At 62.7% G+C, this 56,329-nt stretch carries 54 protein-coding genes, 1 tRNA gene and 2 pseudogenes (1 of these 57 running past the window's edge); 33 read left to right on the top strand and 24 right to left on the bottom strand.

What is annotated here, in order from left to right:
* The 3 genes in view from hisH to hisB are tightly spaced (at most 2 nt apart) and all read right to left on the bottom strand, a layout consistent with a single transcriptional unit that may run on beyond the window.
* Positions 1–551: the 5' portion of an imidazole glycerol phosphate synthase subunit HisH gene (hisH, locus tag NKH49_RS14530; protein ID WP_023677533.1), read on the bottom strand. It extends 100 nt beyond the left edge of the window; 551 of the gene's 651 nt are visible here — the first part of the coding sequence; the start codon lies at positions 549–551; its stop codon lies beyond the left edge, outside the window.
* Between the two features lies 1 nt (position 552).
* Positions 553–1,026, bottom strand: a complete 474-nt coding sequence (locus NKH49_RS14525) for a DUF2628 domain-containing protein (protein ID WP_352451667.1) — start codon at positions 1,024–1,026, stop codon at positions 553–555.
* A 2-nt stretch (positions 1,027–1,028) separates the two neighbouring features.
* Complete coding sequence (hisB, locus tag NKH49_RS14520; RefSeq protein ID WP_352472583.1) at positions 1,029–1,628, bottom strand: imidazoleglycerol-phosphate dehydratase HisB; 600 nt, start codon at positions 1,626–1,628, stop codon at positions 1,029–1,031.
* A 225-nt stretch (positions 1,629–1,853) separates the two neighbouring features.
* On the opposite strand from hisB, the gene hslV reads away from it, so the two are divergent.
* The 5 genes from hslV to NKH49_RS14495 all read left to right on the top strand — a co-directional run bounded on the left by hslV (position 1,854) and on the right by NKH49_RS14495 (position 5,998).
* Positions 1,854–2,405: an ATP-dependent protease subunit HslV gene (hslV, locus tag NKH49_RS14515; RefSeq protein ID WP_352616829.1), complete on the top strand. Its 552-nt coding sequence runs from the start codon at positions 1,854–1,856 to the stop codon at positions 2,403–2,405.
* Positions 2,395–2,937 carry a GNAT family N-acetyltransferase gene (locus tag NKH49_RS14510; protein WP_352472585.1) on the top strand — a complete coding sequence of 181 codons (543 nt, stop codon included), beginning with the start codon at positions 2,395–2,397 and terminating at the stop codon, positions 2,935–2,937. Before hslV ends, NKH49_RS14510 begins: the two co-directional genes overlap by 11 nt.
* A 4-nt stretch (positions 2,938–2,941) precedes the next feature.
* Positions 2,942–3,538, top strand: coding sequence for a DUF2585 domain-containing protein (locus NKH49_RS14505; RefSeq protein ID WP_254815925.1), 597 nt, complete (start codon positions 2,942–2,944; stop codon positions 3,536–3,538).
* A 4-nt stretch (positions 3,539–3,542) separates the two neighbouring features.
* Positions 3,543–4,856 carry an ATP-dependent protease ATPase subunit HslU gene (gene hslU, locus NKH49_RS14500; protein ID WP_254815924.1) on the top strand — a complete coding sequence of 438 codons (1,314 nt, stop codon included), beginning with the start codon at positions 3,543–3,545 and terminating at the stop codon, positions 4,854–4,856.
* 182 nt (positions 4,857–5,038) lie between these two features.
* On the top strand, positions 5,039–5,998 hold the full coding sequence (locus NKH49_RS14495) for a DUF1402 family protein (protein ID WP_352926370.1): 960 nt from the start codon (positions 5,039–5,041) through the stop codon (positions 5,996–5,998).
* 208 nt (positions 5,999–6,206) lie between these two features.
* Here the strand turns inward: NKH49_RS14495 and NKH49_RS14490 are convergent, their stop codons facing one another.
* From NKH49_RS14490 to NKH49_RS14470, 5 genes and pseudogenes are all read right to left on the bottom strand, one after another.
* Positions 6,207–7,136 (bottom strand): IS110 family RNA-guided transposase, encoded by a 930-nt coding sequence (locus NKH49_RS14490; protein ID WP_352926367.1) that lies wholly within the window; start codon positions 7,134–7,136, stop codon positions 6,207–6,209.
* Between the two features lie 231 nt (positions 7,137–7,367).
* Positions 7,368–8,363, bottom strand: a complete 996-nt coding sequence (locus tag NKH49_RS14485; protein ID WP_352926364.1) for an NAD(P)/FAD-dependent oxidoreductase — start codon at positions 8,361–8,363, stop codon at positions 7,368–7,370.
* 152 nt (positions 8,364–8,515) lie between these two features.
* Positions 8,516–8,707 (bottom strand): annotated as a pseudogene (locus NKH49_RS14480) (FAD-dependent oxidoreductase); the annotation flags it as partial.
* 14 nt (positions 8,708–8,721) lie between these two features.
* Entirely contained in the window at positions 8,722–9,036 is a 315-nt protein-coding gene (locus NKH49_RS14475) for a MocE family 2Fe-2S type ferredoxin (RefSeq protein ID WP_352472320.1), read from the bottom strand.
* 40 nt (positions 9,037–9,076) lie between these two features.
* Positions 9,077–10,225 (bottom strand): fatty acid desaturase family protein, encoded by a 1,149-nt coding sequence (locus NKH49_RS14470; RefSeq protein WP_502907883.1) that lies wholly within the window; start codon positions 10,223–10,225, stop codon positions 9,077–9,079.
* Between the two features lie 116 nt (positions 10,226–10,341).
* Between NKH49_RS14470 and NKH49_RS14465 the strand changes: the two genes are divergently transcribed.
* The 7 genes from NKH49_RS14465 (at position 10,342) to NKH49_RS14435 (ending at position 17,900) form a co-directional block, all read left to right on the top strand.
* Positions 10,342–11,373 (top strand): LacI family DNA-binding transcriptional regulator, encoded by a 1,032-nt coding sequence (locus tag NKH49_RS14465; protein ID WP_023677522.1) that lies wholly within the window; start codon positions 10,342–10,344, stop codon positions 11,371–11,373.
* Positions 11,374–11,682: 309 nt separating this feature from the next.
* Complete coding sequence (locus NKH49_RS14460; protein WP_352614967.1) at positions 11,683–12,624, top strand: sugar ABC transporter substrate-binding protein; 942 nt, start codon at positions 11,683–11,685, stop codon at positions 12,622–12,624.
* Positions 12,625–12,737: 113 nt separating this feature from the next.
* Positions 12,738–13,814: an ABC transporter permease gene (locus NKH49_RS14455; protein ID WP_292655972.1), complete on the top strand. Its 1,077-nt coding sequence runs from the start codon at positions 12,738–12,740 to the stop codon at positions 13,812–13,814.
* Between the two features lie 2 nt (positions 13,815–13,816).
* The gene (locus tag NKH49_RS14450; RefSeq protein WP_254815918.1) at positions 13,817–14,584 is read left to right on the top strand and encodes an ATP-binding cassette domain-containing protein; all 768 of its coding nucleotides are present in this window, start codon (positions 13,817–13,819) and stop codon (positions 14,582–14,584) included.
* Positions 14,585–14,648: 64 nt separating this feature from the next.
* Positions 14,649–15,650 carry an inositol 2-dehydrogenase gene (gene iolG, locus NKH49_RS14445; RefSeq protein WP_352614969.1) on the top strand — a complete coding sequence of 334 codons (1,002 nt, stop codon included), beginning with the start codon at positions 14,649–14,651 and terminating at the stop codon, positions 15,648–15,650.
* Between the two features lie 23 nt (positions 15,651–15,673).
* A complete protein-coding gene (locus tag NKH49_RS14440) occupies positions 15,674–16,468 on the top strand; it encodes an SDR family oxidoreductase (RefSeq protein WP_352614971.1) in 795 nt (264 codons plus the stop codon).
* Between the two features lie 340 nt (positions 16,469–16,808).
* Positions 16,809–17,900, top strand: coding sequence for a 3-deoxy-7-phosphoheptulonate synthase (locus tag NKH49_RS14435; protein WP_352614975.1), 1,092 nt, complete (start codon positions 16,809–16,811; stop codon positions 17,898–17,900).
* A 228-nt stretch (positions 17,901–18,128) separates the two neighbouring features.
* Here the strand turns inward: NKH49_RS14435 and NKH49_RS14430 are convergent, their stop codons facing one another.
* Positions 18,129–19,238: a Gfo/Idh/MocA family protein gene (locus tag NKH49_RS14430; protein WP_352614977.1), complete on the bottom strand. Its 1,110-nt coding sequence runs from the start codon at positions 19,236–19,238 to the stop codon at positions 18,129–18,131.
* A 153-nt stretch (positions 19,239–19,391) separates the two neighbouring features.
* Between NKH49_RS14430 and NKH49_RS14425 the strand changes: the two genes are divergently transcribed.
* Positions 19,392–20,237 carry a MurR/RpiR family transcriptional regulator gene (locus NKH49_RS14425; RefSeq protein WP_352540037.1) on the top strand — a complete coding sequence of 282 codons (846 nt, stop codon included), beginning with the start codon at positions 19,392–19,394 and terminating at the stop codon, positions 20,235–20,237.
* Here NKH49_RS14425 and NKH49_RS14420 read toward each other — a convergent pair.
* Positions 20,234–21,124, bottom strand: coding sequence for an AraC family transcriptional regulator (locus NKH49_RS14420; protein WP_352539974.1), 891 nt, complete (start codon positions 21,122–21,124; stop codon positions 20,234–20,236). The two genes, NKH49_RS14425 and NKH49_RS14420, sit on opposite strands and share 4 nt — an antisense overlap.
* A gap of 137 nt (positions 21,125–21,261) precedes the next feature.
* Between NKH49_RS14420 and NKH49_RS14415 the strand changes: the two genes are divergently transcribed.
* From NKH49_RS14415 to phnN, 9 genes are all read left to right on the top strand, one after another.
* A complete protein-coding gene (locus tag NKH49_RS14415; RefSeq protein ID WP_352472328.1) occupies positions 21,262–21,990 on the top strand; it encodes an SDR family oxidoreductase in 729 nt (242 codons plus the stop codon).
* A gap of 200 nt (positions 21,991–22,190) precedes the next feature.
* Entirely contained in the window at positions 22,191–24,125 is a 1,935-nt protein-coding gene (locus NKH49_RS14410) for a bifunctional 5-dehydro-2-deoxygluconokinase/5-dehydro-2-deoxyphosphogluconate aldolase (protein WP_352614979.1), read from the top strand.
* A gap of 34 nt (positions 24,126–24,159) precedes the next feature.
* Complete coding sequence (gene iolD / locus NKH49_RS14405) at positions 24,160–26,004, top strand: 3D-(3,5/4)-trihydroxycyclohexane-1,2-dione acylhydrolase (decyclizing) (protein WP_352614981.1); 1,845 nt, start codon at positions 24,160–24,162, stop codon at positions 26,002–26,004.
* Positions 26,005–26,050: 46 nt separating this feature from the next.
* Positions 26,051–26,968: a myo-inosose-2 dehydratase gene (gene iolE, locus NKH49_RS14400; protein WP_352614983.1), complete on the top strand. Its 918-nt coding sequence runs from the start codon at positions 26,051–26,053 to the stop codon at positions 26,966–26,968.
* 41 nt (positions 26,969–27,009) lie between these two features.
* Positions 27,010–27,228: a DUF3329 domain-containing protein gene (locus tag NKH49_RS14395; protein WP_352453009.1), complete on the top strand. Its 219-nt coding sequence runs from the start codon at positions 27,010–27,012 to the stop codon at positions 27,226–27,228.
* Between the two features lie 2 nt (positions 27,229–27,230).
* Positions 27,231–28,043, top strand: coding sequence for a 5-deoxy-glucuronate isomerase (gene iolB, locus NKH49_RS14390; RefSeq protein WP_352614985.1), 813 nt, complete (start codon positions 27,231–27,233; stop codon positions 28,041–28,043).
* A 148-nt stretch (positions 28,044–28,191) separates the two neighbouring features.
* Entirely contained in the window at positions 28,192–28,899 is a 708-nt protein-coding gene (locus tag NKH49_RS14385; protein ID WP_352926357.1) for a DUF1045 domain-containing protein, read from the top strand.
* A gap of 79 nt (positions 28,900–28,978) precedes the next feature.
* The gene (locus NKH49_RS14380) at positions 28,979–30,118 is read left to right on the top strand and encodes an alpha-D-ribose 1-methylphosphonate 5-triphosphate diphosphatase (RefSeq protein ID WP_352472334.1); all 1,140 of its coding nucleotides are present in this window, start codon (positions 28,979–28,981) and stop codon (positions 30,116–30,118) included.
* A complete protein-coding gene (gene phnN / locus NKH49_RS14375) occupies positions 30,115–30,744 on the top strand; it encodes a phosphonate metabolism protein/1,5-bisphosphokinase (PRPP-forming) PhnN (protein WP_352614989.1) in 630 nt (209 codons plus the stop codon). Before NKH49_RS14380 ends, phnN begins: the two co-directional genes overlap by 4 nt.
* Before the next feature lie 91 nt (positions 30,745–30,835).
* On the opposite strand, the gene NKH49_RS14370 is transcribed toward phnN, so the two are convergent.
* The 4 genes from NKH49_RS14370 to NKH49_RS14355 all read right to left on the bottom strand — a co-directional run bounded on the left by NKH49_RS14370 (position 30,836) and on the right by NKH49_RS14355 (position 35,158).
* Positions 30,836–31,366, bottom strand: a complete 531-nt coding sequence (locus tag NKH49_RS14370; protein WP_352472336.1) for a DUF2231 domain-containing protein — start codon at positions 31,364–31,366, stop codon at positions 30,836–30,838.
* 153 nt (positions 31,367–31,519) lie between these two features.
* On the bottom strand, positions 31,520–32,515 hold the full coding sequence (locus NKH49_RS14365) for an ABC transporter permease (RefSeq protein WP_023677502.1): 996 nt from the start codon (positions 32,513–32,515) through the stop codon (positions 31,520–31,522).
* Positions 32,516–32,538: 23 nt separating this feature from the next.
* Positions 32,539–34,083, bottom strand: coding sequence for a sugar ABC transporter ATP-binding protein (locus NKH49_RS14360; protein ID WP_352614992.1), 1,545 nt, complete (start codon positions 34,081–34,083; stop codon positions 32,539–32,541).
* Positions 34,084–34,195: 112 nt separating this feature from the next.
* Positions 34,196–35,158 carry a sugar-binding protein gene (locus tag NKH49_RS14355; RefSeq protein WP_352614994.1) on the bottom strand — a complete coding sequence of 321 codons (963 nt, stop codon included), beginning with the start codon at positions 35,156–35,158 and terminating at the stop codon, positions 34,196–34,198.
* 541 nt (positions 35,159–35,699) lie between these two features.
* Between NKH49_RS14355 and NKH49_RS14350 the strand changes: the two genes are divergently transcribed.
* Positions 35,700–36,722 carry a LacI family DNA-binding transcriptional regulator gene (locus NKH49_RS14350; RefSeq protein ID WP_502907885.1) on the top strand — a complete coding sequence of 341 codons (1,023 nt, stop codon included), beginning with the start codon at positions 35,700–35,702 and terminating at the stop codon, positions 36,720–36,722.
* A 69-nt stretch (positions 36,723–36,791) separates the two neighbouring features.
* Positions 36,792–37,934 carry an alpha-hydroxy acid oxidase gene (locus NKH49_RS14345; protein WP_352614998.1) on the top strand — a complete coding sequence of 381 codons (1,143 nt, stop codon included), beginning with the start codon at positions 36,792–36,794 and terminating at the stop codon, positions 37,932–37,934.
* Between the two features lie 46 nt (positions 37,935–37,980).
* On the opposite strand, the gene NKH49_RS14340 is transcribed toward NKH49_RS14345, so the two are convergent.
* The 3 genes from NKH49_RS14340 to NKH49_RS14330 all read right to left on the bottom strand — a co-directional run bounded on the left by NKH49_RS14340 (position 37,981) and on the right by NKH49_RS14330 (position 40,806).
* A complete protein-coding gene (locus NKH49_RS14340; RefSeq protein WP_352615000.1) occupies positions 37,981–38,286 on the bottom strand; it encodes an antibiotic biosynthesis monooxygenase family protein in 306 nt (101 codons plus the stop codon).
* Positions 38,287–38,931: 645 nt separating this feature from the next.
* A tRNA-Arg gene (locus NKH49_RS14335) sits at positions 38,932–39,008 on the bottom strand.
* A gap of 310 nt (positions 39,009–39,318) precedes the next feature.
* Positions 39,319–40,806, bottom strand: a complete 1,488-nt coding sequence (locus NKH49_RS14330; RefSeq protein WP_352615002.1) for an ATP-binding protein — start codon at positions 40,804–40,806, stop codon at positions 39,319–39,321.
* A 335-nt stretch (positions 40,807–41,141) separates the two neighbouring features.
* On the opposite strand from NKH49_RS14330, the gene rpmH reads away from it, so the two are divergent.
* The 5 genes and pseudogenes from rpmH (at position 41,142) to yihA (ending at position 44,930) form a co-directional block, all read left to right on the top strand.
* Positions 41,142–41,276, top strand: coding sequence for a 50S ribosomal protein L34 (gene rpmH, locus NKH49_RS14325; RefSeq protein WP_008833937.1), 135 nt, complete (start codon positions 41,142–41,144; stop codon positions 41,274–41,276).
* A 23-nt stretch (positions 41,277–41,299) separates the two neighbouring features.
* Positions 41,300–41,653, top strand: coding sequence for a ribonuclease P protein component (rnpA, locus tag NKH49_RS14320; protein ID WP_352615004.1), 354 nt, complete (start codon positions 41,300–41,302; stop codon positions 41,651–41,653).
* 13 nt (positions 41,654–41,666) lie between these two features.
* Entirely contained in the window at positions 41,667–43,490 is a 1,824-nt protein-coding gene (gene yidC, locus NKH49_RS14315; RefSeq protein WP_352539959.1) for a membrane protein insertase YidC, read from the top strand.
* 144 nt (positions 43,491–43,634) lie between these two features.
* Positions 43,635–44,274: pseudogene (locus NKH49_RS14310) on the top strand (CatB-related O-acetyltransferase).
* Entirely contained in the window at positions 44,271–44,930 is a 660-nt protein-coding gene (yihA, locus tag NKH49_RS14305; protein WP_031193748.1) for a ribosome biogenesis GTP-binding protein YihA/YsxC, read from the top strand. The pseudogene NKH49_RS14310 and the gene yihA overlap by 4 nt, the downstream one beginning before the upstream one ends.
* Positions 44,931–44,951: 21 nt before the next feature.
* On the opposite strand, the gene NKH49_RS14300 is transcribed toward yihA, so the two are convergent.
* Positions 44,952–45,701, bottom strand: a complete 750-nt coding sequence (locus NKH49_RS14300) for a TetR/AcrR family transcriptional regulator (RefSeq protein WP_352539958.1) — start codon at positions 45,699–45,701, stop codon at positions 44,952–44,954.
* A gap of 143 nt (positions 45,702–45,844) precedes the next feature.
* Here NKH49_RS14300 and NKH49_RS14295 point away from each other — a divergent pair, with 143 nt between their 5' ends.
* A complete protein-coding gene (locus tag NKH49_RS14295; RefSeq protein ID WP_352539957.1) occupies positions 45,845–47,023 on the top strand; it encodes an HlyD family secretion protein in 1,179 nt (392 codons plus the stop codon).
* Positions 47,024–47,090: 67 nt separating this feature from the next.
* Positions 47,091–48,644 (top strand): DHA2 family efflux MFS transporter permease subunit, encoded by a 1,554-nt coding sequence (locus tag NKH49_RS14290; protein WP_245274730.1) that lies wholly within the window; start codon positions 47,091–47,093, stop codon positions 48,642–48,644.
* Between the two features lie 126 nt (positions 48,645–48,770).
* Here NKH49_RS14290 and msrB read toward each other — a convergent pair whose 3' ends face one another.
* The 4 genes from msrB to NKH49_RS14270 all read right to left on the bottom strand — a co-directional run bounded on the left by msrB (position 48,771) and on the right by NKH49_RS14270 (position 51,448).
* Entirely contained in the window at positions 48,771–49,271 is a 501-nt protein-coding gene (gene msrB, locus NKH49_RS14285) for a peptide-methionine (R)-S-oxide reductase MsrB (protein ID WP_352615007.1), read from the bottom strand.
* A 174-nt stretch (positions 49,272–49,445) separates the two neighbouring features.
* Positions 49,446–50,003, bottom strand: a complete 558-nt coding sequence (locus tag NKH49_RS14280) for a fasciclin domain-containing protein (protein ID WP_352539955.1) — start codon at positions 50,001–50,003, stop codon at positions 49,446–49,448.
* Positions 50,004–50,207: 204 nt separating this feature from the next.
* Positions 50,208–50,912 carry an anti-sigma factor gene (locus NKH49_RS14275; RefSeq protein WP_352472348.1) on the bottom strand — a complete coding sequence of 235 codons (705 nt, stop codon included), beginning with the start codon at positions 50,910–50,912 and terminating at the stop codon, positions 50,208–50,210.
* Positions 50,909–51,448, bottom strand: coding sequence for a sigma-70 family RNA polymerase sigma factor (locus tag NKH49_RS14270; protein WP_352540035.1), 540 nt, complete (start codon positions 51,446–51,448; stop codon positions 50,909–50,911). Before NKH49_RS14270 ends, NKH49_RS14275 begins: the two co-directional genes overlap by 4 nt.
* 125 nt (positions 51,449–51,573) lie before the next feature.
* On the opposite strand from NKH49_RS14270, the gene NKH49_RS14265 reads away from it, so the two are divergent.
* Together NKH49_RS14265 and argB are read left to right on the top strand one after the other, a co-directional pair.
* Positions 51,574–53,070, top strand: a complete 1,497-nt coding sequence (locus NKH49_RS14265; RefSeq protein ID WP_352926349.1) for an amidase — start codon at positions 51,574–51,576, stop codon at positions 53,068–53,070.
* A gap of 96 nt (positions 53,071–53,166) precedes the next feature.
* Positions 53,167–54,060 (top strand): acetylglutamate kinase, encoded by an 894-nt coding sequence (argB, locus tag NKH49_RS14260; RefSeq protein WP_352472350.1) that lies wholly within the window; start codon positions 53,167–53,169, stop codon positions 54,058–54,060.
* Between the two features lie 19 nt (positions 54,061–54,079).
* On the opposite strand, the gene bchE is transcribed toward argB, so the two are convergent.
* A complete protein-coding gene (gene bchE, locus NKH49_RS14255) occupies positions 54,080–55,618 on the bottom strand; it encodes a magnesium-protoporphyrin IX monomethyl ester anaerobic oxidative cyclase (RefSeq protein ID WP_352615010.1) in 1,539 nt (512 codons plus the stop codon).
* A gap of 102 nt (positions 55,619–55,720) precedes the next feature.
* Entirely contained in the window at positions 55,721–56,197 is a 477-nt protein-coding gene (locus tag NKH49_RS14250; RefSeq protein ID WP_352615012.1) for an Lrp/AsnC family transcriptional regulator, read from the bottom strand.
* Positions 56,198–56,329 lie beyond the last annotated feature (132 nt).

Here is a 56,329-nt window from a genome sequence, read left to right as displayed (position 1 = left end):
GCGGCCGTTACCGGGCCGCCATAGTCGGCAACCGCCAGCACCTCATCCTCCTTCCGTGCATCGAGATGGTAGGAGTGGACGAAATAGGCGTGCAGTCCCTTGCCACCCGTCGCAATGCCGGAAAACAGCGGATGCTTGCGCTTCAGGTCAATCGTGTTCCAGCCGATCTGCGGGATCTTCAGTGTCGGATCGGCCGGCGTGATCTCCTTGACGTCGCCGGCGACCCAGCCAAAGCCCTTTGTGACGGTCTTTTCCAGGCCTCGCTCCGACATCAGCTGCATGCCGACGCAGATGCCGAGGAACGGCCGAGCCTTGGCGATCGCCACCTCCTCGACCGCTTCCCACATGCCGGCGACCGCACGCAGTCCAGCGGCGCAATCAGCATAGGCACCGACGCCGGGCAGGACGATGCGGTCGGCGGTCCTGACCCGCTCGGCATCGGCGGTGAGTTCGATCGCGGCGGCAATACCGGCTTCATGCGCGGCACGCTCGAAGGCCTTGGTGGCCGAGCGCAGATTGCCCGACCCGTAATCGATGATCGCTACCCTCATCTCAGGGCTTTCCCGGAATATGGTTCAGCCCCAGCGCCAGGCCCATCTGCGCCGACCGGGCATGTGCTGCGTCTGGGACGATGCGTTGCACCGTCGGTTGTTCATCCGACTGAGCATCGGCTTCCAATGCATAGCGGAGGTCTGCGTCGTCGAGCCTGTCGGCCTCGACCACGCCCCATTCATGCCAGCCGCGACGGCGCAGGGCTGCGATCCGCAAGCCCTGCCCTTCCAGTCCGACAAAGAGCATGACAAGCAGGGATAAAAGCGAGCCGGTTGTTTCCAGGTCCAGCCTTTCGCCTAGCATCGAGAGCAGGCCCATGGCGACAAACGCCAATGCCGCCTCGACCCACAGCCGGTGCCAGGCCAGCCACAGCGGCGGCACCAGGAAGCCGAGCCAGGCAAAGCCGTCACGGATAAAGGTAGTGTCCACGCTTTCGCTGCGGCCTGGCGGCTTCATCACGACATAGATGGCCATGACTATCCTTTCAGGGATCCCTTGGTGGAGGGAACCGCGTCCGGCTGGCGCGGGTCGCGCTCAAGCGCCGAACGCAACACACGCGCCACGGCCTTGAAGCAGGTCTCGGCGATGTGGTGGTTGTTGGCGCCGTAATGATTGGTGACATGAAGCGTGATGCCGGCATTCTGCGCCAGCGCGTGGAAGAATTCGCGCACCAGCTCGGTATCGAACGTACCGATCTTCGGCGACGAGAACGAAACATTCCAGACCAGAAAAGGCCGGCCGGAGACATCGATTGCCGCCCGCGTCAGTGTCTCGTCCATGGCGAGATCGATCGAAGCGTAGCGCATGATGCCGCGCCGCTCGCCCAACGCCTTGGCCAGCGCCTGGCCGAGCGCGATGCCCGTATCCTCGACCGAGTGGTGGTCGTCTATGTGCAGGTCGCCCTTGGCCTTCACGGTCATGTCGATCAGCGAATGGCGCGACAACTGGTCCAGCATATGGTCGAAGAAGCCGACGCCCGTCGAAATGTCGGATTTGCCCGAGCCGTCGACCTGAACCGACACGGCGATGTCGGTTTCCCTGGTCTTGCGGCTTATCTCGGCGGAACGGGGCGCCATGACCTCATCCTTGTCTCAGATTTGCACGGTTCAGGCGTTCACATGCCTGAAAACGAAAGCCTTCTAGCAGCATGATCCGGCGATTGCCAGTTACCGCTGCGGAGCACAGTCCGGCCCGGCGGATGGCCGGTTTGCAATCATCCGGCCTATGCATACATATGGCCGATCAAGTCACTCGTAACGCGCCGATCGCCTCGATGGGATCGGTGCTGATCGGAGCAGAAAATGTCGAATGAACTGACCATGCATGCCACGACCATCCTGACCGTGCGCAAGGGCGGCAAGGTGGTGATCGCCGGCGACGGCCAGGTCAGCCTCGGCCAGACCATCATGAAGGGCAACGCCAAGAAGGTGCGCCGCATCGGCAAAAGCGGCAACGTCATTGCCGGCTTCGCCGGGGCCACCGCCGATGCCTTCACGCTGCTGGAGCGGCTCGAAGCCAAGCTCGAACAATATCCCGACCAGCTAACACGTGCCTGCGTCGAGCTCGCCAAGGACTGGCGCACCGACCGTTATTTGCGCCGGCTGGAAGCAATGATGCTGGTGGCCGACAAGTCGGTGTCGCTGGCGCTGACCGGCACCGGCGACGTGCTGGAGCCCGAATTTGGCGTCATGGCCATCGGCTCCGGCGGCAATTACGCGCTGGCAGCGGCACGCGCTTTGATGGACAGCGACAAGGGCGCAGAGGACATCGCCCGCAAGGCGATGCAGATCGCGTCAGACATTTGCGTCTACACAAACAACAACTTCGTCGTCGAAACCCTCGATGCCGCCTGAGCGGAGCCTCCGCTATGGTTTTCGGCCGGTGATCCAGAGGGACCTGCCGATGATCGCCGGCTGGCTTGCCGAGCCGCATGTCGCCGAATGGTGGAACGACCCAGAGACCGAGATTGCGGAGATCCGCGAGCATATCGACAGCATTTCGGTCGAGCCGCTGATTATCGAGCTCGACGGAAAGCCCATCGGCTATTTGCAGAGCTACGATCCGCATCTGGAGGACGGCCATCCCTATAGCGACCAGCCGTTCGGCACGCTCGGCATCGATCTGTCGATCGGCGTGCCGGGGCTTGTCGGGGTCGGCCACGGCTCGGCGATCGTCCGGCAGTTCGTCGAGCAGCTTTTCGAGGAAGGTACGCCGCGCGTCATCATCGACCCGGACCCCGCCAATGCACGGGCTATCCGTGCCTATGAAAAGGCCGGTTTCAGGGCTATCGATCGCAGGAAGTCGGAATATGGCGATGCCGTGCTGATGGCGATTGATGCCCCAGAGGGCGACGCCGGACAGGGTGAGGCAAAAGAGGGGCAATAGCAGCATGAGCGTATCCAGCGACAAAACCGTCTCGGCCTACGAAGACAGCTGGCGAATGGGGCTTCTGCTGGTTCTCGGCCTGGTCATCTTCCAGGCCGGGGTCCTCTACGGCATGGGGCGGACGCCGATCTGTACCTGCGGCTATGTCAAGCTGTGGCACGGCATTGTGCAGAGCTCCGAGAATTCCCAGCATATTTCCGACTGGTACAGCTTCTCGCACATCATTCACGGTTTCCTGTTCTATGCGCTGGCGTGGTTCCTTTTCCCGCGCTCGCCGATCGGGCTCAGGCTGGCCTTTGCGGTGGTGATAGAGGGCGGCTGGGAGTTGCTCGAGAACAGCCCTTTCATCATCGACCGCTATCGCGCCGGCACGATCTCGCTCGACTATTATGGCGACAGCATCATCAATTCGGTGTCCGACACGCTGGCTATGGTGCTGGGGTTTGTCATGGCGCGAAGGCTTCCTATATGGGTGATCGTGACCCTCGCCCTCATCTTCGAATTCGGTGTCGGCTATCTCATCCGGGACAATCTGACACTCAACGTGATCATGCTGCTGCATCCGTTCGAGTCCATTCGGCAGTGGCAAAGTGGAATTTAGTGACATGAGCACCTTCTCTCCCCGCGAAATCGTTTCGGAACTCGACCGCTTCATCATCGGCCAGAAAGACGCCAAGCGTGCCGTGGCGATTGCCTTGCGCAACCGTTGGCGCCGCCAGCAGCTCGAGGGCCAGATGCGCGAAGAGGTGATGCCGAAGAACATCCTGATGATCGGCCCGACCGGTGTCGGCAAGACCGAGATTTCACGCCGCCTGGCACGCCTTGCCGGTGCGCCTTTCGTCAAGGTCGAAGCCACCAAGTTCACCGAGGTCGGTTATGTCGGCCGCGATGTCGAGCAGATCATCCGCGATCTGGTCGAGATCGCCATCGGGCTGGTGCGGGAGAAGATGCGCGAGGACGTTAAGGCGCGTGCCCACATCAACGCCGAGGAACGGGTGCTCGAAGCGCTCGTCGGCAAGACGGCGAGCCCGGCCACCCGTGACAGTTTCCGCAAGAAGCTGCGCGACGGCGAGCTCGACGACAAGGAGATCGAGATCGAAGTGGCCGATACCGGCAATGGCGGCATGCCCGGTTTCGAGATCCCCGGCATGCCGGGCGCCAATATCGGCGTGCTCAACATCAACGACATGCTGTCGAAGGCGATGGGCGGCAAGAAGACCAAGTTGCGCAAGACGACGGTCAAGGAGTCCTACGGGCTGTTGATCAGCGACGAGTCCGACAAGCTGCTCGATCAGGACGAAGTGGTGCGCAGGGCACTCGAATCGACCGAGAATGACGGCATCGTCTTCCTTGACGAGATCGACAAGATCGCCTCGCGCGAAGGCGGCATCGGTGCCGGTGTTTCGCGTGAAGGTGTGCAGCGCGACCTGCTGCCGCTGGTCGAAGGCACCACGGTTGCGACCAAATATGGACCGGTGAAGACCGACCACATCCTGTTCATCGCCTCGGGTGCGTTCCACGTCGCCAAGCCCTCCGACCTGCTGCCGGAATTGCAGGGCCGCCTGCCGATCCGCGTCGAGCTGCGGGCGCTGGAGAAGGACGATTTCGTCCGCATCCTCACCGAGACCGAAGCCAGCCTGATCAAGCAGTATATCGCGCTGATGAAGACCGAAGGCGTCGACCTGGTCTTCACCGATGACGCGATCGATTCGCTGGCCGGCATCGCCGTGGATCTCAACGCCAGCGTCGAGAACATTGGCGCCAGGCGGCTGCAGACGGTGATGGAGCGGGTGCTTGACGACATCTCCTATGACGCGCCGGACCGTAACGGCACCTCGGTGACCATCGATGCCGCCTATGTCGAGAAGCATGTCGGCGACCTCTCCAGAAACACGGACTTGTCGCGTTTCATCCTGTAGGAGACGCTCCATTCTCGAAGAGGGTCGGGGAATTGCTCCCGGCCTCCCCAATTTGGCCCAGCATTCCCGATGTGTGGCCAAATGGAAGCATCCGGCAAGCTTTCGTCCCGTCGGGTGCAGGCGTCTCTCGACTCCCGGTGGAGCATTACCTAGTTTGCCGGCGACTATTTGGGCGGCGGCGCATGAAAAAACTGATCCTCGTCATTTTGGGGCTGACGCTGGCGGCAGCCATGTTCGCCGCGCAAGCGGCAACGATGGTGCCGCCGGGCAACCGCAACACCGAGCAGCCCGACATACCGGGCGCTTCGAGCCGGCGCACCCAGGCGACCAACACCACCTTCCAGGCGAAATACCGCAAAGTCTTTGCGCTGCTCCAGAACGATGCCGAGCTGCGCGGCAAGATCAAGCAGGCAGCCGCGGCCTATGGCATCGACCCAATGCATATCGTCGGCGCCATCGTCGGCGAGCACACCTACAATGTCGATGCCTACGACCGGCTGCAGACCTACTACGTCAAGGCGATTTCGTATCTGTCGAGCAAGCTCTCCTTTGCCTATGATGGCGAGGACATCTCCGATTTCGTGCAGCGGCCGCAATTTGCGAAATGCGCAGGGAAGTCCGACAGCTACGATCTTTGGGAGTGCCGCGAACAGGTGTGGAACCGGTCGTTCCGCGGCAAGACCGTCGACGGCGAGAGCTTTCCCAACGACCGCTTAGGCGCCACTTTCTTCCAGCCTTATTATGCCGGGCAGACTTTTGGCCTTGGCCAGCTCAATCCGCTGACGGCGCTGCAAATGAGCGACCTCGTGCACGAGGTTTCCGGCCTGCCGGAACTCGACGTCGGCGACCCCAATGCAGTCTACAAGACCATCATGGACCCTGACCTGACACTGCCTTATGTCGCGGCAACAATCCGGAAATCGATCGACGCCTATAGAAGCATTGCCGGCTTCGACATCTCAGGCAATCCCGGCATCACGTCGACGCTCTACAATGTCGGCAATCCCGAACAGCGCGCCTATGCGCTGAAGGCCGAGAACGACAAGCGCCGCGCTGCGGGCGAGCCGGAAAAGCTGCCCGAGGAAAATTACTATGGCTGGCTGGTCAACGACAAGCTGCCGGAGCTGAAAGCGCTGTTTTAAGGCGAGCGTCGAGATTCAGGTTTCACCCACTTTTGGGCGTTGGCGCCGCCCCTCATTGCCCTGCCGGGCATTTCTCCCCGTTTAGTGACGGGGAGAAAGAAGCCTGCGCCGATGGTTTCGCCAATCTCGAATGCCGCAGAAAGGGCGCCAACGCTCGTGACAGCCCCTTCTCCCCGTCACTATACGGGGAGAGCGACTGTCTTGGCTGTCAAGCTGTTTGCCACGGTTTTTGATCCCGGACGATAGCGTTGAGAATGGTGAGAAGCTTGCGCATTGTGGCGACGACGGCGACGATCTTCGGCTTGCCGGCCTCGACCAGGCGGTCGCGGAAAGCCTTGAGCACGGGGTTGTGCCTGATGGCGACGAGGGCGGCCATGAAGAGGGCGGCGCGCACGTGGCTCCTGCCACCGCCAATGAAGCTCTTGCCACGCCATTTTCCGGACTGCCTCGTCCATGGCGCAAGGCCGGCGAGCGCGGCGATCTGGCGGCGGTCGAGGCTGCCCAGTTCCGGCATTTCGGCGATCAGGCTGCGGGCAACGACAGGACCGACACCCGGCACGGAGGAAAGCAGCTTTTCGTTGACCCGCCAGACTGGGGACTTGCGGATATGATCGTCCATGCCCGCATCGAGGCTTGCCAGCTCACGCCGAAGCGCGACGAGCAGCCGCTGGATGCTCTTTTGCGCCTGTTTCGCGATGACCGTGCGAGCACGGTTCTCCTCCGCCACGATCATCTGCACGATCTGACGCCGGCGGGCGACGAGCTCGGCCAGGGCCTCGGTTTCGGCGTCGCGCAATGGCCGCAATTGCGGCTTGGTCGCAGCGATGAAAGCGGCAATGACGGCGGCATCGATCGGGTCGGTCTTGGCCCGCTTGCCGAGTGCATTGGCATAGGCGCGCACCTGCGCCGGATTGACCACGACAATCGCCAGGCCGGCGCCTGCCAAGGCGGCGACCGCCAGTCTCTCGAAGCTGCCTGTCGACTCCAATCCGACAACGGTCGGCGAAAGGGCTGCCAGCCGCCGAACCAGATCCTCCACCCCGGCGTGGTCATTCTCCACCGAGAACGCCTCGCCCGACGGCAAAACATGCACGTCGAGCCGATCCTTGGAAACGTCGATGCCAACAATGATTTCCATCCTGTCCCATCCTTGCCTAATCGGGCTTCGCTTGCGGCCCAGGCGACTGTTCGGGTTCGATGGAACGGCGGACGAAGACCCTTGCTCTCCCACGGGCTCGATCACCCAAAGATGCTCCGGTCTCCCGTCCGCCACCGCACCTGCCTTCATAGCAGAGTCGGCAAGAAACAAGTTACAAGATGCCGGCAGGCAAATGAGGGGCGGCGCCAACCTCGACATTTGGCGCGGCGTTCATGCCGCCAGCAGCGACTTCAGCTTGATCGCCTGCGAGCCCAGCGCTTCCGGCGCCGGCCTTGCCTGCTTCGCAATCAGCATCTCGGCCAGCCTTATGTCGCGGGCGACCGCGTTGCCGGCGCCGATGCCGCTTGCCGCAACCAGCCTGCCGTCTTCGGCGAGGTGGAACAGGATGAAGGCGCCGTCGCCGAGGTCGCGGCGCACGATGCTGCGGCCTTCGTCCGACAGGCCGGCGATCTGCAAGGTCAGGCCGTACTGATCCGACCAGAACCACGGCACCGCCGCATGGGCCTCGCCGGCGCCAAGCATATTCCTTGCGGCGAGCGCGCCCTGCTCCTGTGCGTTGCGCCAGGCTTCGAGCCGCACGCGCCGGCCGCCATAGATGGCGAGCGGAAACGAACAGCAATCGCCGGCGGCAAAGATATCCGGGTCGCTGGTGCGAAGCTCGGCGTCGACGGCGACACCATTGTCGACGGTCAGCCCCGCCTCCGCGGCAAGTCCGGTCACCGGCACGGCGCCGATGCCGATCACGGCAAGATCGGCGACAATGTCGTGTCCACCGGCGAGCGCGATGCGCACTTCGGCGCCATCATCGGCAATGGCGGCGATGCCCTCGCCGCACAGGATTTTCACGCCTTCCGCTTCATGCGCCTGATGGATGACCTCAGCGATCTCGGCTGGCACGCCGCGCATCAAGATGCGCGGCTGCGCCTCGATGATGGTGACCGCGGCACCCAGTCTGCGTGCCGCCGCGGCAAGCTCAAGCCCGATGAAGCCGCCGCCGACTATGGCGATGCGATTTCCGGCGCTGAGATGGGCGCGAATGGCCAGCGCGTCGTTGAAGGTCCGGAGGTAGACGCAGCGCCCGCCAAGGCCCGGCAGAGGCAGCTTGCGCGGCACCGAACCGGTCGCCAGCAGGAGCTTGTCGTAGGCCAGGGCGGAACCGTGGGGGGGGGCGGCCGCCGCCGGCGCCGCGCCCCGGCCCCCCCCCACCGCCCCGCCTGCGGCCGGTGGGCCGCCACCCACCCGGCCCCCCGCTGCTGCTTGGCGTCGCCCCGGGCGCACCCGCCCCCGCGCCCCACCACTGCCCCCCCGGGCACGATCGCCACCGCCTGGACCGAATGGATATGCCTGATCGATCTTTCGGCCAGAACCGCCTCACTGGCGATCGCCTTGATGAGGGGCGCGTCGGCAACCATCGCGTCTTTCGACAGCGGCGGGCGCTCATAGGGCAGATGCGGCTCGTCGCCGACCAGCGTCACCGGGCCATCATAGCCGAGCTCGCGCAGCGCAAGGGCGGCGCGCCCGCCGCATTCGCCGGCGCCGATGATGACCATTCCCTTCGTCATCATCAACCGATCCGGACAAGGACTTTGCCGGCGTCGACTTTGACCGGATAAGTTCTTAGATCGACGCAGACCGGCGCGCCCCTGGCAGCCCCTGTCTTGTAGTTGAAGCGGCCATTATGCTTCGGGCACTCGATGACGTCGTCCATGACCAGCCCGTCCGCCAGATGCACCTTCTCATGCGTGCAAAGCCCGTCGGTGGCGAAATACCCGTCGTCGGGGCTGCGATAGATGGCAAAGGTGCGGCCGCCATGGTCGAAGCGCATCACGTCTTCTTCGTCGATGTCCTCGGCGTCACAGGCCTCGACCCAGTCGCTCATTTACGGGTCCCTCGATGTTTGGTGCGTTGGCATGGGCTTGTCATTCAGCAGCCACCGCAACAGCAGCGTTATCGCTGTGGAAATCCTCGCGATAGGGCCGCGCCGTCGGCGGCAGTTCGCGCTTGATGAAATAATCCTCATTGCGCAGCTGGCGCAGGAAAGCCGGTATCATCTCGCGGTAGCCGGCCAGGATGGATGGTGTCGGCGCCGGCAGATCGTGCTTGATCAGTTCGTGCAGCCTGGGCAGCGCGTGATAGGGCACCATGGGAAACATGTGATGCTCGACGTGGTAGTTCATGTTCCAGTAGATGAAGCGGCTTATCGGGTTCATGTAGACGGTGCGGCTGTTGAGCCGGTGATCGGTGACGTTTTCAGCCAGGCCGCCATGCTGCAGCAGGCCGACCATGACATGGTGCCAGGCACCGTAAAGCCTGGGCAGACCGACCAGCATCAGCGGCAGGAACGAGCCGGTATAGAGCGCCAGCGCAATGGTCGCGGCATAGATTGTCGTCCAGATGCGGGCAATGCGAATTGCCTTCGGCTGCTCCTGGTCGGGAATGAAGGTTCTTTCGGCCGGACTGACGATACCGGCTGCATTGCGCAGCATGTCGCTCATCGCATGCCAGGCGTCGAGAATGCCGACGAAGTTGAGCACCACGCGCAGCAGATCGGGCGGACGCATCACCGAGATCTCCGGATCGCGGCCGACTATGATGGTATCGGTATGATGTCGCGTGTGGCTCCAGCGCCAGGTCACCGGGTTGCGCATGATCATGAAGCAGGCGACCTGATAGACCACGTCGTTCATCCACTGCGTCCTGAAAGCGGTGCCGTGGCCGCATTCGTGCCAGCGTGAGTCGGTGGAGGAACCGTAGAGGACGCCGTAGACGAAGAAGAACGGCACGCACCACCAGCTGCCCCAGAACCAGGCGGCGCCGGCGCCGCTGAGGATCATGGTGCCGAGCCAGATGATGGTGTCGCGGATCGCCGGGCCGTCGGAGCGCTGCATCAGCTCCTTCATCTGCTTGCGCGGCACGTCGGTGTGATACCACTCGGCCGCCGCCAGCCCGCTCTCGACGGCAAGCTTCGCGTCGCGGCCGATCAGGCTGTAGTCGCGTCGGGACGCTGCTGCGGAGCTCGTATTCCCGGTTCGGAGTCCAATATCCACCATGGCGGAGGCCTCGATCATATTCGGTCAGCGTTCAAAATAACGCCGAGCCCTGATAGGCTCAATATCACAAAGATAGTTTCTATCATTTTCCATCAGAATGGTGTAAAAGGGCCAAACAGTGGAATGAGGCAGCGATGGCGAAACGGCCGACGATCACCGACCTGGCGCGCATTTCGGGGGTCAGCGTTGCCACCGTCGACCGGGTGCTGAACAACCGCTTGCCGGTGCGCGAGGAAACCGCGCGCCGCGTCTATGAGGCCGCGACCAGCATCGGCTATCACGCAGCCGGATTGATCAAGCAGCGGATGCGCCATGAATTGCCCGAATACCGGCTCGGGTTCCTGCTGTTGAGGCGGGAGGACGTCTTCTACAGCGAATTTGCCCGCGAGCTTGAACTGGCGGTATCGCAGTCGCCGCGCTTTCGCGGCGTGGCCACCATCGACTTCGCCGCTTCGCTGGCGCCGGACGAGATCGTCGAGCGGATGCGCAAGCTGGCCGCCAAATCCAGGGCCGTCGCCCTGGTCGGGCCTGATCACCCGACGCTGACGGTCGCCGTCGAGGCTCTCAAAGCCAATGGCGTACCGGTGTTCTCCCTGCTTTCCGACTTTGCGTCCGGTATTCGCGAGGGCTATGTTGGCCTGGACAATCGCAAGGTCGGCCGCACCGCTGCCTGGATGATCTCGAAGGCCGCGAAGAGACCTGGCAAGGTTGCCCTCTTCGTCGGCAGCCATCGCTTCCATGGCCATGAGCTTCGCGAGATCGGTTTTCGCTCCTTCTTTCGAGAGCAGGCGCCGGAATTCACTCTCCTCGAGACGTTGGTCAATCTGGAAGCGAACCAGATCACGCATGATGCAATGATCGAGCTTCTGGCCCGCCACCCTGATCTCGCCGGTTGCTATGTCGCCGGTGGCGGCATGGAAGGCGCGATCTCGGCGCTGAGGGAGGCAAAGCCGGCTGAGATGCCGGCGGTCGTCTGCAACGAGATCACGCCCGACTCCCGCGCGGCGCTGGCGGATAATTTCCTGACCATGGTGATCTCGACGCCACTGGCGGCGCTTTGCCGCGAGCTTGTCGGGCTGATGGCGCATGCCATTGAGACCGGCGCTGCGAATGCGCCGGGCCAGACCTTTCTGCCCTTCGACATTTATCTGCCAGAAAACATCTGACGTCGCGGTCATCGGCGGCAGACATGATGTAATCTATCAGAATGCTTCCAGGCCTCGCTTGCCTGAGCGTCCGTCCAAAAGCGCTCGAAATGCCGAAAATCCATTCCTCATGGCGAAATCTCGCTTGACGCCCACGCGAAATGGAATAAATATTTCACCATCTGAGCATTTTGGTTCTTTCGTTCCGGAAGATCTGTTTCAGGCAAATGCCTCTGGAACCAAAAATGGCAATCGGGAGAGAATTCCCTGCGAGATCGGGGATTCCGGGTAGATCGGTGCAGCCGGACACCAATGTGGAGGAGAAATAAAATGAAGAAACTGCTTTTGGGCGTCGCTTTCGCGGCGCTGATGAGTTCGTCCGCCTTTGCCGCCAAGATCGGCGTCTCGATGGCGTTGTTCGACGACAATTTTCTCACCGTGCTGCGCAATGGCATGATTGAACAGGCTAAAGGCATGGACGGCGTCGAGCTGCAGGTGGAGGATGCGCAGAACGACGTCGCCAAGCAACTCGACCAGATCAAGAACTTCGCCGCCTCAGGCGTCGACGCCATCATCGTCAACCCGGTCGACACCTCGGCGACCCAGGCAATGTCGGACGCAGCCGCCGCTGCCAAGATTCCACTGGTCTATGTCAATCGCGAGCCGGTCAACGTCGACAAGCTGCCCGAAAACCAGGCCTTCGTCGCCTCGAACGAAGCCGATTCCGGCACGCTCGAGACCAAGGAGGTCTGCCGCCTCTTCAAGGAGGCCGGCAAGACTGAAGCCAACGTCTATGTGATCATGGGCGAGCTGTCGAACCAGGCAGCGGTGCAGCGCACCAAGGACATTGACGACGTGATCGCCACGCCGGAGTGCAGCTTCATCAAGATCATCGACAAGCAGACGTCGAACTGGAAGCGCGAAGAAGCGCAGAACCTGATGACCAACTGGCTGTCGACCGGCAAGCCGTTCGACGGCGTCATCGCCAATAATGACGAAAGCGCCATCGGCGCCATCCAGGCGATGAAGGCCGCCAACATCGACATGAAGTCGGTTGTCGTCGGCGGGGTCGACGCTACCCAGGATGCGCTTGCCGCGATGCAGGCGGGCGACCTCGATGCGACGGTGTTCCAGGACGCGGCCGGCCAGGGTGCCGGCGCGCTTGACGCGGCGCTCAAGCTGGCGAAGGGCGAGAAGGTCGAGCACAAGGTCTACATCCCGTTCCAGCTGGTCACGCCGGCAAATATCGACAAGTTCCTGAAGAAGAACTGAGGCGGACCTGTCCGATACGGAGCGGCGCGCCAAAGTAAGACAGCGCCGCTCTGCTTTTCCCTCTCGGCCTGAACAGCGCCGAGTGGAGACCGTGGCTGACGGAGGAAGCACGATTGGCACAGACATCTCACGGCGTCGGCGGGCTCAGCTATGATGCGAAACGGCGCGCATGGCCGGCCGAATTCAACGTCTTCCTGGCGCTCGTCATCCTGGTCGGCGCTTTCGAGCTGATCGGCCGGGTTTTCCTGGGCGACAGCTTCCTTTTCAATACCCGCGACAATATCGATGCGATCTTCAACGAAGCGCGCCTGCAGATCATCATCCTGCAGGTGTCGATCGTCGGCATTATTGCCATCGGCGTGACGCAGGTGATCATTACCGGCGGCATCGACCTGTCCTCAGGTTCGATCGTCGGCGCCACGGCGATGATAGCCATGAGCTTCGCCCAGGTAGCGACGGTCAACGGCAACCCGAACCCCAAGGCGATGTTCATCGCCCAGGGCTGGACCGACCTGCCGGTGATCGTGCCCGTGCTGGTCGCGATCGGCTGCGGCCTGCTGGCCGGCCTGGTCAACGGCGCTTTGATCGCCTACACGCGCATCCCACCGTTCATCGCCACGCTCGGCATGATGGTCACCGCGCGCGGCATCGCCAAATGGTGGTCAAAGGGGCAGCCGATCTCGTTTCCGACCGAGAGTTTCGCCGCCATCGGCAAGGGGCTGATGCCGGTCATCATTTTCATATCGCTCGCAGTGCTGTTCCAGCTGATCCTGAGTTACACCAAATATGGCAAGCACTGCTATGCGATCGGCTCCAATGAGGACGCCGCGCGCATGTCCGGCATCAACATCGCCAACCACAAGATCCTCGTCTACGTCATTGCCGGCGTCCTCGCCGCGCTCGCCGCCGTGGTGCTGAGCTCGAAGAATCTCACCGCCCAAGCCGGCATGGGTGTAATGTACGAGCTCGATGCGATCGCCATGGCGGTTATCGGCGGTGTCTCGCTGTCGGGCGGCCGCGGCTCGATCATCGGAACGGTGATCGGCTCGCTGATCTTCGGCGTGATCATCTCCGGCTTCACCTTTCTGCGCCTCGACGCCTATTATCAGGAGATGGTCAAAGGCGTGATCATCGTCGGCGCAGTCGTTCTCGACCAGTGGCGCCAACGCCTGCGGGCAATGAGGGCTTGATCATGTCGGACATCGTCCTGAAGACCGAAAACCTGACCAAGTATTATGGCGGCGTCCATGCGCTGGAGGGTGCCAACTTCGAGCTGCGCAAGGGCGAGCATGTCGCCATCATGGGCGACAACGGCGCCGGCAAATCGACCTTCGTACGCCAGATCACCGGCGTCGAGCAGCGCACCAGTGGCAGGATGTGGTTCGACGGCAAGGAAGTGAATTTTGCCGGCCCCATCGAAGCCCGCGAGGCAGGCATCGAGACGGTGTTCCAGAACCTCGCGCTCGCCGACGACCTCGACGTGCCGTCGAACCTGTTCCTCGGCCGCGAGCGGGTGCTGTTCAATCTCGGGCCCTTCTCGATCCTCGATCGCAAGTTCATGCGCAAGGCGACCGAGGCAGCCTTGGTCCGCACGGCGGTCAAGATCCCCAATCTTTCCAACACCATCCGCCATATGTCGGGCGGCCAGCGCCAGTGCGTGGCAATTGCCAGAACCGCAACCTTCGCCTCCAAGCTCATCATCATGGATGAGCCGACGGCGGCACTCGGCGTGCAGGAGACGATGCAGGTCGAAAACATCATCCGCACGCTGAAGGAGAATGGCGAACCGCTGATCCTGATCTCTCACAACATGCGCCAGGTGTTCGACCTGGTCGACCGCATCGTCGTTTTCCGGCGCGGCCGCATCGTCGCCAATTTGCGCAAGCAGGACACCGACGGCAACGATATCGTCTCCTACATCACCGGTGCCAAGACCGGGCAGGCGGAACTTGCGGCGTAACGGCCAACGCCGAGCCACAGGTGCTGACGCCCCCCTCCGAACCATCTTTAAAGGAAAATTCTTCATGCCTCTTCGCTTTGCTCTTCTCGGTGCCGGCCGTATCGGCAAGGTCCATGCTCGCGCCGTTGGTTCCAATCCGCAGGCCAGGCTGGTTGCGGTTGCCGACGCCTTCGAGAAGGCGGCGACCGATCTGGCCTCTGCCTATGACGCCGAAGTGCGCAGCATCGATGCCATCGAGAAGGCCGGCGATATCGACGCGGTCGTCATCTGCACGCCGACCGACACTCATGCCGACCTGATCGAACGCTTCGCCAAGGCGGGCAAGGCGATTTTCTGCGAAAAGCCGATCGATCTCGACGCCGGCAGAGTGGAACAATGCCTGGCCGTCGTCGACAAGGCCGGCGCCACCCTGATGGTCGGCTTCAACCGCCGCTTCGATCCGCATTTTGCCGCCGTGCGCAAGGCGATCGACGACGGCGCCATCGGCACTGTCGAAATGGTGACAATCACCTCGCGCGATCCCGGCCCGCCGCCGCTCGACTATATCGGCCGCTCGGGCGGCATCTTCCGCGACATGACCATTCATGATTTCGACATGGCGCGCTTCCTGCTCGGCGAGGAGCCGGTGGCGGTCAGCGCTCACGCTTCGGTGCTGATCGACAAGAAGATCGGCGAGGCCGGCGACTTCGACAGCGTCAGCGTCATCCTCGAAACTGCCTCCGGCAAGCAATGCGTCATTTCCAACTCGCGCCGCGCCACCTACGGCTACGACCAGCGCATCGAGGTGCATGGCTCGAAAGGCATGATTGCGGCCGAGAACCAGCGGCCGGTGTCGATCGAACTGGCCAATGAGAAGGGCTATACGCGGCCGCCGCTGCACGATTTCTTCATGACCCGTTATCTCGACGCCTATGCCAACGAGATCGCTGCCTTCATCGCGGCAGCGACGTCAGGCAAGAAGGCGACGCCGAGCGGCAAGGACGGGCTGGTGGCGCTCAGGCTGGCGGATGCGGCGCTGAAATCGGCCAAGGAAGGCAAGACCATCCGCCTCGACAAAACAATCTGACTATCAAGCAACGGAGCAAGGCGATGAACGGTTCAGCCGGTCGCAATTCCGAAACACGCGCCATCGTCACCGGCGGCGCACAAGGCATCGGCTTTGCCGTCGCCGAAGCGCTGGCCGATGAGGGCTGCCGGGCGCTGGCACTGATCGGCCGCTCGCAGGAGAAGGGCGACAAGGCTGTCGCCATCCTCAAGGGGGCAGGCGTCGATGCCATCTTCATCAGCGCCGACGTCTCAAAAGTGGCCGACTGCAAGCGTGCGGTCGAAACGGCGATTGGCCATTTTGGTTCCGTCAACGCGCTGGTCAACGCCGCTGCCACCTCGGCTCGCGGCTCGCTGGTCGAGACCTCCGAGGATCTGTTCGACCAGATATTCCAGACCAATGTGCGGGGCCCGTTTTTCCTGATGCAGGGCGTGGTGGCGCATTTGCTGGCGCGCCAGGCACCGGGCTCGATCGTCAACGTGCTGTCGATGTCGGCGCATTGCGGCCAGTCGTTCCTGGCGCCTTATTCGTCAAGCAAGGGAGCGCTGGCGACACTCACCAAGAATGTCGCCAATGCCTATCGCGGCAATCGCATCCGCTGCAATGCGGTGCTGCCCGGCTGGATGGACACCGAGGGCGAGGCGATCGTGCAGAAGAAATGGCACGACGCCCCGGACGACTGGCTGGAAAGGGCCGAGGCCGCGCAGCCGATGGGTCAATTGGTGAAGCCAGCACAGCTTGCCCGGCTGATCAGCTATATGATCAGCCCGCAGTCCGGCGTCATGACCGGGTCGCTGGTCGATTACGACCAGAGCGTCGCCGGGTCGTCGCCGGAATAACGCCGGCAAGTCTAGCGGAACGCTTCGTCATCCACGGGCGGAGCAAGGAGCGCAGCGACGCGGCGCAGACCCGAGGATGACGAAGTTCGGGGGGCTTCAGCCAATCGCGAATGGGCTGGAGTAAACCTCCTCCTCACCAGGCACGTGACAAGCGCATCCGCATCGACTATATCAGCCCTCATGATCAACCTGACCGCCACATATTGGTACTTTATGAGCTCGCTGGCGGCGGGAGGATTGCGCTCGATCTGAAGATTGCAGCAACAATATCCGAACAGCCGCCAGACCTGGCGGCTTTTTTGTTTCAGCCGGCAGGTCTCCCCAATCAGGAGCGTAAGCCGTGTTGACGACCACAGACGATCTTCGGGTCAAGGAAATCAGAGAACTGAGCACACCCGACGAGGTGATGCGGGAAATACCGCGCACGCTGACGGCGACGCGCACCGTTGCCGCATCACGCAATGCCATCCACGCCGTGCTGACCCGCGCCGACGACCGGCTGGTGGTTGTCGTCGGCCCCTGTTCGATCCACGACCCGGCCGCTGCCGTAGACTATGCCAGCCGTTTGGCATCGCTGCGTGAAAGCCTGTCGGACCGGCTGGAGATCGTGATGCGGGTTTATTTCGAGAAGCCGCGCACGACGGTCGGCTGGAAGGGCCTGATCAACGATCCCGACCTCGACGGCAGCTTCAACATTGACAAGGGCCTGAGGATGGCACGCAACGTGCTCTCCGCCGTCAACAATCTCGGCCTGCCGGCGGCGACGGAATTCCTCGACATGGCCACCCCGCAATATATTGCCGACCTCGTCGCCTGGGGAGCGATCGGCGCGCGCACGACCGAGAGCCAGATCCACCGCGAACTCGCATCAGGCCTGTCCTGCCCGGTCGGCTTCAAGAACGGCACCGACGGCAATTTGCGGATCGCGGCCGAGGCCGTGAAATCCGCCGCCCAGCCGCACCATTTCATGGCGGTGACGAAAGGTGGGCGCAGCGCCATCGCGACGACCACCGGCAACGAGGACTGCCACGTCATCCTGCGCGGCGGCATTGTGCCCAACTACGACGCGGCAAGCATAGCTGCTGCCTCCGCTGAGCTCGGCCGGATCGGCGTGGCACCTCGGCTGATGATCGACGTCAGTCATGCCAACAGCAACAAGAAGCCGGAAAACCAGCCGCTGGTGGCGGCTGACGTGGCGGGCCAGATCGCGGCAGGCGACGAGCGCATCATCGGCATCATGATCGAGAGCAACCTCGTCGCCGGCCGGCAGGACGTCGTGCCCGGCAAGCCGCTCGTCTATGGCCAGAGCATCACCGACGGCTGTATCGACTGGGAAACCACCGAAACGGTGCTGCACGGCCTTGCCGACGCCGTCGAGCAGCGCCGGTCGGCGCGACGCGCCATGATCGCTGGCCGTCCGGGAGCCGCCTGAGGCAGCCAATGCCGGCCCTGACCCTTCTCCCCTTGTGGGAGAAGGTGGATCGGCGCGCAGCGCCGAGCCGGATGAGGGGTGCTGGAAGAAACTCGGCGCAAAATATTGAGGGATTTTAAGCGTTTATTTCTTCGCTGTAGCGATCCGTCCAACACCCCTCATCCGACCGAGCTTCGCTCGGTCTCCCCTTCTCCCACAAGGGGGGAAGGGGAGACCAGCGCGGGCTTACTACCGCACCTCCATCCAGCGCTGTTCCGCGAACGAGCGCGCCATCGCGTGCACCGTGCGCTCGATCTCCAGGCCTTCGTCGAAATCGATGATCCGCGCCGGCTTGCCGGCAAGTCGCGTCAACAGTTCCCGGCATTCGATAATCTTGAGGTCATTAAAGCCAAGGCCGTGGCCGGGCGCCGGCAGGAAGGCGTCATAAGGCTTATGATGCGGCGCCACCAGGATGGTGCGATAGCCTTGCTCGGTCGGCCGGTCGGCCGTCAGATAGAGTTGGAACTCATTCATCCGCTCCTGGTCGTACAGGATCGAGCCCTTCGAGCCAAAAATCTGGATGGCGATCCGGCCTTTGCGGCCCCAGGCCGAACGGTTGACCAGCAGCGTGCCGGCGATGCCGTTTTCGAGATGCATCAGGATGCTCGCAATGTCGTAGGTCTCGACCGCGCGGCGCCCGCCCGAGGCGACGCGGCGGTCGGCATAGGGTCTGGCCATGTCGCACATGACGCGGGCAACGCGGCCGAACAGTACGGCGATGAGCGACAGCGGATGCACGGCGAAATCGTCGAGCGCGCCGTAACCGGACGCCGCCTCGTGCTTCCAGAAGAACAGCGCCTCCGGATCGGCCATGAAGTCCTCGTCCATCTCGATACGCAGATGGTTGACCTCGCCGATGATCTTCTCGTCGAGCAGCGCGCCGATATGGCGGATCGCTGGATTCTGAATATAGTTATAGCCGAGCGCGGCCACCTTGCCGGACTTTTGGGCCGCCGCAGCCATTGCTTGCGCCTCCGCAAAACTTGGCGCCATCGGTTTTTCACACCACAGATGCTTGCCGGCTTCGAGGATGGCGATGGCCATTTCCGGGTGGAACTGGTTCGGCGTGGTCAGCGAGATGACATCGACATCCGGGTCGTCGACGACGGCGCGCCAGTCACTGGACGCCTTGGCGAAGCCGAATTCGCTGGCACGGCGTTTGGCAAGATCCTCGTTGACCTCGCCCAGATGGACCAGCCTTGGCTTGGCCACATCGGGAAAGACGGTGCCGACCGCGTTCCAGGCAATGGCGTGGCACTTGCCCATGAAACCCGTGCCGATAAGACCTACCCCGACCATCCGCTTGCCTCCCTGTGCGCAAAATTTGTGTGGATGAATTAGTCCATTTTGTCTGCAGATGGAACGCTTGTCTCATTTTTTATGGTGTTCTTGCACAGGCCCGCTATGATGGGCCACAGAGGGAACCAGACGATGAGCCTGGGCGGAGCGACGATGGACGAACGGGTGCCGCGCGATTTCGAGACGCTGCGGGCGACGATACTGGAGCGGCGTCAGAGCCTGCCGAAACGTATCGCCCAGATCGCCGCCTATGCGCTCGACAACCCAGACGATATCGCCTTCGGCACCGCTGCCAGCATCGCCGCTTCCGCCGGTGTCCAGCCTTCGACCCTGATCCGCTTTGCCCAGCAGCTTGGTTTTGATGGTTTCACCAGCCTGCAGTTGGTGTTTCGCGAGCGCCTGCGCGAGCGCAACTCATCCTATGATGAAAGGCTGGCGGCATTGCGCGCCAAGGCCGAGGAAGGCGCCGGCCACCGCGCGATTTTCGACGGTTTTGTTGCCGCAGCCAGTACCTCGCTCAACGACATTTCGCGCACGCTGAATGAAGACCATTTCGAAGATGCGATCACCGTGCTGGCCAAGGCCGAAACCATTTACGTGCTGGCCAAGCGGCGCTCCTACCCGGTCGCCTCCTATATCGCCTATGCATTGGGCAAGCTCAAGATCCGCAACCAGCTGATCGAATCGGCCGCCGGCCTCAATGCAGAGATGATCGGCTTTGCCTCTCCAAGGGACGCCGTGATCGCCATCAGCTTTTCGCCCTATGCCCCGGCCACCATCGAGGAGGCGCGCGTCATTTCGGAGCAAGGCGTGCCGATCGTGGCGATTACCGACAGCTCCTTTTCGCCACTCGCTCAATTCGCCAGGGTCTGGTTCGAGGTCGCCGAGGCCGATTTCGCCGGCTTCCGCTCGCTGTCGGCGACGATGGCTTTGGCTATGGCGCTGACCGTCGCGGTCGGCGAGAAGCGGCGCGATAGCGGCCGCAAGCGCAAGCCTTAGATCACCTCTATTGCCGTTTCGCCTTCTGCCGAAAGCCGCGCTGCGTCGCGTGCAGGCGGCGACCCGAACTGGCGGGCATACTCCCGGCTGAACTGGGAAGCACTCACATAGCCGACGGCGAAGGCGACACGTGCGACGTTGCCCGGCTGGGCAATCAGCAGATGGCGGGCTTCCAGCAAGCGGATTTGCTTTTGATACTGGATTGGGCTCATGGCCGTTGCCGCCTTGAAGTGACGATAAAACGCAGCACTGCTCATACGGGCAATCTCGGCCAGATCGCCGACCCGGACCGGCTGATGGGGATGCGAACGGATCCAGGCGATCGCCCGGCCAATCCGGGACAGATGGCCATCGGCGCGCGCAAGTTCACGAAGCTTTCCGCCTTGGGAGCCTTGCAGGAGCCGAAACAACATCTCTCGCTCGATCATGGTCGCGAGCACGGGAATCTCCGCTGGCCGGTCAAGCAGCCGCATCATTCGACGCAACGCGTCGAGCAGGTCGTCATCAGCGGGAGAGGTGGAGAAACTGTCGCCACTGAGGGCCGGCGCGTGCTCGACGAGGAGCGCGGCGACGGCCTGCAGGTCAAGGGTCAAGCCAATGGCCAGGTAAGGACGCGCCGCGCTCGCTTCGATTATCTGGCTGATGGTGGGCGTCTCGACAGTATAGATGAAATAGCTGGCCGGATTGTAACGAAGAGCCCGGTCGCCGATCAGAACCGTCTTCGCGCCCTGCAGTACGAATAAGATCCCCGACCCCCACACCCCTGGTATTGGCGCCGTGGCGACTTCGCTGCGGCCGATCGAAACGCGGGGAATCGCCGTTCTTGTTCTTCGCCCGCGCGCATGGCGGCCGGCGATCTCGATCAACTCCTGCAGCGCTTCGCTCATTGCGCCAGCATCGCGCATTCGCACCAGCTGCGCAACAGCGTGAGAGGATTAGGCAAGAACCGGAGAATTTCCGGCGCGCGGCGCACGCTGTCTCGCGCCATTTGTGGGTCTTCCACAGCAAACATGGAGACACCGATATGACGACATCGAAAAGCGCGCTGGTGACCGGCGCCAACAAGGGTATAGGCCGTGAAATCGCCCGGCAACTGGCGACCAAGGGCTTCAAGGTCTGGCTCGGCGCCAGGAGCGCCGAACGCGGCATGGCGGCGGCGCAGGCATTGCGCGCCGAAGGCCTCGACGTGGAGTGGCTTGAGCTGGACGTCACGCGGGATGACAGTGTGAAGGCGGCAGCCGAGGCATTCAGGCAGGCCAGCCCCTGCCTCGACGTGCTGGTGAACAACGCCGGCGTCGCCATCAATTACGACCTGCCGCCGAGCCAGCAGCGGATCGCCGACATCCAGGCCACCTACGACGTCAATGTCTTCGGCCCGATCCGCGTGACCCAGGCATTCCTGTCGCTGCTGCTAGCAGCACCTGCTGCCCGGATCGTGATGGTGAGCAGCTCCACCGGGTCCATCGGCCGGGCGCTCGATCCCGCCACTGCGAACCACGCCGTTAACATGATGGGCTACGGCAGCTCCAAGACAGCCTTGAACGCCATCACGGTGGCATTCGCCAGGGAGCTCGCGCCGCAAGGCATCAAGGTCAACGCCGCGGCGCCCGGCTACACTGCCACCGATCTCAACGGGTATAAAGGTCACCGCACGGTGCAGCAGGCGGCCGAGATCGTCATTCACCTGGCGACCTTGGACGCCGATGGCCCGACCGCCGGGTACTTCAACGATGATGGCCCGCTTCCTTGGTAAATCAGCTGGTTTCAGTGGTAGACACTTGACGTTCGTCTGACTTCAAAGTTTCTGAACGCGCGAGCCTTGCACAGCACTTTTCAGCCTTGGGAATGCTCGTTCCATATTGACTATGGATTGGAATTATTATTTCATATTGCCGGCGCCACGCTGCCGCTCGCGCGTGTTACCCAAAACAACAAAGCCGATGGGAGGTTCGAATGGGCGAAGCCGTGGAAGCGAGACATGCGCCGCTCGACATTATCACCATCGGCCGCGCTTCCGTCGATCTCTATGGTCAGCAGATCGGCTCGCGCCTCGAGGACATTACTTCCTTTGCCAAGTCGGTCGGCGGCTGTCCGGCCAATATCGCGGTCGGTACTGCCAGGCTCGGCCTGCGCTCGGCGCTGCTCACCCGCGTCGGCAATGAGCAGATGGGCCGCTTCATCCGCGAGCAGCTGACCCGCGAGGGCGTTTCGGTCCAAGGCCTCAAGACCGATCCGGAGCGGCTGACCGCCCTGGTGCTGCTGTCGGTCGAGGATGAAGGCGTCTCGCCGATGATCTTCTATCGCAGCGATTGCGCCGACATGGCGCTTTCGAAAGACGATATCGATGAGGCGTTTATCGCTTCGGCACGCGCGGTCGTCGTCACCGGCACGCATTTTTCACGGCCCAACAGCGACGCCGCCCAGCGCAAGGCGATCCGTGTCATGAAAGCCAAGGGCGGCAAGGTGGTGTTCGACATCGACTACCGCCCCAACCTCTGGGGTCTCGCCGGCCACGCCGAAGGCTTCGAGCGCTATGTGAAATCCGACCGCGTCTCGGCGCAGTTGAAGACGGTGCTGCCCGATTGCGATCTCATCGTCGGCACCGAAGAGGAAATCATGATCGCCTCGGGCGCAGACGATTGCCTGAGCGCGCTGAAAACCATCCGCTCGCTGTCGGCGGCAACCATCGTGCTGAAACGCGGCGCCATGGGCTGCATCGTCTATGACGGGCCGATCAGCGACGACCTCGAGGACGGTATCGTCGGCAAGGGATTTCCAATCGAGGTCTACAATGTGCTCGGCGCCGGCGACGCCTTCATGTCGGGCTTCCTGCGCGGCTGGCTCGGCGAGGAAGGCTTGGCGACGGCGGCGACCTGGGCCAATGCCTGCGGCGCCTTTGCCGTGTCGCGGCTCCTCTGCGCACCGGAATACCCGACTTTCGAGGAATTGCAGTTCTTCCTGAAAAACGGCAGCAAGCATCTGGCGCTGCGCAAGGACGAGGCGATCAATCACATCCATTGGGCGACCACGCGCCGGCGCGACATCCCCTCGCTGATGGCGTTCGCCTGCGACCACCGCGTCCAGCTGGAGGATGTCGCGGCAAAAGCCGGCGCCGATCCGTCGCGAATCCCGGCTTTCAAGGTGCTGACGGTCAAGGCTGCGGCCAAGGTCGCGGCTGGCCGCGCCGGCTACGGCATGCTGCTCGACGAAAAATACGGACGCGAGGCGATGTTCGAATTCGCCCACCATTCCTTCGCCTGGCTCGGCCGGCCGGTCGAGTTGCCGGGTTCGCGGCCGCTTCGCTTCGAGTTCTCGCAAGACATAGGTTCGCAACTGACCGAATGGCCGGTCGACCACTGCATCAAGTGCCTGTGCTTCTATCATCCCGACGATCCCGCGGCGCTGAAGAGAGAACAGCAGCAGAAACTGCGCGCTTTGTTCGAGGCCGCGCGGAAAGTGGGTAGAGAACTTCTGGTCGAGATCATCGCCGGCAAGCACGGCAAGCTCGACGACATGACGATCCCGCGGGCGCTGGAGGAACTCTATGCGCTCGGCATCAAGCCCGACTGGTGGAAGCTCGAGCCGCAGGCTTCGGCCGGCGCATGGGCAAAGATCGAAGCGGTGATCCTGAAGCACGATCCGTGGTGCCGCGGGATTGTGCTGCTTGGCCTGGAAGCGCCGCAGGACGAGCTGGAAGCGGCCTTCGCCGCCACCGCCAAGGCGCCTATCGTCAAAGGCTTCGCTGTCGGCCGCACCATCTTCATTAACGCTGCCGAACAATGGCTTGCCGGCAAGATGTCGGACGAGGAGGCGGTGGCCGACATGGCATCGCGTTTCGAAAAACTGACCGAGGCATGGCTTGCCGCGCGCGGTCGCAAAGCAGCATAAGAAGGCGCGGCATAAGGACTGCGGAGGAACCGACATGACCAAGACAATCCGCCTGACGATGGCGCAGGCTCTGACCCGCTTTCTTGCCCGACAGATGACCGAGATGGACGGGAAGAAGGTGCCGATCTTCGGCGGCGTCTGGGCGATCTTCGGCCACGGCAATGTCGCCGGCGTCGGCGAGGCGCTCTACCAGGTTCGCGACGAACTGCCGACCTTCCGTGCCCATAACGAGCAGGCAATGGCGCATGCGGCGATCGCCTACGCCAAAGCCAATTTCCGCCGCCGCTTCATGGCCGCGACCAGTTCGATCGGCCCCGGCGCGCTCAACATGGTGACCGCTGCGGCGCTTGCGCATGTAAACAGGTTGCCTGTCCTGTTTCTGCCCGGCGACGTCTTCGCCAATCGCATTCCCGATCCCGTCCTGCAGCAGGCCGAGGATTTTTCCGACGGCACGGCGACGGTCAATGACTGCCTCCGCCCGGTGTCGCGCTATTTCGACCGCATCACGCGGCCGGAGCAGATCATGCCGGCGCTCAATCGCGCCATGCAGGTGCTGACCGATCCCGCCGAATGCGGCCCGGTGACGCTGGCGCTGTGCCAGGACGTGCAGGCCGAGGCCTATGACTACCCCGAGAGTTTCTTTGCCGAGCGACTCTGGACGCCGCGACGGCAGCGCCCGGACCGCAACGAACTGGCGGCCGCAGTCGCGGTACTCAAAGCGGCGAAAAAGCCGCTGGTGATCGCGGGCGGCGGCGTACTCTATTCGCAGGCATCCGAGGAGCTGGCAAAACTGGTGCAAGGCGCCGGCATTCCAGGTTGTGAGACGCAAGGCGGCAAATCCTCGCTCCCGGACGATCATCCGTTGAACATGGGCGCGGTCGGCGTTACCGGCACTTCGGCGGCCAACAGGCTGGCCGAAGAGGCCGACGTCGTGCTTGCCGTCGGCACCAGACTGCAGGATTTCACCACCGGCTCCTGGGCATTGTTCAAGCATGCCGGCAGGACCATCATCGGGCTCAACGTGCAGCCTTTTGACGCCGGAAAGCACCAGGCGCTGCCGCTGGTCGCCGATGCGGCGGAAGGGCTCGCCGAACTCGCTGCGGCGCTGAAAGGCTGGAAAGCCCCTTCAGGCTGGACCGACAATGCGATCACGGGCAAGAAGAGCTGGCAAGCGGATGCCGACAAGGTGACGGCGTCGACCAATGCCGCCTATCCGTCCGACGCGCAAGTGATCGGCGCAGTACAGCGCGCCATGGGCTCCGGCGTGGTACTGCTTCATGCGGCCGGCGGCTTGCCCGGCGAATTGCACAAGCTATGGCAGGCGGGCGCGCCCGGCTCCTACCACGCAGAATACGGCTTCTCGACAATGGGCTATGAAATCGCCGGCGGGCTTGGCGTCAAGATGGCCAAGCCGGACGAAGAGGTCGTGGTGATGATCGGCGACGGCTCTTACCTGATGCTCAATTCCGAGATCGCGACCTCGGTGATGCTCGGCCTCAAGCTGACCATCGTGCTGCTCGACAACCGCGGCTATGGCTGCATCAACCGGCTGCAGATGGCGACCGGCGGCGCCAACTTCAACAATCTGCTGAAGGACGCCCGTCACGAAACCTTGCCCGAGATCGACTTCGCCGCGCATGCTGCGAGCATGGGTGCGATTGCCGAAAAAGTGCCATCGATCGCCGGGCTGGAAACGGCGTTGGTGCAAGCGAAGAAGAACACGCGAACGACGGTGCTGGTCATCGACACCGACCCGCTGGTTTCGACCGAGGCTGGTGGAAGCTGGTGGGATGTCGCAGTGCCGGAAGTCTCGGCACGGCCGCAAGTGAATGCGGCGCGCAAGAAATATGAGGAAGCGCTGAGCGGGCGGCGGTTTTAACGCGCCCGCCAACGCCGCCTCGAATGTCAGAAACTGGAGTGACGACTTGAAAGCCAAACTGGGCATGTCCCCCATTGCATGGTGGAACGACGATCTTGCGGAACTCAGCGATGATGTGTCGCTGGAGGAGTGCCTGCGCCAGTCGCGTTCGGCTGGCTTTACCGGCATGGAAATGGGCCGCCGCTTTCCCAACGATCCGGAGATCATGCTGCCGATCCTGAAAGAGGCCGACGTGACGCTTTGCGGCGGCTGGTTCTCGGGGACGCTGGTCGACGAAGACATGGCGAAGAACAAGGATCGTATCCAGCCGATGATCGACCTGTTCAAGGCGGTGAACGCACCATGCATCGTCTATGGTGAAGTCGGCCGCTCCATCCAGGGCGACCGCTCGAAGCCGCTCGCCAGCAAGCCCAGGCTTTCGGACGAGGAAATGAAAGCCTACGCCCGGCGGCTCACGCAGTTCGGCGAATGGTGTGCAGAGCAAGGCATGCCGCTCTCCTACCATCATCATATGGCGGCAGTAGTTGAGACCGAGCCTGAGCTAGATGCCTTCATGCGCTATTCGGGAGAAGCCATTCCATTGCTGCTCGACGCGGGTCACCTGGCCTTTGCCGGCGGCGATGTGCTGCGCGCTATTGATAACCACCACCCGCGCATCAACCATGTGCATGTGAAAGATGTGCGCATGGAGGTGATCGCGGGACTGGATCGCGAGAAGCAATCGTTCCTCGACGCGGTGGCACTTGGCGCCTTCACCGTGCCGGGAGATGGCTCGCTGGATTTTGGCGCCATCGTCCAGAGGCTCGCCGACCATGGCTATGAAGGCTGGTTCGTGGTCGAGGCCGAGCAGGATCCGAAGAAGAACCCGCCGCTCAAGATGGCGCAGGTCGGCTACAAGGAATTGATGCGGGTGATGACAGCGGCCGGCTATACGGTGGAGACACAAGGCTTTCCCAATGCTTGAGGCTCGCGAGGAAGGGCTGATCCGATGCCGGGGGTGATCCGATGAAAGACTCCGAGCACCCGTTTTTCCGGCCGCTGTGGCGGCGCGTTGCCGTTGTCGCGGTCTGCCTGGTCTGGTCGGTGATCGAATTCGCCACCGGCACGCCGTTCTGGGGCGTGATCGCGCTCGGCTTCGCCGGCTATGCCGTCTGGCAATTCTTCTATCTCTACAAGCCGGCTGACGAGGACAAGTCATCGGCGGACGCCGAACCGAAGGAATGACCATGTCGAAGCTGCTCGTCAAAGCCAATAAGGGCCACGGCCGCGTCGCTCATGTGACGCCGCAAAACGCCGGCTGGACCTATGTCGGCTTCGATGTGCATCGGCTCAGGCCCGGCGAGAGCGCTTCCGGGCAAACCGCGGATCGTGAGGTCTGCCTGGTGTTCGTCACCGGCAAGGGCAAGGCCAAGGCCGGCGGCAAGGATCTCGGCTTGCTGGGCGAACGCATGTCGCCGTTCGAAGGCAAGCCTTGGTCGGTCTATGTGCCGCAGGGGTCGGAGTGGTCGGTGAGCGCCGATACCGATCTCGAACTTGCCGTCTGTTCGGCGCCAGGACTGGGCGGCGGTCTGCAGGTCCGTGTCATCGCGCCCGACGATCTCGGCCAGGAGGTTCGCGGCAAAGGCACCAACACGCGCTATGTCACCAACATCCTGCCGGAGGGCAAGCCGGCCGATTCCTTGCTGGTGGTCGAGGTCATCACACCCGGCGGCCACACATCGAGCTATCCGCCGCACAAGCACGACCAGGACAATCTGCCGGCTGAATCCTATCTCGAGGAGACCTATTACCACCGTCTCAACCCGCCACAGGGCTTTGCTTTCCAGCGCGTCTACACCGATGCCGACGAGAACGGTGCTCGTTCGCTCGACGAGGCGATGGCGATCGAGGACGGCGACGTCGTGCTGGTCCCCAAGGGTTATCACCCCTGCGCCGCCTGCCACGGCTATGATCTCTATTATCTCAACGTCATGGCCGGACCGAAGCGGACGTGGAAATTCCACAACGCGCCCGAGCACGAATGGCTGATGAAGGCCTAACCACTTCCCCTTCGCCCCAACCGCTGGTCCAAGCGAAAAATCGTCGGCTAACGACCCGGCTGTGTGGTTTTGTTACCGAAAACGCCGCAAAGCTTCGTCAATTCGTCATGGAAATCACCTATGGCAGCGGGGCTGACGAGGACTTTCGATGCGCTACGCGATCTATTTCACCCCCCGACAGGACGAACCGCTGGCACGGATCGCTGCCGACTGGCTCGCCCGCGACCCATTCGGTGCCGCCACAAAGCCGGTCGAGGCTGCGGGCGAGTTGTCGGCGGCAGAAGTTGCCTTCCATACCGCCTCGGCGCGCCGCTATGGCTTTCATGCGACACTGAAGGCGCCCTTCAGACTGGCCTCCAACGAGACGGAAACGTCGCTTCGTGCAGCACTCGACGATTTTGCCGAGGCGACGCCGCTGGTTACGATCCCGCGCCTCGTCGTCAGCCAGATCGACGGCTTCTTCGCGCTGGTGCCGGAAGCACCGCTGCCGGCGCTCAACCGCTTCGCCGACGACGTTGTGCGCGACTTCGACCGCTTCCGCGCGCCGTTGACGGAAGCCGAGATCGAACGGCGCAGCCCCGATTCGCTGAAGCCCGACGAGTTCCGCAATCTCTGCCAGTGGGGCGATCCCTATGTCTTCGAGACGTTTCGCTTCCATATGACGCTGTCCGGCCGGGTGTCGTCACAGGAAAGCCCTCGTCTTCGCCTAGCAATCGACAGCCTGTTTACGGACGTGCTGCAACGGCCGGTGGCGGTGGACGCGCTGACGCTGTTTGTGGAAACTGAACCGGGTGCGCCGTTCATGGTGCTGTCGCATCACGCGCTCGGGCGCCACCCGGCCAGAAGAACTGCCTAAATGGCTATTTGCTTTAACCGGATAGTGCGACGCCAATTCATTTTCAATTGGCTGCAAAATGCTGCAAGGACTGCCTGAAATGACTGCCGAGACCGTTCTTGACAATGCCCGTATCGTGCTGGCCGACCAGATCGTCGAAGGGTCGATCGTGCTGCGCGACGGGGTGATCGCCGCCATCGATCCCGGCGCTGGCCGCAGCGGCGAGGACATGGGCGGCGACTTCATCATCCCTGGCCTGGTCGAGCTCCATACCGACCATCTCGAAGGCCATTACGCGCCGCGGCCGAAAGTGCGCTGGAACCCGATCGCAGCCGTGCTCGCGCATGACGCCCAGGTGGCGACCGCCGGCATTACCACCGTGCTCGACGCCTTGCGTGTCGGCATGGACGAGGATGCCGACCTGACGGCCGCCGACATACGCAAGCTGGCCGACGCGATCGAGGACAGCGTACAGCAGGACCGGCTCAGGGCCGACCATTTCCTCCATCTGCGTTGCGAGGTTTCGGCGCCGGACTGCCTCACGGCCTTCGCCAATTTCGACGGCGACGAGCGGGTCAGGCTGGCGTCGCTGATGGACCATGCGCCCGGACAGCGCCAGTTCGTCAATTTGGAAACCTACGCCTATTACTACCAGCGCAAGCTGAAGCTGACCGATCGCGATTTCCAGAAATTCTGCGAAAAGCGGATGGCGGAATCGGCGAGGAATTCGAGCCCGAACCGCAGCTTCATCGCCGCGGCTTGTCATGAGCGCAGCATCGTGCTCGCCAGCCATGACGACGCGACCGTCGGCCATGTCGACGAAGCGATCGAGCAAGGTGTGCGCGTCGCCGAGTTCCCGACCACCGAGGAGGCGGCGCGGGCTTCAAAAGAGGCAGGGCTCGGCGTATTGATGGGCGCGCCGAACGTCATGCGCGGCGCGTCGCATTCGGGCAATGTCTCGGCCCGCACGCTGGCCGGCGATGGCCTGCTCGATATCCTGTCGTCGGACTACATTCCCTTCAGTCTGATCCAGTCAGCCTTCTTCCTCGGCGACGTGGTCGAGGGCATTTCCTTGCCACAGGCGGTGGCGATGGTCTCGAAGAACCCGGCCGAGGCGGTCGGCCTCACCGATCGCGGTGTCATCGAGCCCGGCCGGCGCGCCGATCTGGTTCGCGTGCGCGTCGACGACCATGTCCCGGTCGTCCGCACGGTCTGGCGGCAGGGACGCCGGGTCGCATGATGGTGTCGGCATCGGTCGAGCGTGAATTGTCCGCCGCGAGATTTCCGATCCGCGACGGTGTCTTCGTCGCCGTCGTCGGGCCGAGCGGTGCCGGCAAGGACACGGTGATCGGCTATGCGCGCGCCGTGTTTGCCGACGAGAGCCGGCTGGAGTTCGTGCGCCGGGTGATCACCCGGCCGAGCGATGCGGCCACCGAGGATCACGATACGCTCGCCGATGCTGCCTTCGTCGAGGCCGAAGCGGATGGTGCCTTCGCCATTTCCTGGGAGGCGCATGGCCTGCGCTATGGCATCCCGGCCGAAGTCGACTGGTCGGTCTCAAACGGCCGTGTCGCGATCGCCAACGTCTCGCGCGCGATCATCCCGGCGCTGCGGGAGCGCTACGCCAATCTGGCGGTCGTCGAGATCACGGCTACACCGGATATCCTGGCCGAGCGGCTGGCATTGCGGGGTCGCGAATCGCGCGGCGAAGTGCTGGCACGGCTGGCGCGCAGTGCCAATGTGGCGCTGTCCGGACCGGGTGTCACCTCGATCGACAATAGCGGCCCTCGTGAAGCCGCCGGCGAGCGCTTCGCCGAGGTGCTGCGCAAGGCCATGGCCTTCTCCGACATGTCGGGCCTTATCTGAAGTAGAGCCCATCCGATGCATTCGGTATGGGCGCTACTTGTCTAACCGATATCTTTTTGGAAATCGGTATCCAGTTTTCGGGATTATGGCCTCATGCGGCGTGCCGGTCCCGACCAGCGTGACGAGTATCCGTGGCAGTGGTTGTCGAAGGCTTCGCTGGCGCATCCGCTGGTGTATCCAGAACTGCAACGTGGTGCCGATACACCATCTCCCAGCCCTTCCAGCCGGTGAACAGCAGTATGCAGACCACTATGAACGACAAGAGCGCACCCCATGGGCGGACCGCGGCTTCGGCGCCTTGCGCATAGCGAAGGTAGAAATTGATCAGTGCCACAACGACCGCGGTCAAGTTGCCCAGCATGTGGTACCAGGCGTCGGACAAGGCGCGAATGCGCGGCTCGTTGAGGAAGTCGATAAAACCGGCTGTCGCAGCGAGAAGGGCCATTACGATGGCTGCCCCGATCAGCCACATCGATGCCCGTGCCCAGAAGGCATCGGCAGTCCCCCAGAAAACCAGGTCGGTGACAAACGCACCGACAAGAAACGCGACAGGAAAAGGTATCAGCATCGGGTGGAGGGGGTGAGTTCCTACTTTGGCGGTACTAACTGGATTCGTGGGCATGGGACGCCTCCGCGCAGCAAAGCTTAAATAAACGCTCAGATACGGGTTTCGTTCCAAATAGAGACCGACCTGAACTGCTGTCGCGAAGCTCCGGCTGACTCTTTCACGCCACCTGCCATGGCCGTCGGCGAATTTCATCCAGCTATTTTTGCGTCACTCAGCGGCAGCACCCGCCACGCCCTTGCGTGTGGCTTCCAGCATCCGCCGCCGCGCCCTGAACACGCCCCATTGCTGGTCGACCAGCACGCCGATGAGGATCACCCCGCCCATGACGGCGAAGTTGAGCGAGGACGGGATGCCGAGCAGGTTGACGAGGTTCTGCAGCTCCTGCAGCAGCACGGTGCCGAGCAGGACGCCGATCAGCGAGCCTTCGCCGCCACGCAGCGAGAAGCCGCCGAGCACCGCGGCCGCGATGGCATAGAGCTCGTAGAACTGGCCGTGGCTCGCCGGCGAGATCGAGCGTGTGTACATGGCGAAATAGATAGCTGACAGCGCCGTCAGCACGCCGCAGATGACATAGGCGGCCATGACGATGCGGCCGGTGCGGATGCCGGAATATTTTGCCGCTTCCTCGTTCTTGCCGATGGCATAGAGATAGCGCCCGAACACCGACCGGTGCAACACCACCCACATGACGACGGCGATGACGATCAGCGCGATGAAGCTGTTCGGCACGCCCCAGGACCGCCCCGCCGTCAGGAACTCGAGTTCCGGGAAGTTCTGTCCGAAGGCAAAGCCGGCGGTGCCGTCGGCGGTGTAGAAGCGCGCCACGCCGCGATAGATCAACAGGCCGCACAAAGTCACCACGAAAGGCTGCAATTTGAGCCGGGTGATCAGCCAGCCATGCGCCAGCCCGATGATGCCGCCGAGCACCAGGATCAGCGGCAGGGCGACCGGCCAGGCCATGCCGCGCGTGGCGATGAAGTCGATGAACAGCACGCCGAGCAGCGCAACCACCGAGCCGACCGACAATTCGATGCCACCGGTGATGATGACGAAGGCTTGGCCAATCGACAGGATGCCGAACAACCCGATCAGGTTCGAGGTGTTGGCGAGATTGATCGGCAGCAGGAAGCGTGGGTTGATGATTGCCACCACCGCGCCGACCACCAGGATCAGGATCAGCAGGCCGAGATCTTTCTTGCTCATCGTCTTCTCCCAGTGCCTGCGAACTACTTCGGCTGCTTGCCGACCGCCAGCAGCAGCACGTTTTCCTGGCTGAACCGGTCCTTGTCGAGAATGCCCGAGATCTGGCCTTCATGCATGACGGCAATGCGGTCGGAAACGCCGATCACCTCCTCCATGTCGCTGGAGATCATCAGCACGGCGACGCCGGCATCGGCCAGCGCCCGCATCAGCCCGTAGATCTCGGCCTTGGCGCCGATGTCGATACCGCGGGTCGGTTCGTCAAGAATCATCACCTTCGGCTTCATCGCCAGCCATTTGGCCAGCACGACCTTTTGCTGGTTGCCGCCGGACAGCGTGCCGGTGCGCGTCTGGACGGAGGGCGCCCTGATGCCGAGATCGGTCTTCTGCTTCTCGGCGGTGGCGGATTCCGCGCCGGCCGAGACCAGCGAGCGCCGCGAATGCGCCGGCAGATTGGGCAGCGAAATGTTCTGGGCAATCGACAGGTCGAGCAGGATGCCGGTCAGCTTGCGATCCTCGGGGACGAGGAAAATACCGTTGGCCACTGCGTCCGCGGCCGAACCAAGAACCAGATCTTTTCCGTCAAGCTGGAACGAGCCGCCAAAGCTCTTGTCGATGCCGAACAGGACGCGCGCCAGCTCCGTCCGGCCGGAGCCGACGAGACCGGCGAGGCCGAGGATCTCGCCATGCCTGACATCGAGGTCGACGGGCCGGTCGGGATAGGCAGCGGTGCGAATGGCCTTGACCGACAGCGCGACAGAGCCCGGCGGGCGCGCCGATTCCGCGGCCTTCTCGCGCTCCTTCAGCATGCGGCCGATCATCAGCTTGACCATCTGGTCGTGATTGATCGCGCTCTTCGGCAAGGTTCCGGCGAGCATTCCGTCCCTGAGCACGACGACGCGGTCGGCGACGCGCTCGACCTCGTGAAGGCGGTGCGAGATGAAAATGACACTGATGCCGTCTGCCTTCAGCGCCTTGATGACGCCGAGCAGCTTGTCGGTTTCGGCGATCGGCAGGCTCGAGGTCGGTTCGTCGAGGATAACCAGCCTTGCCTCGATCGACAGCGCCTTGGCGATCTCGACCATTTGCTGCTGCGCCAGCGACAGCGCCGACACCGGCGTATCGGCCGAGAAATTGGCGCCCACGCGTTTGAGCAGCGGCGCCGCCTGCGCTCGCAGCCTGGCGCGGTCGACGAGCTTGAGCGGCCCGGCGCGCAGCGGTTCGCGGCCAAAGAAGATATTGGCGGCCACGTCGAGGTTTTCGAACAGGTTGAGTTCCTGGTGGACGAAAGCGATGCCCGAGCCGATGCTTGCCTCGACAGTCAGCCCGTCATGGGCGACGCCATCGACGGTGATGGTGCCGGTGTCCGGCCTGGTCACGCCCCCGAGGATCTTCATCAGCGTCGATTTGCCGGCGCCGTTTTCGCCGACCAGGCCGATGACCTCGCCGGGCCTTACGTCCATCGAGAATCCGTCCAGCGCGACGACACCGGGATAGGTCTTGCGCACACCGTCGAGGCTCAGGAACGGAGCGGCCGTGGATGCAACGATGGATGGGTCGGAATAATTCATCACGCCTGACAGCAGCCGGTGAGCCGTTTGGTCTCAGACTGACGGGCCTCGCGAGGCCCGTCAATAGAACGCCGGCTCAAGACGAACCTTGAGCCGGCGCAACCTAATTTGCTCAGTTTCCAGACATCGCCTTGAGGCTGGCGGCGTAGGCGTCGACATCGTCCTTGCCGATGATCTTGGTCGGGATGATGATCAGGCCATCGGCGGGAATGCCCGACTTATCGCCCTCGAGATAGGCAGCCATCAGCTTCATGCCCTGATATGCCCATTCGAAGGGCTGCTGCACGACGGTGGCGGCGACGGTGCCTTCCTTGACGCCGCCCAGCGTGATCGGATCGTCGTCGAAGCCGACGACGGTGATCTGGCCGAGCTTGCCGGCATCGCGCAGCGCTTCATAGATGCGCGGCGTGTTGTAGGAATAGAAGCCGACCATGCAGGTGACGTCAGGGCTGGCGACCAGCGCGTCCTCGACGTTCTTCTTGGCGCGAGCCTGATCGATGTCGTCGCCGCGCACGTCGACCAATTCGATCTTGGTGCCGGCGAGACCTTCCTTCATGCCCTGGATACGTTCCTTGGCATTGTCGGCGCCGAGCAGGCCAACGAAGCCGAGGCACTTGCCGCCGTCAGGCATTGCCTTCTTGGCGATCTCTGCCGCCTGCTTGCCGGCATCGACATTGGAAGAGCCGATATAGGCGACACGCTTGGTCTGCGGTGCGTCGCTGTCGGTGGTGAACAACGCCGTTTCCGAGGCGATCTTGTTCAGCCCGTCGGTCGACGTCTTGGGATCGACGGCCGAGACCATGATCGCCTTCACGCCGGCCGTCACCAGATCGTCCATCAGGCGCTGCTGGATGGCGACCGAGGACTGCTCCGGATATTTGAGCTCCAGATTGTATTTGGGCAGTTCGCCTTGAGCCTTCTTGACGCCGGCTTCGGCCGCCTTCCAGAAATCGGAAGCGCCGTTGACGACGAAGGCCAGTGTCGGCTTGTCGTCGGCCCGCGCAATTGCGCTGACGGACAGGCCGAGCAGCAGGGCCGCAGCGGCGACGGACGCATTTCGTATTACAGATTTCATATTCAACCTCCCATTTGACTTAGTAATTTTCGCTGATGATGAACGTGCCGACGCGGCTTGGACGCCCTCCTCCTCAGGGTTCCGGCAGCGAGGAACGACGCCATTCCAGCCGCGATCATCGACTTTAGAGACTCATTCGCCGTTCGTAAATAGTCCGATTTGTCTGACATTTCCCGAAACGGCAGGCGAACTTCGGCTGACGGGAACCGTCCGATACCAGGCTGGCTTGCATTCCGAACACGCACGGTCCGATGTCGTCCGGGCATGATGGATTGACGTTATAGGGATGCCAGATATTAGTAAAGAGTATTAGTTTGGTCGGGATTCTCGCCCACAAACAAGTGAGGCCTCCCCAGTCGCAACCGTTTTGGATCGGGGACTAAATCGCCTAAGAGAGTCGATTATATCTATTAGTATCGCTTCGCCCTATAAATGCGAGATTCGCGGGACCAATGACATGAACGAACCACTGCGTGATCCCGTCCTTGAGGGTACCAGGCGGCGCAAGCTGTCCGGGAAAAACCCCAAGGGCCGCGTTACCATGACCGACATCGCCAGGGCCGCAGGCTGTTCGCAGGCGACGGTTTCGTTCGTGCTCAACAACACGCCGGGCATCAGGCTGTCGCAGCAAACCCGCGAGCGGGTGATCGAGACGGCGCGAACGCTGGGCTATTCGCCGCCCGTGTTTTCTGCCTTGCGAGCCCCGGTTGCCGCATTCGACGGGCTGGATGGCGTGATCGGCTTCGCCGTCGACCAGTTGGCGACCAGCCCGGAGGCGGTCGTCGCCATTGAAGGGGCGCGGCAAGCCTCGTGGAACGCCGGCAATGTAGTGTTGGTGGCGCAGACCATGGGCGACGAGGTGATGGAGCCCCGGGCCATCGCGGCACTGACCAAGCGGGGCATTTCGGCGCTGATCTACATGACCATTTTCACCCGCGAGATCGTCGCGCCGGACTATCTCTACGGCCTCGACATTCCGGTCATCCTGCTCAACTGCTACACCGCCGACTATGCCTTCCCCGCCGTGGTGCCGAGCGAGATCGCCGGCGGCCAGAGCTCCACCCGCCACTTGATCGGCCATGGCCACCGGCGCATCGCTACCATCACCGGCGAGCCCTGGATGCAAGCGGCGCAGGACAGGCTGAAGGGCTACCGCCGGGCGCTGGCGACGGCCGACATTCCGTTCGACCCGGCGCTGGTCGTCGAAGGCGACTGGTCGGCGAGCGCCGGCTATGCCGCGACCGTCAAGCTCTTGGCGCTGAAGGACCGGCCGACCGCCATCTTCTGCCAGAACGACCGCACCGCGATCGGCTGCTACGAGGCGCTAAAGGAGGCCGGGTTGCACATCCCCCGGGATATTTCGGTGATCGGTTATGACGACGAGGAGATCGCGCGGCATCTGTTCCCGCCGCTGACGACGTCGATCCTGCCGCATATGACGATGGGACAATGGGCGATCGAGCAGCTCGAAGTCCCCGCTGCTCCCGGTCGTGGCCGCTATCCCATCACCAAGCTCGAATGCCCGCTGGTGGAGCGGGAGTCGGTTGGCGCTCTGGCGGGCTGAGGCGAGAGCGCCGGCGATCGACAATGGCACAGGCTTGACATCGGGCCCGGCATATACCCGATTGATTTCATGAGATTGCAAAGCTGCTACAATTTTCAGGACTTCCGCCGGCTGGCAAAACAGCGCCTGCCAGGTCCGATCTTCAATTATATCGATGGCGGCGCGGACGACGAGACGACGCTGCGGCGCAACACGGCGGCGTTCGAGGACTGCGATCTCGTCCCCAACGTCCTTGCCGGCGCCGGACAGGTCGACATGTCGGTCACCGTCATGGGCCAGAAGCTGGCGATGCCGGTCTATTGTTCGCCGACGGCTCTCCAGCGACTGTTTCACCATAGCGGCGAGCGCGCCGTCGCCGCGGCGGCGGAGAAGTTCGGCACGATGTTCGGCGTCTCGTCGCTCGGCACGGTCAGCCTGGAGGAAGTCCGCAAGCACAGGACGCCGCAGGTCTATCAGTTCTATTTCCATAGGGATCGCGGCCTGAACCGCGCCATGATGGAGCGCGCCAAGGCGTCCGGCGTCGAGGTGATGATGCTGACGGTCGACAGCGTCACCGGCGGAAACCGCGAGCGTGACCTGCGGACCGGCTTTTCCATCCCCTTTCGGCTTACGCCCGGCGGCATGATGCAGTTCGCGATCAAGCCGAGATGGGCTATCGACTATTTGACACACGAAAAGTTCAGCCTGCCGCAGTTGGACGGCCATATCGATCTCGGTGGCGGAGCGCTTTCCATCAGCCGCTATTTCACGGAGATCCTCGATCCATCGCTGGATTGGAAGGACGTCGAAGACATGGTCCGCTTCTGGAACGGCCAGTTCTGCCTGAAGGGGATCATGAGCGTCGCCGATGCCAGAAAAGCCGTCGACATCGGCTGCACCGGTATCGTTCTGTCAAATCATGGCGGCAGGCAGCTGGACGGCTCGCGCAGCCCCTTCGACCAGCTGTCGGAGATCGTTGACGCGGTGGGCGACAAGATAGACGTCATCATCGACAGCGGCGTCCAGCGCGGCACGCATGTGCTGAAAGCCCTGTCGTTGGGCGCCAAGGCCGTCGGCGTCGGGCGCTACTATCTCTTCCCGCTGGCAGCCGCCGGACAGGCCGGCGTCGAACGGGCACTCGGCCTGATGCGAACCGAGATCGAACGCGACATGCGGCTGATGGGATGCAGGTCGGTGGCAGAGCTTTCCAGGGGGAATGTGCGGTTTAGGTGATAGAGCCGGGAAGTGGCGCACGGCATAAGCTTTTCGAAGTGCGAAACTATACCGACCTGCCGCCGTCCGTTTCGAAGACAGCCTCGCCGGAAACAGCATCCGTATATCCGCCCTCAAGCTGCTGCAACGTATGCCGGAACCGATCAAGATTGCCCAGCATTTTGGGCCTGGCATCGACCATGTGCTGAAAAGTGTCCCACTCTCCAATCGAGAAGAAGGCGCCATCTCCCGATTTGATGAGAGCCATTTTTCGCAATCCCTCGAAATTGCGCGGAGCGCTGCTGAACAGTTCGACGAATTCGTCTTCACTACCCGGCTTGACCCGGAAACGGACGCTGTTGAATGCCGTCATGTACGTTCCCCCGTGAAAGAACTGAAACCTCGAATATGCGAGGCCCTAACGCACCTCGAACCCTTCGAACAGGTGTACAGAAAAATCGGAAGGTTGGCTTCAGTCACCTCTGGCCGAAAGCTCCGTTTCTGGCGCTATTTTGCCAGGAAGAGGACGACGCTCGATCTCAATCGGTACGCCCTTCCGACCGGCAATGAAACGCACTGTTAACGCCGTTCGCGGGTGACAGGATGTTGGCCGCAGTTCGAAGATATAATCTGCGTCTCGCTGTCAGTTGCGGAGGCGAAAATGAACTTGCTTCGGATTGCGCTCTTGTGCACGGCCGTGATCGACCTTGGAATACCGGCCGTTCGCGCTGAGGATCGGCCTGTGCCGCAGAACAATAAAGCCGCAACAGCGCAGCCGCCCGTTCATTGTGAAGGCCAAAATTGTCTGCCGCCGGCGAAAGATCCGGTGCAGGAATGCACCGGCCAGGATTGCACGCCAGGCCCGCCGACTGAACCGGGCCCGGAGATTAAGCAGGCCGACTGAGCAGCATTAGCTGACGATCCGCTCTTTGCAAGGACGGCGCTCACTCAAGGCAACCTTCCGGCCAGTGGCGGCAGATTCAGTCACCTATGTCCCCGGGCCGTACATTGAGTTTAATGGCGCGCCCGAAGAGATTCGAACTCCTGACCCCCAGATTCGTAGTCTGGTGCTCTATCCAGCTGAGCTACGGGCGCGCAACAGGCCATGCTTTGCATAGCCCCGCGATCCGATCCTGGTGACCGGCCGCGATGTGACGTGTTCCCTAGCGACTGAATTTACGAAAAGCAAGCCGATCCTGGCCAAAAGTTTTGCCGTCATGCGCCGGCCGGCGAAGGCAAGATCACTTCACGCAGCGGCCGAGCCGATATGTCGTCGTCTTGGATCGGTCATTTGCCAATCGGAACGGTCCGTAACGAAACGAGCCGTTGCACGGCGGCCGAGTCGATGGCTCGTAGTCTCGGACCAACCCTTTGTGATTGAGACGATCCGTAACGAAACGGTTCGTTACGCCGGGCGGCGCAGCCCGTTGCGGGCCTGGTCGAGCCGGACCGGCTGGTCGGGAATGGTGACCGCGAATGTGGTGCGGCCGCCGATCGATTCGACCAGCTCCACCGTGCCGCCATGGGCGCGGATCAATTCATGGGCGATCGCCAGGCCAAGGCCGGTGCCACCGCTGCGGGCCGAGCCGCGAAATGCCGCGAACAGGTTTTCGCGCGCCTTTGGCGGCAGGCCGGGGCCGGTGTCGGTGACGACGATGCGGCTGACGCTGCCGATGCGCTCGGCCGATATGGTCAGGCGGCGCACCACGGCGCTCTCGGTGTCCGCCGCCATCGCCTGCACGGCGTTGCGGCTAAGATTGGTGAGCACGCGGAACAGCTGGTCGGAATCGGCATCGACCTCGAGCACCGGGTCGACGGTGTTGACGAATTCGATGCCGCATTCGATGTCGAGCAGGCCCTGGACGTCTTCGACCAGCTGGCGCAGCCGCAGTCTGCGGCGCGACGGCGGCGGCTCCTGGGTGCGGCCATAGGCCAGCACGCCCTCCGAGTAGGACACCGCACGGTCGAGCGCGCGCAGCAGTTTTGGCGCGAAGGCCTGCACGGTCGGGTCCTTGACCTGGCGCAGGCGGTCCGACATGAGCTGCGCCGAGGCGAGGATGTTGCGCATATCGTGGTTGATCTTCGACACGGCCAGGCCGAGATCGGCCAGGTGCTTCTGCTCGGTCAGCATCTTCTGCAGCCGCTCCTGCATCTGCGACAGCTCGCGTTCGGCGACGCCGATCTCGTCGGCCCGGGCGGCGGGGTGAATGATGCGACCGGGGTCGTCGGGCGCCTCGGAAAAGGACAGCATCGAGCGTGTCATCGTCCTGATCGGGCCGATCATGATCAGGTCTATCGCGGCGTAGACCAGCATGGCGGTGAACAGCGAGATCAGCAGCGAGACGAAGGCGACGTTGCGCGAATAGATCAGCATGGCATTGCGCAGGCGGTGGTCGGGCATGATCAGCTCGAATTCTTTGTCGCTGTCGCCGACCGGCCCGAAAACGCGCAGCATCCGCTTGCCGCCGAAAAACAGCGTGTCCAGCGCGCCGGTCATACCCTCGATCATGCCGACATTGGCGATATCGATATGCTCGTCGACCTGCGGCGGCATTTCGGCCACGACCAGCAGCCGCGAGACGCCGCCGTCGCGCACGGCGATCGCCTTGGCGCCGATCGCCATCAGTACGTCGTTCTGGGCGGCACGCGACAGCGAGGCAGGTTCGCCCTGCACCAGGACGATGGAAACCGCGGCGGCGGTGCTCAGCCTCTCCTTCAGCCAGCTCAGCCTGTAGCTGGCGATCCAGGGCACGAAGATGAGGATTTCGGCCAAGAGCACGAAGACGATGGTGAGCAGCAGCAGCTTGGTCGACAGGCCGCGCGCCAGCGGCACCCTGCGGGTGGCGGCCTTCGCCTGGGCGATGCTTTCGTCGGTTGCTGGGACTTCACTCATGCTCGTCGTCACGGCTGCCTGTCATCACGGCTGCTTGTCTTAGGGACTGCTCGTCTTCACGATCGCTTGATCGGGCAAGATTAGGCGATTGCGGCTTTTTTGCCAAATTCATCCTTGGTCGAAGCCGGACAAAGGGCCGCAAGGACTTACCTGCCGGTCCGACAACGCCGGCCCGACACGCTGGATTGACTTCCAAAACCCTTCTTTCTATAAGCCCGCTCACGCTCGGGCCATTCGTCCCGGCGCGGTTTCGATCGCGCCAAAACCGGCCCGGCAAAGCTCCTGTTACAAAGTGACAGAATCAAGAAGGGCCGCACCCCGCGGTATTTAAACAAATGAAGCGTACTTACCAGCCGTCCAAACTCGTCCGCAAACGCAGGCACGGTTTCCGGGCCCGCATGGCCACCAAAGGTGGCCGCGGCGTCGTCGCAGCGCGCCGCAACCGCGGCCGCAAGCGTCTCAGCGCCTGAGCACCAAGCGAGAGACAAGATCGTTGCCCGCAACCGGCAAGCCAACGGGTGCCCATCCCAAGCGGCTTCTGAAGCGCGCGGAATTCCTGGCTGTCCGCCGCGGCGAAAAGCGCCGCGGGCGGCTTTTCCTCATCGAGGTCCTGGGCCGCGGCGACAGCGAGGCGCCGCGCGTCGGCTACACCGTCACCAGGAAGGTCGGCAACGCCGTCGTTCGCAACCGCATCCGGCGGCGGCTCAGAGAGGCCGTGCGCACGCATGCCGCCGATGACATGGCGCCGGGCAATGATTATGTCATCGTCGGGCGCGAAGACGTGCTTACCACTCCGTTCGGCCAGTTGAAGGCCGAACTCTCCCGCAGATTGCGTGGAACACGATAGGCCAAGGGCTTCGATGGAAAACAACCGCAACTTCTTCATCACCATCGCACTGTCGGTGCTGATCCTGGCGCTTTGGCAATATTTCTATGTGATGCCGCGCAGCGAGATGCAGCGCGAAGCCGCCCGCATCGAAGAGCAGCGCGTGGCGGAGCAGAAGAAGGCCGCCCAAGGCACCAGCCCGGGCGCCAGCGAAACACCGGTGCAGCCGGGCGCCATTCCGAACGCGCCTGGCGGCGAAGCCGTCACCGCGGCCGGCCGCGACCAGGCGATTGCCTCGACCAGCCGCGTCAAGATCGACACGCCGAGCCTCGAAGGCTCGATCAACCTCACCGGTGCGCGCCTCGACGACCTCCGGCTCAAGCACTACACGGAGACGGTCGACAAGACTTCGCCCGAGATCGCGTTGCTCAACCCGGCGTCCCTGCCGAACGGCTATTTCGCCGAGATCGGCTTTTCCGGCACGCCGGATGTGGGCAGGCTGCCCGGCCCTGACACGGTCTGGCAGACCGATGGCAATGCGACTCTGACGCCAGCGACGCCGGTCACGCTGACCTTCACCAATGACAAGGGCCTGACCTTCAAGCGCACCTTCTCTGTCGACAGCCAATATATGTTCACCGTGTCCGACACGGTCCAGAATGGGGGCTCGGCACCCGCGACGTTGTCGAACTATGGCCGCGTCACCCGTTTCGACAAGCCGGCTATCGCCAGCACTTATGTGCTGCACGAAGGCCTGATCGGTGTTACCGGCAGCGAAGGCCTGCAAGAGTACAAATACTCCAAGGTCGAATCGGAGAGAGAATTCAAGCCAGGCAAGTCGACCGACGGCTGGCTCGGCATCACCGATAAATACTGGGCGGTGACCCTGGTGCCGCCGAGCGGCCGCGAATTTCAGCCCAAATTCTCTTATTTCGAGTTCAAAAGCGGGCCCCATCCGCACAGCTACCAGTCCGATTTCCTGTCCGATCCGGTCACAATCGCTCCCGGGCAATCGACGACCGTGGAGTCGGAGATATTCGCCGGCGCCAAGGAAGTTTCGACGATCAACGCCTATGAAAAGGACCGTCATATCCGCCAGTTCGATCTGCTGATCGACTGGGGCTGGTTCTATTTCATCACCAAGCCGATGTTCTGGCTGATCGACACGCTTTACAAATTCTTCGGCAATTTCGGTCTGGCGATCCTCGCCACCACCGTCATCGTCAAGGCGCTGTTCTTCCCGCTCGCCAACAAGTCCTATGCGTCGATGGCGAACATGAAGAAGGTGCAGCCCAAGATGCTCGAGATCCGCGAGAAATACGCGGACGACAAGATGAAGCAGCAGCAGGCGATGATGGAGCTCTACAAGACCGAGAAGATCAATCCGCTCGCCGGCTGCTGGCCGGTGGCATTGCAGATCCCGGTGTTCTTCTCGCTCTACAAGGTGCTCTACATCACCATCGAGATGCGGCACGCGCCGTTCTTCGGCTGGATCCAGGATCTGGCGGCGCCGGACCCGACATCGATTTTCAACCTGTTCGGGCTGATCCCCGTTACCTTGCCGCACATGCTGATGATCGGCGTCTGGCCGCTGATCATGGGCGTGACGATGTTCCTGCAGATGCGCATGAACCCGACGCCGCCGGACCCGACGCAGGCGGCGATCTTCACGTGGATGCCCGTGATCTTCACCTTCATGATGGCGGGTTTTCCGGCCGGCCTCGTTATCTACTGGGCCTGGAACAACACGCTGTCGATCCTGCAGCAGGGCGTGATCATGAAGCGGCAGGGCGCCAAGATCGAATTGTGGGACAATCTGGTCGCGCTGTTCCGCAAGAAACCGTCGCCGGCGGAATAGCCGGCGCTCCGATAGTGCGAAACCAGAAAGCCCCGGTTCGTCCGGGGCTTTTTGCACAGGCTGCCCGCCTGGATTAAGCGATTGGTACTGCCGGACGGATCGCGCTATTTTGACCTGGCTGGCAGTTGCCCGACGGAGCTCGATATGACCGGACCCAATCCATCGATCAAGCATCCGATCCCGTTGCACACGCGCGTCGGCTTTCTGAAGCCGCTGGTGACGGCGCCGAATATCGAGATCGGCGACTTCACCTATTATGACGACCCTGACGGACCCGACAAATTCGCCGAAAAATGCGTGCTGCATCATTATCCGTTCATCGGCGACAGGCTGATCATCGGTAAGTTCTGCGCCATTGCCGAAGGCGCGCGCTTCATCATGAACGGCGCCAATCACGCCATGTCCGGCTTTTCGACCTATCCGTTCAACATCTTTGGTCACGGCTGGGAGGAAGGCTTCGACCCGGCGACATGGTCGAAGGAGGGTGCGTGGCGACACAATCGTCGGCAACGACGTCTGGATCGGCATGGAAGCGGTTATGCTGCCGGGCGTGAAGATCGGCGACGGCGCCATCGTCGCGGCAAAGTCGGTGGTGACGCACGATGTGCCGGCCTATGCGATCGTCGCCGGCAATCCGGCCAAAGTGGTGAAGATGCGCTTCGATGACAGGACCATCCGGCGGCTGCTGGCGCTGGCGTGGTGGCACTGGCCAGTGGAAAAGATCAGCCGCAATCTCGATGCTATTCGTGGCAGCAACATTTTTCTTCTGGAGGCGGCGGTTTGAACGCGTTGAACAAGACCACGATCGGCATCGAATTGTTCACGCGAGCCTGGATCTTCATCCGCGGCGTGCCGGCGATGAAATTCCTGCCGCCGGAGGGACCGCCCGAGATCGCCTTTGCCGGCCGCTCCAATGTCGGCAAATCGTCGCTGATCAACGCGCTGGTCAACCAGAAGGGGCTGGCGCGCACCTCCAACACACCGGGCCGCACGCAAGAGCTCAACTATTTCGTGCCGGGCGGATTTTCGGGAGAGGGCGCCGACCTGCCGCCGATGGCGCTGGTCGACATGCCGGGCTATGGCTACGCCACGGCGCCGAAGGAAAAGGTCGACGAGTGGACGAAGCTCGTGTTCGACTATCTCAAGGGCCGGGTGACGCTGAAGCGCGTCTACGTGCTGATCGATGCCCGCCATGGCATCAAGGCCAAGGACGACGAGGTGCTGTCGCTGCTCGACAAGGCGGCGGTGTCGTATCAGATCGTGCTGACCAAGACCGACAAGATCAAAGCGGCGGGGGTACCGCGGCTGATCGAGGAAACGCTCCAGAAGATCAAGAAACGCCCGGCGGCATTTCCCTTCGTGCTCGCCACGTCGTCGGAAAAGAGCGAGGGTCTCGAGGAACTGCGTGCGGCGATCGTGCTCGCCGCCAATGGCGGATAGGCCACCGACCCTGGCAGCCTGTCAGGCGGGGCTGGAGGCCCGTTCCTGCTCTGCAAGCTGTTCGGTGCCGTAGGCCTTCAGGAACACATCGACGCCCGACCTGACGATGTGTTCGATCTCGGCCACACTTGGCGCCTTGGTGCGATAGGCGAAAATGCACTGGCGGAAAAGACCGGCCAGACACAGTTCGGTGAACTGATAGGCGGCAAGCTCGACGTCGTCGATCTTCAGCAGGCCGCGTTCGATAGCCATGTTGAGGAAAACGACGACCCTGTCATGGCCACGCTTCGGGCCGCGTTCGTAGAACCGGGCACCAAGCTCCGGGATGCGTTCCGACGCGCCGATCACCGTCCGCTGCGCCAGGATGACCCGCGCCGAAGTGATCTTCATGGACAGCACGATGCCGAACTTCACCAACGTCTGGCGAAGGTCGCCGATCTGGTCGAGCACCTCATACATGTTCTTGAAAATCGTGCCGCGCTCTTCCTCGATCAGCGCTTCGAAGAGCTCTTCCTTGTTGGCAAAGTAGACATAGATGGTGCCCTTGGACACGCCGGCCTCGCGCGTAATGTCGTTCATCGACGCGGCTTCGAAGCCCTTTTCGATGAAGACACGGCGCGCACCGTCGATGATCTGGCTGCGCTTGACCGGGTCTTGACCCGCGGCCGGGCGGCCGCGCGGCAGGCTGTCCAGCAGATCGCACTGGTCCTTGCCAGCGCTGGGCAATGGGCCTGAATCAGGCAAAGGAGCGGCCTTGGGGGCTTCGGCCATAATGTCACACCTCGTAAAATAATTCGAACCATCCGGTTCGATTGCTCTTGATATGGTCCTCTTTAAGCGCTAAGTCAACGTCGAGATCGAACCGAACGGTTCAGTCTGACAAAATTCAGCGCCAGTTAATTTAGAGAGATATCATGTCCTCGAACGCGCCCACCAGTGCCGAAGTCCGCCCCTTCCCCAGTGCCAAGGTCCAGCCTGCGATCGAAGCGCCGGAAACCCCTCTCAAGCCCGCCGACGTCACCCCGCTGGCTCCCGCCAAGAAGAAGCGCTCGATGCGCTCGATGTTGTTGCCCATCATCGGCCTGGCCCTGCTGGGCGCCGGCGCCTGGTATGGCTATGATTACTGGACCGACGGGCGCTTCATGATCACGACTGACGATGCCTATGTCCAGGCCGACACCGCGTTCATCTCGCCAAAAATCTCGGGTTATGTCGATCAGGTCAAAGTGACCGAGAACCAGCAGGTGAAGGCCGGCGACCCGCTGCTGATCGTCGATGACGGTGACTACAAGATAGCCGTTGCCCAGGCCGAGGCGCAGATCGCCACGTTGAGCAAGACGCTCGACCGCATCGATGCCCAGACCGAGGCGGCGCGCGCCTCGCTCAAGCAGGCGCAGGCGCAGAAGACCGCCGACCAGGCCGCGGCCGATAATGCGAAGCGAGCTCAGGTTCGTGCCGCCCAGTTGCTCAAGACCCGCGTCGGTACCCAGGCCCAGTTGGACGATGCCCAGACGGCGGTCGAGCAAGCCAATGCCGCACTAGCCGGCGCCGACGCGCAGATCGCGGCGGCTCAGGCGAATATCGGCGTGCTCCAGGCGCAGCGGGCGGAATCGGCAAGCACGTTGGGCTCGCTGCAGCTTGCCCACGACAAGGCGGTGCGGGATCTGTCCTTCACCGTGCTGCGCGCACCCTATGACGGCGTGGTCGGCAACCGCTCGGTCGAGCAGGGCGACCTGATCAGCCCCGGACAGAAGCTCGCCGTCATCGTGCCAATGGACAAGCTCTACATCGTCGCCAACTTCAAGGAGACCCAGCTTGCCCGGCTGGTGCCTGGTGAAAAGGTCAGAGTGTCGGTCGACGCGATCGACGGTCAGGACATCGAGGGTACCGTGTCGTCGCTGGCCCCGGCTTCGGGAGCAGTGTTCTCGCTGCTGCCGCCGGAAAACGCCACAGGCAATTTCACCAAGGTGGTGCAGCGCGTTCCGGTTCGCATAGACGTGCCCGCGGATGTGCTGAAGACGGGCAAGCTGCGCGCCGGCCTGAGCGTCGTCGTCGCCGTCGACAGCCGCACCGCGCCTTCGGCATCGAAGTAAAGCGGAACCGGGAGCAAGGGTCATGGCGACCGCAACCCTAACTGCAGGATCGGCCCCGGCGCCAGCCATGCCGGTGCCGGTCGACCACATCTCGACGCGCCGCGTCATCGCCTTCCTGGCAATGGTGTTCGGCATGTTCATGGCGATCCTGGACATCCAGATCGTCTCGGCCTCGCTGGCCGAGATCCAGGCGGGCCTGAGCGCCAGTTCGGACGAGATTCCGTGGGTGCAGACGGCGTATCTGATTGCCGAGGTGGTGATGATCCCGCTGTCGGGCTTCCTCAGCCGGATGCTGTCGACGCGGGTGCTGTTCACAATCTCGGCGGCAGGTTTCACGGCGGCCAGCGCGCTGGCGGCGACCGCAACCAATATCGACCAGATGATCGTCTACCGAGCCGTGCAGGGCTTCATCGGCGGCGGCATGATCCCGAGCGTCTTTGCAGCCGCCTTCACCATCTTCCCGCCGTCGCGCCGTGCCATCGTCTCGCCGATGATCGGCCTGGTGGCGACGCTGGCGCCAACCATCGGCCCGACCGTCGGCGGCTATATCAGCCATGCCATGTCCTGGCACTGGCTGTTCCTGGTCAACGTCGTGCCCGGCATTCTGGTGACGACGGCCGCCTGGTCGCTGATCGACTTCGACAAACCCAATCTCAAGCTGTTCAGCAAGTTCGACTGGTGGGGGCTTGCCGGCATGGCCGCCTTCCTGGGCTGCATGGAATATGTGCTGGAGGAAGGTCCCAACAACGACTGGCTGCAGGATCAGGCGGTGTTCATCTGCGCCGTCATCATGACCTTCGGCGCGGTGCTGTTCTTCTGGCGCGTGTTCACCGCCGAGGAGCCGATTGTCGATCTGAGGGCTTTCAGCAATATCAATTTTGCCTTCGGCTCGTTGTTCTCCTTCGTCGTCGGCATCGGCCTCTACGGTCTGACCTATCTTTATCCGGTGTTCCTGGGGCGGATCCGCGGCTACGATTCGATGATGATCGGCGAGGCGCTGTTCGTCAGCGGCCTAGCCATGTTCTTCACTGCGCCGATCTCCGGCATCCTGTCGAACAAGATGGACCCGCGCATCATGATGATGATCGGCTTCTTCGGCTTCGCCACGGGGACCTGGTGGATGACGCATCTCACCGCCGACTGGGATTTCTATGAACTGCTGATCCCGCAGATCCTGCGCGGCTGCTCGATGATGCTTTGCATGGTGCCAATCAACAACATTGCGCTCGGAACCTTGCCGCCGGAGCGGCTGAAGAATGCGTCTGGCCTGTTCAACCTGACCCGCAATCTCGGCGGCGCCGTCGGCCTGGCAGTCATCAACACCGTGCTGATCGACCGCAATGCCTTCCACTACGCCAGGCTTTCCGAGCACGTGCAATGGGGAAGTGCCGCTGCGCAGCAGAAGCTGCAGAACATGACGCTCAACTTCGAGCAGACCGCCGGGCTAGACGCCTCCAAGGCGGCCATCTCCAAACTGTCAGGCATGGTCCAGCAGCAGGCGTCGCTTCTGTCGTTCATGGACGTATTCTTCATGCTGACGGTTTTGTTCGCGACGCTTGGGCTCTTCACCCTGGTGATCCGCAAGCCAGCCGCTCAGGGCGGCGGTGGCGGAGGCCATTGAGGCGCGCTGGATCCCCCGCCTGGCGCCCTCGCGCATGACCCCGAAAAGCGATTTTCGGGGTCATGCGCAAAATCAACCATTACGAAGTCCTCTCGCGCTCCGACAAAGTCAGGGTCGCAGCCGTCCTCACCCGGTCGCCGGCTTGAAGGTCAGGGCAACGCCATTGATGCAGTGTCGCAACCCGGTCGGCGGCGGACCGTCGTCGAATACGTGGCCGAGATGGCCGCCGCAGCGGCGACAATGGACCTCCGTGCGGGTCATGCCCAAAGACCTGTCCACGGTCTTGCCGACGGAATTCGGGATTTCCTGCCAGAAGCTCGGCCAGCCTGTGCCGGAATCGAACTTGGTCTCTGACGAATAGACCGGCAGGCCGCAGCCGGCGCAAGCGAAGATGCCTTTGCGGTGCTCGTTGAGCAGCGGACTGGTGCCCGGGTATTCCGTGCCCTCCTTGCGCAGCACATTGAAGGCCGCGTCGGACAGGATGGCGCGCCACTCGGCTTCGGTCTTGGTAACCTCGAAAGTCTCAGCCGCGCGTGCATCCTGGGCTCCGCCCATGCGCAGCGCGGTGGCGCCTGCGACAACGCCAATGGCTGCCGCACCACTCAAAAGAAGCTCGCGACGGTTCATGGCCATTCCTCCTGTCATTGCTTGTGCCAAATTCGACCGCCACACGGAAATCAAAAGCCGGTGACGATCGCTGTCCTCAAAGCGGGACTCCGCGCCTATCCACATCTTGCGTGAACGGCGCGGAGCGTGCGCAGGGAGGCCCTTAGCGATATCTTCGCCGGCAGCGTGCGTTTGTTACATCTTCGGCAGGAGAACCTTGTCGACGACGTGGATGACGCCGTTGGACTGCTCGACATCGGCGATCGTCACATTGGCGACGTTGCCGTTCTCGTCGGTCACGGTGACCTTGCCGCCGTCGGCCTTGAGCGACAGTTCGCAACCACCGACCGTCTTGACCTTGTGGGTGCCGCCGTCGTTCTTGACCATCTTGGCGACGTCGGCGGCCATCGCTTTGGCGCCGATGACATGGCAAGTCAGGATCTTGACAAGCTTGTCCTTGTTTTCAGGCCTGAGCAGCGTCTCCACCGTGCCGGCTGGAAGTGCCGCAAAGGCCTCGTTGGTCGGCGCGAACACAGTGAAGGGGCCAGCGCTTTGCAGTGTATCGACCAGGCCGCCTGCCTTGACGGCAGCGACCAGCGTCGTGTGGTCCTTCGAGTTGATAGCATTTTCGACGATGTTTTTCTGGGCATACATGGCGGCGCCGCCGACCATCGGATTTTGAGCATAGGCAATGGTGGCGAGCGCGGAAATGGCGACCGTGCCGGCAAGCAAAAGGGTGGCGAATTTACGCATGATTTCAATCTCCTCGGGTTATCGTTCCCCTCATTTGGGAACGCAAGGAGATACGCGATAGAAATGCTGGAGTTTCGCCCTCTCCGCAAAAAAATATTTGTCGCTGCAATTTGCCGGGCTCGGATCGACAGCCGCCAACAAGCTTTGCAGGCGTCTACATCGCGGGAGATAGATTTCAGGTCTGCTTCCCGCGATGAGAAGCGGTCAGATGCTCTTCAGATCGCCCGCTGCGACCACCGGTCCAGTCGGCTGGCCGGTCGGTGAACCGCCGGCCGGCTCAACGCTGACCGCAAGCACGGCGCCTTGCGCCAATTTCTCCTGGACGGCGGGCGGGATGGCCAAATGCGCGGTCGCACCGGCCGGGATGACGCCCATCGACACCGGCGCCTTCTTGCCTTCGATCATCCACAGCTCGAAGTCCTTGCCGGCGGCCCGCTCGCCGGAAACGTGGGAAAGACCGACCTCGTGACGGGCGGCATCGTAGACGACGAGATATTTGACGTCGCTGCCTTCGGCCGCCAGCGAGGCGACAAGCCGCGCCTGCGGCGGCTCGGTGGACGGGCGGAAGTAAGGCACGGCGATGTAGATCGCCAGCGCCGCAATGGCGGCGGCGGCAAGACCGCGCCAGAAGCCAAGGCTCGACCACAGGCCGGCGCGCGGCTCTGCAGCGAAAAGCCGGCGGTCCAATGCTTCCTTGACCCTGATCGGAGGCTCTGTCTCCGGATAGGCGGCGGCCATCGGCGAAAGATGCGCCTCCCAGGCATCGACAAGGCGCGCGAAGGCGGCGTCCGCATCGATGCGGCGCGACGCGATCTCGCGTTCATCGGCGGCCAGAACGCCAAGAACGTATTCGGCGGCGAACAGGTCGTCGCCCCCACGTTCCGGTCCATTGTCGTCAGCCAGCGTCATCTCTCCAGGCATTCTCTCAGTTTCAACAGGCTGCGCCGCAGCCAGGTCCGCATCGTGTTCAGCGGTACGCCATAGCGCTCCGCCAGTTCGGCATAGCTTTTGCCATCCAGATAGGCGCCCCGAACGGCCGCCGCCCGGTCCTTCTCCAATTCCTCGAGACAATGGTAGATGCGTTCGGACTCACCGCCCGCCACGGCCATGGTCTCCGGCCCCGGCGCCGGATCGGCCACGTCGAGCGCGGCATCGATATAGGCGGCAGGCTCTCGCCGCGCCCTGATCCGATCGATCGCATGATTGCGCGCAATGGCCACCAGCCAGGAGATCGGGCTCAGATCCGAAACGGCGAAACGGTCCGCCTTCGTCCATATCTTGACGAAGACCTCTTGAAGCGCTTCTTCAGCATCTCCCCGATCCTTCAATACACGAAGGCAGACGCCGAAAAGTTTCGCGCTGGTCTGCCGGTAGAGCAGATCGAACGCAGCCCGGTCCTTCATCGAAGTCCGGACAATCAGGTTGCTGATGTCCTGCGGCGTCATTCGCCGCCAAATTAGGCGATTGTAATGTATTTGCAACGACTGAAATGGTCTTGCGCACCGGCAGCGCCAGCGTCGATTGCCAATGAAATCGCCGCCCGCTAGCTTGCAATGAGCGGGAGGCGACCATGTCGATCGAGCGGGTTCTGTGGGAGCATGACGCAACCGGCCAGGCCGCACTCGTGCACAAGGGAGAGATCACACCGCAAGATCTCGTCGATGCGGCGATCGCCCGGGCCGAGGCCACCCTGCCGGAGATCAACGCCATCGCCGAACCGCTTTTTGAGGCGGCGCGGGCGCGAGCGAAAACCGTCGACCACAAGCTGCCGCTTGCCGGAGTGCCCTTTGCGCTGAAGGACCTCGGCATCGCCATGAAAGGCGTGCCGACGCATGGCGGCAGCCGCATCCCAGCTTTCACCCCCGATTTCAGTTCGGTGATGACGGAACGCTATCTGGCCGCCGGCCTGATCCCGATCGCCACCAGCACCGCACCCGAACACGGGCTGAGGCTGGTGACCGAGTCGGTGGCTTACGGCGTCACCCGCAATCCATGGAACACCGCGCATACGACCGGCGGTTCCTCGGGCGGTGCGGCTGCGCTGGTCGCGGCCGGCGTCGTGCCGGTGGCGCATGCCTCGGATGGCGGCGGCTCGATCAGGGTGCCTGCCGCTTGCACCGGGCTGGTCGGGCTGAAAACCTCGCGCGGCCGCGGACCCTTGACGCCGCTCGTCACCGAAAGCTGGTACGGCTTCGTCGTCGACCATGCGTTGGCCCGCTCCGTGCGCGATACGGCCCTGCTGCTCGACCTGACCCACGGGCCCGACCCGCTGTCGCCCTACGCGGCACCCTCGCCGAACGGCAGTTTCACTGCGGCCGCCGGGCGCGATCCGGGCAAGCTCAAGCTCGCCTTCTATCGAAAATCGCCGCTCGGCTTGCCGATATCCGAAGAGACGTTGAAAGCTCTGGATGCGGCGATTGCGCTGGCGCGCGAAGGCGGGCACGGCGTCGAGGAGATCGACCTGCCCTATATCGATCGTGATTTCATCGCCGATTTCGCCAGAACCGTCGCCGCGGCGGTGGCCGGCACGATGCGTGGCGAGGCCTTGCGCGTCGGCCGCTCCATCTCAGGCGACATCGAACGCGCCACGCGCGTGATGAGCCGGTTCGGTGAAATCCTCTCGGCCGGCGAAATCTATGCCGGCCTGCAGCGGCTGCACGCAACCTCGCGCCGGCTTATCACCGAAACCGCGCACTATGATGCAGTGCTGATGCCTGTCATCGCGCACCCGCCGCTCGCCTGCGGCACCATGGACCCGAAAGGCGCCGACGAATTCATCGAGAATGTCCTGGACAGACTGCGCCTCGCCGGCCTGCTGAAGTTCAAGCCGCTATTCGGCCAGCTGATGGACAAGAGCCTGTGGTTCACCCACTGGCCGGCGATCCAGAACGTCAGCGGGCAACCGTCGATCACGCTTCCGGTTTACGTCACCGATGCCGGCCTGCCGCTCGGCGTCCAGGCCGCCGGCCGCCCCGGCGACGAGGAAACGCTTTTGTCGTTCGCCGCGCAGATGGAAAGGATCTCGGGCTGGCTGGGCCGACGGGCGCCGCTGCAGCGGCCGGCATAGGCGGTGATTTGATCGATCGTGACAGCAAAGCCGTTTGCCCCGTCGTCTAATTCCCGCTAAGACGCCGCCGTTCATGCCAAGCTGGGAACCACGCCGATGACGGATGTCGCCGCCACCGCCGAAATGCAGGCCGCGCTGCTTTCAAGGGCGCTGCCCTACATGCAGCGCTACGAGAACAAGACGGTCGTGGTGAAATATGGCGGCCACGCGATGGGCGACATCGCGCTCGGCAAGGCTTTCGCCCGCGACATCGCACTTTTGAAACAATCCGGCGTCAACCCGATCGTCGTGCATGGCGGCGGGCCGCAGATCGGCGCCATGCTCGCCAAGATGGGCATCGAATCCAAATTCGAGGGCGGCTTGCGCGTCACCGACCAGAAAACCGTCGAGATTGTCGAGATGGTGCTGGCCGGGTCGATCAACAAGGAGATCGTCGCGCTGATCAATGCCGAGGGCGAGTGGGCGATCGGCCTGTGCGGCAAGGACGGCAACATGGTGTTTGCCGAAAAGGCACGAAAGACCATGATCGATCCGGATTCCAACATCGAACGGGTGCTCGACCTGGGCTTCGTTGGTGAGCCTGTCGAGGTCGACCGCACATTGCTCGACCTCCTGGCGCGGTCCGAAATGATCCCGGTGCTGGCGCCGGTGGCGCCCGGCCGCGACGGCCATACCTACAACATCAACGCCGACACTTTTGCCGGCGCCATCGCCGGCGCCTGCCAGGCGACGCGCCTGCTGTTCCTTACCGACGTGCCCGGCGTGCTCGACAAGGACAAGAAGCTGATCGACGAGCTGACCGTGGCCGAGGCCAAGGCCCTGATCAAGGATGGCACGGTCTCGGGCGGCATGATCCCCAAAGTCGAGACCTGCATCGAGGCAATCGAGCGCGGCGTCGCAGGCGTCGTCATCCTCAACGGCAAGACGCCGCATGCGGTGCTGCTCGAGCTGTTCACCGAACACGGCGCCGGCACGCTGATCGTGCCGTGAGGCCGGGTGTCTGAGGGGCTCAAGCGTTTGGCGAAATAGCGGTCACGGACTTACGCGGCAGGCGTTCGACAACCATCGATTCCTCTTCCTCGTCTTGCGGCGCGCCCCAGAATTCGGCGAGCGTCGGGCCATTTTTGAGGCGGCGGTCGCGGACCAGAAAGCCCCAGACTTCGCGAAACCAGACGCGGCGGCCCATTCTGGTGTACCAGCGCATCGAATGCCTTTGCTCCGGATCCTTGTGGAACAGGATGCGCGCCAAGGCCTTGGGCCGCGACTGCACCGCCAGTTCGATCAGCTTGACGGCGAAGAACAGCATCCACGGCTTGAGGCGGGTCATCCGCAGGACCTGATGCTTGTAGTCCCACAGGCGGGCGTCCAGCTGGATCACCTTGCGGTCCCTGGCAATCCTGAAGAACGGCGTCCAGCGATGCGGCGTCACATAGAGCGCCTGGATCTGGTCGGGGTCATAAGCGATCAGCTGGCGGAAGCCGCGCCAGAGGTCGCGCAAGCCTTCGTCCTCGAAACCGGCCACCCAGGTCGCCATCGACAAGATGCCGTTGAGGCGCAGCAGCCGTATCGCCTCGCGGTCGGATGAGGTGCTGCCGCCCTTGCGGATCAATGCAAGCGTCTGCTCGTCGGTGTTTTCCATGCCAAGCAGCCAGCGGATGACGCCGGCCTGGCGATAAAGATGCAGGCTCTCGGCGTCGCGGACGATGTCGTCGGCGCGGGTGGAGCCGACGATCAGCACCGGCACATTCTCGGCGATCATCGCATCGAGAAAGGCGCGCCAGGCTTTTTTGGACGACGTCGGGTTCTCGTCGGCAAGGTTGATCAGCTCGACGCCATGCTCGCGGTATAGCCAGGCAATCTCCCGCGCGAACTTCCCGGGGTCGCGGTGCCGCCAGCGCGTCCAGAAGCCGCGCTGGCCGCAATAATTGCACAGATGCGGACAGCCTCGCGAGAACTGCATGACCACCGCGCGCTTGCCTCCCCAATAGCTGTAGCGACTGAGGTCGATCAGTTCCCAGCCGATGCGGTAGTCGTCCAGGTTGGTGATCGTTCTTGTTGGCCGGGTTGCAAAGGGCCGGCGCAAAACGTCAGGAAAGGCGATGCCCGCCACATCCGACAGCGGCTTGCGGTTTTCAAGCACTTCGACCAGCGCGACGATGGTCGCCTCGCCCTCGCCGCGCACGATGAAGTCGAAGACATTCGTTTCAGCCATTATGTCGCGCCAATGATAGGTCGGAAACACGCCGCCATAGATCAGGATTGTCGCTGGCTGGATGTCCTTGACCATGCCGGCGATCAGCAGGGCTGTCGGATGCGCAGAGGTCGAGCCGGAATGGCCCATCAGAATGCAGTCGGGATGGTCGCTCAAGGCGTCCCGGACCAGCGTGGCAAGCGCCATCGGCCCGAATTCGGCGTCCACAAGCCGCACTTGATGTCCCGCGTCGATCAGCGGACCGCCCAGTGCCAGCAAACCGAGCGGTGGCAGATGGTCGTCCGGCACACGGCTGCCGACGGCGGTATGCGGCGGGTTGATCAGGACGATTTTCATGGCGGACCTTATGCAATGGCGGTCCGCATGTCGTAGTCGGCGATCTAGCTCTGGAGATTGGCTCGCTTCAGCAGTTTGTGTGCAGCTTTTCCGCAGAAATGCCTATCGTCTGAGATGTGCAAGCGGGACATGGCCGGGCCCCTTGATGTTCTGCAGCACTAGCTGCGTGTGTACGTCGCGCACGCCTTCGAGCCGCATCAGCCGGTGCATGACGAAGGCATTGAGTTCGTCGACCGACGGCACCATGACATGCAGCAGGAAATCGTAGTCTCCAGTCATCGTCCAGCACGACGACACCTCGTCCATGCGCTGCACGGCGGCGATAAAGTTTTCGGGCGAGCCGTCGCTGTGGGTTACGAGGCGCACCTGGATGAAGACCTCGACCATCAGACCGACGGCGCGGCGGCTGAGCACCGCGGCGAAGCCCTTGATGATGCCCGCCTGCTGAAGAGCCTCGAAGCGCCGCGCGCAAGGTGTCGTCGACAGGCCGATCTCATGCGCCAATTCGGAGACCGGCTTGCGACCGTCGCGCTGCAGGATGTCGAGCATCTTGATCTCGAATTCGTCAAACTGAGGCATTTTCACTCTCCCAAAGCTAGATCGTGGAGCCTTTTACCTCCAACCCTGCGTTTGAGCCACCATCAAAGCTGATTTGCCTCGCGCCATCCGGCTAGAATTTCCGGCAATCCGCTGATCATGATTTCCAGGGAG

This window comes from Mesorhizobium sp. M1088, assembly GCF_040318575.1.
GTDB lineage: Bacteria > Pseudomonadota > Alphaproteobacteria > Rhizobiales > Rhizobiaceae > Mesorhizobium.
This window is presented reverse-complemented; position numbering and strand designations above follow the sequence as displayed.

Coding starts and splice junctions, on each gene's coding strand:
- NKH49_RS14350 (WP_502907885.1), top strand. CDS start 35,700: ATGACCGACATCGCCAGGGCCGCAGGCTGTTCGCAGGCGACGGTTTCG.
- NKH49_RS14470 (WP_502907883.1), bottom strand. CDS start 10,225: ATGATCGAGGCCTCCGCCATGGTGGATATTGGACTCCGAACCGGGAAT.
- NKH49_RS14280 (WP_352539955.1), bottom strand. CDS start 50,003: ATGCGTAAATTCGCCACCCTTTTGCTTGCCGGCACGGTCGCCATTTCC.
- NKH49_RS14270 (WP_352540035.1), bottom strand. CDS start 51,448: ATGACGCCGCAGGACATCAGCAACCTGATTGTCCGGACTTCGATGAAG.
- NKH49_RS14365 (WP_023677502.1), bottom strand. CDS start 32,515: ATGAGCAAGAAAGATCTCGGCCTGCTGATCCTGATCCTGGTGGTCGGC.
- NKH49_RS14415 (WP_352472328.1), top strand. CDS start 21,262: ATGACGACATCGAAAAGCGCGCTGGTGACCGGCGCCAACAAGGGTATA.
- iolB (WP_352614985.1), top strand. CDS start 27,231: ATGTCGAAGCTGCTCGTCAAAGCCAATAAGGGCCACGGCCGCGTCGCT.
- NKH49_RS14265 (WP_352926349.1), top strand. CDS start 51,574: ATGTCGATCGAGCGGGTTCTGTGGGAGCATGACGCAACCGGCCAGGCC.
- hslV (WP_352616829.1), top strand. CDS start 1,854: ATGTCGAATGAACTGACCATGCATGCCACGACCATCCTGACCGTGCGC.
- NKH49_RS14410 (WP_352614979.1), top strand. CDS start 22,191: ATGGGCGAAGCCGTGGAAGCGAGACATGCGCCGCTCGACATTATCACC.
- NKH49_RS14475 (WP_352472320.1), bottom strand. CDS start 9,036: ATGAGCGACTGGGTCGAGGCCTGTGACGCCGAGGACATCGACGAAGAA.
- rpmH (WP_008833937.1), top strand. CDS start 41,142: ATGAAGCGTACTTACCAGCCGTCCAAACTCGTCCGCAAACGCAGGCAC.
- NKH49_RS14525 (WP_352451667.1), bottom strand. CDS start 1,026: ATGGCCATCTATGTCGTGATGAAGCCGCCAGGCCGCAGCGAAAGCGTG.
- NKH49_RS14370 (WP_352472336.1), bottom strand. CDS start 31,366: ATGCCCACGAATCCAGTTAGTACCGCCAAAGTAGGAACTCACCCCCTC.
- NKH49_RS14425 (WP_352540037.1), top strand. CDS start 19,392: ATGGACGAACGGGTGCCGCGCGATTTCGAGACGCTGCGGGCGACGATA.
- NKH49_RS14395 (WP_352453009.1), top strand. CDS start 27,010: ATGAAAGACTCCGAGCACCCGTTTTTCCGGCCGCTGTGGCGGCGCGTT.
- NKH49_RS14345 (WP_352614998.1), top strand. CDS start 36,792: ATGAGATTGCAAAGCTGCTACAATTTTCAGGACTTCCGCCGGCTGGCA.
- NKH49_RS14460 (WP_352614967.1), top strand. CDS start 11,683: ATGAAGAAACTGCTTTTGGGCGTCGCTTTCGCGGCGCTGATGAGTTCG.
- argB (WP_352472350.1), top strand. CDS start 53,167: ATGACGGATGTCGCCGCCACCGCCGAAATGCAGGCCGCGCTGCTTTCA.
- NKH49_RS14505 (WP_254815925.1), top strand. CDS start 2,942: ATGAGCGTATCCAGCGACAAAACCGTCTCGGCCTACGAAGACAGCTGG.
- iolD (WP_352614981.1), top strand. CDS start 24,160: ATGACCAAGACAATCCGCCTGACGATGGCGCAGGCTCTGACCCGCTTT.
- hslU (WP_254815924.1), top strand. CDS start 3,543: ATGAGCACCTTCTCTCCCCGCGAAATCGTTTCGGAACTCGACCGCTTC.
- NKH49_RS14510 (WP_352472585.1), top strand. CDS start 2,395: ATGCCGCCTGAGCGGAGCCTCCGCTATGGTTTTCGGCCGGTGATCCAG.
- NKH49_RS14490 (WP_352926367.1), bottom strand. CDS start 7,136: ATGGAAATCATTGTTGGCATCGACGTTTCCAAGGATCGGCTCGACGTG.
- NKH49_RS14295 (WP_352539957.1), top strand. CDS start 45,845: ATGTCCTCGAACGCGCCCACCAGTGCCGAAGTCCGCCCCTTCCCCAGT.
- yidC (WP_352539959.1), top strand. CDS start 41,667: ATGGAAAACAACCGCAACTTCTTCATCACCATCGCACTGTCGGTGCTG.
- NKH49_RS14340 (WP_352615000.1), bottom strand. CDS start 38,286: ATGACGGCATTCAACAGCGTCCGTTTCCGGGTCAAGCCGGGTAGTGAA.
- NKH49_RS14385 (WP_352926357.1), top strand. CDS start 28,192: ATGCGCTACGCGATCTATTTCACCCCCCGACAGGACGAACCGCTGGCA.
- hisB (WP_352472583.1), bottom strand. CDS start 1,628: ATGGCGCCCCGTTCCGCCGAGATAAGCCGCAAGACCAGGGAAACCGAC.
- NKH49_RS14290 (WP_245274730.1), top strand. CDS start 47,091: ATGCCGGTGCCGGTCGACCACATCTCGACGCGCCGCGTCATCGCCTTC.
- NKH49_RS14380 (WP_352472334.1), top strand. CDS start 28,979: ATGACTGCCGAGACCGTTCTTGACAATGCCCGTATCGTGCTGGCCGAC.
- iolG (WP_352614969.1), top strand. CDS start 14,649: ATGCCTCTTCGCTTTGCTCTTCTCGGTGCCGGCCGTATCGGCAAGGTC.
- NKH49_RS14360 (WP_352614992.1), bottom strand. CDS start 34,083: ATGAATTATTCCGACCCATCCATCGTTGCATCCACGGCCGCTCCGTTC.
- NKH49_RS14440 (WP_352614971.1), top strand. CDS start 15,674: ATGAACGGTTCAGCCGGTCGCAATTCCGAAACACGCGCCATCGTCACC.
- phnN (WP_352614989.1), top strand. CDS start 30,115: ATGATGGTGTCGGCATCGGTCGAGCGTGAATTGTCCGCCGCGAGATTT.
- msrB (WP_352615007.1), bottom strand. CDS start 49,271: ATGAACCGTCGCGAGCTTCTTTTGAGTGGTGCGGCAGCCATTGGCGTT.
- bchE (WP_352615010.1), bottom strand. CDS start 55,618: ATGAAAATCGTCCTGATCAACCCGCCGCATACCGCCGTCGGCAGCCGT.
- NKH49_RS14450 (WP_254815918.1), top strand. CDS start 13,817: ATGTCGGACATCGTCCTGAAGACCGAAAACCTGACCAAGTATTATGGC.
- NKH49_RS14430 (WP_352614977.1), bottom strand. CDS start 19,238: ATGGTCGGGGTAGGTCTTATCGGCACGGGTTTCATGGGCAAGTGCCAC.
- NKH49_RS14420 (WP_352539974.1), bottom strand. CDS start 21,124: ATGAGCGAAGCGCTGCAGGAGTTGATCGAGATCGCCGGCCGCCATGCG.
- NKH49_RS14355 (WP_352614994.1), bottom strand. CDS start 35,158: ATGAAATCTGTAATACGAAATGCGTCCGTCGCCGCTGCGGCCCTGCTG.
- NKH49_RS14330 (WP_352615002.1), bottom strand. CDS start 40,806: ATGAGTGAAGTCCCAGCAACCGACGAAAGCATCGCCCAGGCGAAGGCC.
- NKH49_RS14275 (WP_352472348.1), bottom strand. CDS start 50,912: ATGACGCTGGCTGACGACAATGGACCGGAACGTGGGGGCGACGACCTG.
- NKH49_RS14495 (WP_352926370.1), top strand. CDS start 5,039: ATGAAAAAACTGATCCTCGTCATTTTGGGGCTGACGCTGGCGGCAGCC.
- NKH49_RS14250 (WP_352615012.1), bottom strand. CDS start 56,197: ATGCCTCAGTTTGACGAATTCGAGATCAAGATGCTCGACATCCTGCAG.
- NKH49_RS14300 (WP_352539958.1), bottom strand. CDS start 45,701: ATGGCCGAAGCCCCCAAGGCCGCTCCTTTGCCTGATTCAGGCCCATTG.
- NKH49_RS14465 (WP_023677522.1), top strand. CDS start 10,342: ATGGCGAAACGGCCGACGATCACCGACCTGGCGCGCATTTCGGGGGTC.